The sequence below is a fragment of the Maricaulis maris genome (assembly GCF_036322705.1).
Lineage (GTDB): Bacteria > Pseudomonadota > Alphaproteobacteria > Caulobacterales > Maricaulaceae > Maricaulis > Maricaulis maris_B.
Map to the genome: position 1 here is coordinate 227122 of NZ_AP027270.1, position 57671 is coordinate 284792.

General features: G+C 63.1%; 39 protein-coding genes and 1 pseudogene (1 of these 40 running past the window's edge). 32 read left to right on the plus strand and 8 right to left on the minus strand.

Translation table 11 applies throughout. The features are described from left to right. From AAA969_RS01135 to AAA969_RS01160, 6 genes are all read left to right on the plus strand, one after another. Nucleotides 1-633, plus strand: partial view of a tetratricopeptide repeat-containing sulfotransferase family protein gene (locus AAA969_RS01135; protein WP_338242692.1) — the final stretch only. Its footprint begins 969 nt before the window's first position; the window shows 633 of its 1602 coding nt (coding positions 970-1602); its start codon lies off the left edge, out of view; the stop codon is at nucleotides 631-633. Continuing rightward, the gene (locus AAA969_RS01140; RefSeq protein ID WP_338242694.1) at nucleotides 630-2795 is read left to right on the plus strand and encodes a serine hydrolase; all 2166 of its coding nucleotides are present in this window, start codon (nucleotides 630-632) and stop codon (nucleotides 2793-2795) included. Before AAA969_RS01135 ends, AAA969_RS01140 begins: the two co-directional genes overlap by 4 nt. Next, on the plus strand, nucleotides 2792-3988 hold the full coding sequence (locus AAA969_RS01145; RefSeq protein WP_338242696.1) for an MFS transporter: 1197 nt from the start codon (nucleotides 2792-2794) through the stop codon (nucleotides 3986-3988). Before AAA969_RS01140 ends, AAA969_RS01145 begins: the two co-directional genes overlap by 4 nt. A gap of 87 nt (nucleotides 3989-4075) precedes the next feature. Continuing rightward, nucleotides 4076-5533: an NAD-dependent succinate-semialdehyde dehydrogenase gene (locus AAA969_RS01150; protein ID WP_338242698.1), complete on the plus strand. Its 1458-nt coding sequence runs from the start codon at nucleotides 4076-4078 to the stop codon at nucleotides 5531-5533. A gap of 20 nt (nucleotides 5534-5553) precedes the next feature. Next, on the plus strand, nucleotides 5554-6834 hold the full coding sequence (gene gabT, locus AAA969_RS01155) for a 4-aminobutyrate--2-oxoglutarate transaminase (protein WP_338242700.1): 1281 nt from the start codon (nucleotides 5554-5556) through the stop codon (nucleotides 6832-6834). 258 nt (nucleotides 6835-7092) lie between these two features. Continuing rightward, nucleotides 7093-7914, plus strand: coding sequence for a TolC family protein (locus tag AAA969_RS01160; protein ID WP_338242701.1), 822 nt, complete (start codon nucleotides 7093-7095; stop codon nucleotides 7912-7914). Nucleotides 7915-8215: 301 nt separating this feature from the next. Here AAA969_RS01160 and AAA969_RS01165 read toward each other — a convergent pair whose 3' ends face one another. Beyond that, nucleotides 8216-9148 carry a LysR substrate-binding domain-containing protein gene (locus AAA969_RS01165; protein ID WP_338242704.1) on the minus strand — a complete coding sequence of 311 codons (933 nt, stop codon included), beginning with the start codon at nucleotides 9146-9148 and terminating at the stop codon, nucleotides 8216-8218. 308 nt (nucleotides 9149-9456) lie between these two features. Between AAA969_RS01165 and AAA969_RS01170 the strand changes: the two genes are divergently transcribed. The 10 genes and pseudogenes from AAA969_RS01170 to AAA969_RS01215 all read left to right on the plus strand — a co-directional run bounded on the left by AAA969_RS01170 (nucleotide 9457) and on the right by AAA969_RS01215 (nucleotide 22784). Next, complete coding sequence (locus AAA969_RS01170; RefSeq protein ID WP_338242706.1) at nucleotides 9457-11829, plus strand: TonB-dependent receptor; 2373 nt, start codon at nucleotides 9457-9459, stop codon at nucleotides 11827-11829. Nucleotides 11830-11835: 6 nt separating this feature from the next. Then, nucleotides 11836-13545: a carboxylesterase/lipase family protein gene (locus tag AAA969_RS01175; protein ID WP_338242708.1), complete on the plus strand. Its 1710-nt coding sequence runs from the start codon at nucleotides 11836-11838 to the stop codon at nucleotides 13543-13545. Continuing rightward, complete coding sequence (locus tag AAA969_RS01180; RefSeq protein ID WP_338242710.1) at nucleotides 13542-15536, plus strand: tetratricopeptide repeat-containing sulfotransferase family protein; 1995 nt, start codon at nucleotides 13542-13544, stop codon at nucleotides 15534-15536. The genes AAA969_RS01175 and AAA969_RS01180 overlap by 4 nt, the downstream gene beginning before the upstream one ends. A 106-nt stretch (nucleotides 15537-15642) precedes the next feature. Further along, nucleotides 15643-16467 carry an SDR family oxidoreductase gene (locus AAA969_RS01185; protein WP_338242712.1) on the plus strand — a complete coding sequence of 275 codons (825 nt, stop codon included), beginning with the start codon at nucleotides 15643-15645 and terminating at the stop codon, nucleotides 16465-16467. A gap of 7 nt (nucleotides 16468-16474) precedes the next feature. After that, nucleotides 16475-17467, plus strand: coding sequence for an NADPH:quinone reductase (locus AAA969_RS01190; protein ID WP_338242715.1), 993 nt, complete (start codon nucleotides 16475-16477; stop codon nucleotides 17465-17467). Nucleotides 17468-17471: 4 nt separating this feature from the next. Beyond that, nucleotides 17472-19034 carry a carboxylesterase/lipase family protein gene (locus AAA969_RS01195; RefSeq protein ID WP_338242717.1) on the plus strand — a complete coding sequence of 521 codons (1563 nt, stop codon included), beginning with the start codon at nucleotides 17472-17474 and terminating at the stop codon, nucleotides 19032-19034. Further along, nucleotides 19031-20542 carry a BCCT family transporter gene (locus AAA969_RS01200; protein WP_338242719.1) on the plus strand — a complete coding sequence of 504 codons (1512 nt, stop codon included), beginning with the start codon at nucleotides 19031-19033 and terminating at the stop codon, nucleotides 20540-20542. Before AAA969_RS01195 ends, AAA969_RS01200 begins: the two co-directional genes overlap by 4 nt. A gap of 249 nt (nucleotides 20543-20791) precedes the next feature. Beyond that, a complete protein-coding gene (locus AAA969_RS01205) occupies nucleotides 20792-21712 on the plus strand; it encodes a 3-keto-5-aminohexanoate cleavage protein (protein WP_425325018.1) in 921 nt (306 codons plus the stop codon). Then, nucleotides 21709-22143, plus strand: coding sequence for an acyl-CoA thioesterase (locus AAA969_RS01210; RefSeq protein ID WP_338242724.1), 435 nt, complete (start codon nucleotides 21709-21711; stop codon nucleotides 22141-22143). The genes AAA969_RS01205 and AAA969_RS01210 overlap by 4 nt, the downstream gene beginning before the upstream one ends. A 31-nt stretch (nucleotides 22144-22174) precedes the next feature. Continuing rightward, nucleotides 22175-22784, plus strand: a pseudogene (locus AAA969_RS01215) (IS6 family transposase). Between the two features lie 231 nt (nucleotides 22785-23015). On the opposite strand, the gene AAA969_RS01220 reads toward AAA969_RS01215, so the two are convergent. After that, nucleotides 23016-23960: a LysR family transcriptional regulator gene (locus tag AAA969_RS01220; protein WP_338242726.1), complete on the minus strand. Its 945-nt coding sequence runs from the start codon at nucleotides 23958-23960 to the stop codon at nucleotides 23016-23018. A 115-nt stretch (nucleotides 23961-24075) separates the two neighbouring features. On the opposite strand from AAA969_RS01220, the gene AAA969_RS01225 reads away from it, so the two are divergent. The 6 genes from AAA969_RS01225 (at nucleotide 24076) to AAA969_RS15055 (ending at nucleotide 31273) form a co-directional block, all read left to right on the plus strand. Continuing rightward, nucleotides 24076-26457 (plus strand): TonB-dependent receptor, encoded by a 2382-nt coding sequence (locus AAA969_RS01225; RefSeq protein WP_338242728.1) that lies wholly within the window; start codon nucleotides 24076-24078, stop codon nucleotides 26455-26457. A 35-nt stretch (nucleotides 26458-26492) separates the two neighbouring features. Then, complete coding sequence (locus tag AAA969_RS01230) at nucleotides 26493-27914, plus strand: MFS transporter (protein ID WP_338242731.1); 1422 nt, start codon at nucleotides 26493-26495, stop codon at nucleotides 27912-27914. A 14-nt stretch (nucleotides 27915-27928) separates the two neighbouring features. Next, on the plus strand, nucleotides 27929-28738 hold the full coding sequence (locus tag AAA969_RS01235; protein ID WP_338242734.1) for an acetoacetate decarboxylase family protein: 810 nt from the start codon (nucleotides 27929-27931) through the stop codon (nucleotides 28736-28738). Then, the gene (locus tag AAA969_RS01240; RefSeq protein ID WP_338242737.1) at nucleotides 28735-30000 is read left to right on the plus strand and encodes a 3-hydroxyacyl-CoA dehydrogenase NAD-binding domain-containing protein; all 1266 of its coding nucleotides are present in this window, start codon (nucleotides 28735-28737) and stop codon (nucleotides 29998-30000) included. The genes AAA969_RS01235 and AAA969_RS01240 overlap by 4 nt, the downstream gene beginning before the upstream one ends. Before the next feature lie 14 nt (nucleotides 30001-30014). Beyond that, a complete protein-coding gene (locus AAA969_RS01245; protein WP_338242740.1) occupies nucleotides 30015-30812 on the plus strand; it encodes an SDR family oxidoreductase in 798 nt (265 codons plus the stop codon). A 209-nt stretch (nucleotides 30813-31021) separates the two neighbouring features. Further along, nucleotides 31022-31273 carry an alpha/beta hydrolase gene (locus AAA969_RS15055; RefSeq protein WP_425325019.1) on the plus strand — a complete coding sequence of 84 codons (252 nt, stop codon included), beginning with the start codon at nucleotides 31022-31024 and terminating at the stop codon, nucleotides 31271-31273. A gap of 237 nt (nucleotides 31274-31510) precedes the next feature. Here AAA969_RS15055 and AAA969_RS01255 read toward each other — a convergent pair whose 3' ends face one another. Next, nucleotides 31511-32524: an IS110 family transposase gene (locus AAA969_RS01255; protein WP_338242745.1), complete on the minus strand. Its 1014-nt coding sequence runs from the start codon at nucleotides 32522-32524 to the stop codon at nucleotides 31511-31513. A gap of 136 nt (nucleotides 32525-32660) precedes the next feature. Here AAA969_RS01255 and AAA969_RS01260 point away from each other — a divergent pair, with 136 nt between their 5' ends. The 6 genes from AAA969_RS01260 to AAA969_RS01285 all read left to right on the plus strand — a co-directional run bounded on the left by AAA969_RS01260 (nucleotide 32661) and on the right by AAA969_RS01285 (nucleotide 42412). Further along, on the plus strand, nucleotides 32661-33356 hold the full coding sequence (locus AAA969_RS01260) for an IS6 family transposase (protein ID WP_338242747.1): 696 nt from the start codon (nucleotides 32661-32663) through the stop codon (nucleotides 33354-33356). 250 nt (nucleotides 33357-33606) lie between these two features. Continuing rightward, nucleotides 33607-34626 carry a LacI family DNA-binding transcriptional regulator gene (locus tag AAA969_RS01265; protein WP_338242750.1) on the plus strand — a complete coding sequence of 340 codons (1020 nt, stop codon included), beginning with the start codon at nucleotides 33607-33609 and terminating at the stop codon, nucleotides 34624-34626. 141 nt (nucleotides 34627-34767) lie between these two features. Beyond that, nucleotides 34768-37605 carry a TonB-dependent receptor gene (locus AAA969_RS01270; RefSeq protein ID WP_338242753.1) on the plus strand — a complete coding sequence of 946 codons (2838 nt, stop codon included), beginning with the start codon at nucleotides 34768-34770 and terminating at the stop codon, nucleotides 37603-37605. A gap of 22 nt (nucleotides 37606-37627) precedes the next feature. Next, the gene (locus AAA969_RS01275; RefSeq protein WP_338242758.1) at nucleotides 37628-38623 is read left to right on the plus strand and encodes a glycoside hydrolase family 16 protein; all 996 of its coding nucleotides are present in this window, start codon (nucleotides 37628-37630) and stop codon (nucleotides 38621-38623) included. Between the two features lie 41 nt (nucleotides 38624-38664). After that, entirely contained in the window at nucleotides 38665-40125 is a 1461-nt protein-coding gene (locus AAA969_RS01280; protein WP_338242761.1) for an MFS transporter, read from the plus strand. Nucleotides 40126-40180: 55 nt separating this feature from the next. Then, nucleotides 40181-42412, plus strand: coding sequence for a glycoside hydrolase family 3 N-terminal domain-containing protein (locus AAA969_RS01285; RefSeq protein ID WP_338242764.1), 2232 nt, complete (start codon nucleotides 40181-40183; stop codon nucleotides 42410-42412). Nucleotides 42413-42597: 185 nt separating this feature from the next. Here AAA969_RS01285 and AAA969_RS01290 read toward each other — a convergent pair whose 3' ends face one another. After that, nucleotides 42598-44142: a class-II fumarase/aspartase family protein gene (locus AAA969_RS01290; protein WP_338242766.1), complete on the minus strand. Its 1545-nt coding sequence runs from the start codon at nucleotides 44140-44142 to the stop codon at nucleotides 42598-42600. Next, complete coding sequence (locus AAA969_RS01295) at nucleotides 44139-45452, minus strand: TetR/AcrR family transcriptional regulator (protein WP_338242768.1); 1314 nt, start codon at nucleotides 45450-45452, stop codon at nucleotides 44139-44141. Before AAA969_RS01295 ends, AAA969_RS01290 begins: the two co-directional genes overlap by 4 nt. A 176-nt stretch (nucleotides 45453-45628) precedes the next feature. Here AAA969_RS01295 and AAA969_RS01300 point away from each other — a divergent pair, with 176 nt between their 5' ends. The 4 genes from AAA969_RS01300 to AAA969_RS01315 are packed head-to-tail and all read left to right on the plus strand — an operon-like array spanning nucleotide 45629 to nucleotide 52299. Continuing rightward, complete coding sequence (locus tag AAA969_RS01300) at nucleotides 45629-48718, plus strand: TonB-dependent receptor domain-containing protein (RefSeq protein WP_338242770.1); 3090 nt, start codon at nucleotides 45629-45631, stop codon at nucleotides 48716-48718. Between the two features lie 47 nt (nucleotides 48719-48765). Then, complete coding sequence (locus tag AAA969_RS01305; protein ID WP_338242772.1) at nucleotides 48766-49680, plus strand: hypothetical protein; 915 nt, start codon at nucleotides 48766-48768, stop codon at nucleotides 49678-49680. 1 nt (nucleotide 49681) lies between these two features. Next, entirely contained in the window at nucleotides 49682-51151 is a 1470-nt protein-coding gene (locus AAA969_RS01310) for an SLC13 family permease (protein ID WP_338242774.1), read from the plus strand. Further along, on the plus strand, nucleotides 51148-52299 hold the full coding sequence (locus tag AAA969_RS01315; RefSeq protein WP_338242776.1) for a M14 family zinc carboxypeptidase: 1152 nt from the start codon (nucleotides 51148-51150) through the stop codon (nucleotides 52297-52299). Before AAA969_RS01310 ends, AAA969_RS01315 begins: the two co-directional genes overlap by 4 nt. A 456-nt stretch (nucleotides 52300-52755) precedes the next feature. Here the strand turns inward: AAA969_RS01315 and cysD are convergent, their stop codons facing one another. Genes cysD through AAA969_RS01330 form a run of 3 tightly spaced genes read right to left on the minus strand, consistent with a single transcriptional unit; the run spans nucleotide 52756 to nucleotide 57621 of the window. Further along, entirely contained in the window at nucleotides 52756-53649 is an 894-nt protein-coding gene (gene cysD / locus AAA969_RS01320; RefSeq protein ID WP_338242777.1) for a sulfate adenylyltransferase subunit CysD, read from the minus strand. Then, the gene (locus AAA969_RS01325) at nucleotides 53646-56045 is read right to left on the minus strand and encodes a DUF2309 domain-containing protein (protein ID WP_338242780.1); all 2400 of its coding nucleotides are present in this window, start codon (nucleotides 56043-56045) and stop codon (nucleotides 53646-53648) included. The genes cysD and AAA969_RS01325 overlap by 4 nt, the downstream gene beginning before the upstream one ends. 28 nt (nucleotides 56046-56073) lie before the next feature. Beyond that, nucleotides 56074-57621 (minus strand): proton-conducting transporter membrane subunit, encoded by a 1548-nt coding sequence (locus AAA969_RS01330; protein ID WP_338242782.1) that lies wholly within the window; start codon nucleotides 57619-57621, stop codon nucleotides 56074-56076. Between the last annotated feature and the right edge of the window lie 50 nt (nucleotides 57622-57671).

Genomic DNA, 57671 nt, shown 5'->3' on the forward strand with positions numbered 1-57671 from the left:
AGCCTCGGCGAATTGAATGACTGGCCGCTGGCGCTGACAGGACTGGCCCGCGGCGACAGCAAGCAGGACCTTGTATCCCGGTCCGCCACGCTGGATATGCGCGCGCTCGGCGCGGCCTATCTCGCGCGTGTCACCGGACGCCGCCAGCACCACCGTTTCTTCATCGACAAGACACCGTCGAATTTCCTCTATATCGGCCTCATCGCAGCCGCCCTGCCCAATGCGCGCGTCATCCATCTGGTCCGCGATCCGATGGACAATGCGCTGGGCATGTACAAGGCGCTGTTCCGGATGGGCTATCCCTTCTCCTACGATTTCGCCGATCTCGCCCGATACATGCTGGCCAAGGATCGTCTGATGCAGCACTGGCGGACTGTCCTGCCCGGGCGGGTTCTGGATGTGCGTTATGAGGACATCGTCGCCGACCAGGAGGGGCAGACGCGCCGCCTGCTGGATCATGTCGGCGTCGATTGGGATCCTGCCTGCCTCGACTTCCACGCCAATGCCAGTCCGACCGCGACCGCGAGCGCGGCGCAGGTTCGCCAGCCGCTCTATGCCGGCGCGGTCGGCCGCTGGCGGCGCTATGAGCGCGAGCTGGCGCCGCTGGCTGCGATGCTCGGGGTGGTGCCATGATGCGGGCTGCAATCCTCGCTTTGGGCGTGCTGGCGGCCCTGGCCGGGCCTGCCGTGGCGCAGCCTCTCTTCGCTGATGATTTCCAGGATGGCGATGCGGCGGGCTGGCGCGCCGTTCAGGGACGCGGCGATGTCCGGATCAGCGAATATGCCGGAAACTTTTCACTCAGGCTGCAGCGCGATGCCTGGGTTGCGACAGCCGTTGCAATCCCGGCCGGACAGGACATCCGGATCGCGGTCAATTTTGCGGCCGGCGATCTGGAGGGCAATGATTCCTGCCGTCTCGAGGTGAGTTTTGACGGCCAGAACTGGATCGAGATGGGCCGCGTTGTGGATGGACAGGATGATGCCGTGAGCTTGACACCCATCGCCGGTGACATCCCGGCCTCCGATGCCGAGCGCGCCATGCTGGTCCGTCTGCGCGCTGCCGGAAATGCCGCCAATGATACGTGCTGGGCCGACAATGTCCGGGTTTCGGGCCAGGTGCCGGTGACGGCGCTGCCGCAGGAATTGCCTGCCAACGTTCTGCTGGCGGCGGGCCCCCTGGCGTCTGCCTGGGCGACGGCCGCCTTCGCACCTCCGGTCGCCGCACCGGCCCCGCCAGTGGGCCTCAATGGCCGGCTCACCCTCGCCACCGACCGGCGCGCCGACCGTTTCTCGATCTTGCACGACGAATTCGACGCCATTTCGCGCGCCGACCGCCTGGATGAATTGCCTGCTTTCGCGGTCGATCTGGTCAGCGATGGCACAGACCTCATTCCCGTGCAGCGCGGCCCACAGAAGGCGGATCATCCGGAATGGGAATGGATTTTCCAGCCGGGCCGCATCTGGGACGGTGGCGATGGTGACGGCTGGTTGCGCGCGGCCCTGCCGGTAGCGTTGCAGGAGCGCAACGCCAACTGCATCCATAACGGTTTGATGAGTTTCCTCTATCGCGAGGACGGCGCAGTCTCGCAAGCCGTGCTGCAGATGGGGGCCGAGACGTGCGCCTATCTGAAGTTTGATCTCGTCGCGCGCTTGCCGCTCGGATTCGCCGCGGGCGACGGTCTCGCCGGCGAGCCGGTGCGTGAGGCCTGGCGTGCCGAGCGCGCCGCCCGCTTGCCGCGAGCCGGGATGAACGATCTGGCTCAGGACTATCCGCAGGTCGATATCACCGAGATCGGCTCGACGCTGGAAGTTTCGCCCGAAAACATGACGGCCTATGGCTTCGTCGCCAATGGCCGCCTTTATGCCGGTGCCTGCGATACGCGGCAGGGCCCTGATCCCTTTTGTGAGGTCATGCCGCTTCCCTCCTATTCTCTGGCCAAATCCATCGTCGGCGGGATCGGGTTGATGCGGCTTGAGCGGCTCTATCCCGGGGCACGTCAGGCCCGGATCGCGGACTATGTGCCGCAGTGCACAGCCGCGCGCTGGGGGGACGTGACCTTCGAGCAGGCGCTCGACATGGCCACCGGCAACTATACCTCGGATGTCTATGACGCCGATGAGAGCGCGCCGCAGCTGTGGGACTTCATGCTGGTCGAGACCCATGCCGACAAGATCGAGCGGGCCTGCTCGCTGCACCCCCGCCAAGCGGTGCCAGGCACGCGCTGGGTCTATCACACCACCGATACCTACCTGCTGGGCACGGCGATGCAGGCCTATCTGCGCCAGCAGAGCGGCCACGCCGATGCCGATCTCTATGACGACCTTCTCGTGCCGATCTGGCGCGCCTTGAACCTCTCACAGCTGGTGATGCAGACCCGTCGTACGCGCGATGCCGAGGCCCAGCCCTTCACCGGTTGGGGCCTGACACTGCAGGCCGATGATCTGGCCCGTATCGCGCTCTTTGTGCAGGCGGGAGGGGTGATCGAGGGCGAGGCCTGGCTCGATCCCGACCTGCTCGCCTCTGCCCTGCAGCAAGACCCGGCCGATCGCGGCCTGCCGGCCATCGATGACAGCCTGCGCTACCGGGCCGGCTTCTGGGCCTATAATGCGGGGCCATATCTCGGCTGCGGCCACGACGTCTGGATCCCGTCCATGTCCGGCTATGGCGGGCTCTCTCTCGCCCTGATGCCCAATGGGCAGGTCTATTTCTACGTCAGCGACGGGCGCGAATTCGCCTGGCGCCGCGCTGCCGCCCAATCCTATGCCATCCAACCTTTCTGCGAGGCCGTGCCATGAGTGAAGCCATCAACACCGTCACGCCGTCGCGCGGTCTGCCCAAGGCGCCGCCCAACGGCCTGATCGCCGCCGTGCTGCTGGCCTTTCTCGCCACGGCAGGCCTGTTCTACGTCAATATCATGGCCGCGATCGTCGACGGTCTGGTCAGCGGTATCGGCTTCACCGAGGCGCAGGCCGGCCAGATCGGCTCGGTCAATATCTATGGCGCCGCCGCTGGCGCGCTGCTCTCGGTCTTTCTGGTCAAACGCCTGCCGTGGAAGCCGATCGCCCTCGTCTGCCTGGTGGTGCTGATCGCCATCGATCTCGGCTCGATCACCATCGCCAGCTATGAGCTCATGTTCCCTGTGCGCCTGATCCATGGCGTCTTTGGCGGTGTGCTCACCGGCACCGGCTTTGCCGTGATTGCCCGCACGGCCAATCCTGACCGCACATTCGGCATGCTGCTCTTCGTGCAGTTTGGCCTCGGCGGCCTGGCCGTGATGGTGCTCCCGCCCCTGGCGCCGCTCTATGGCACCCAGGCCCTCTTCATTGGTCTGGCCCTGTTCAGCGCCGCGACCCTTGTCATGCTGCCCTTTCTCTCGGCCTACCCGCCGCGGATCAAGGATGCGGCAGTCGATGGCAAGATCCAGTGGACGCCGCTCTTGCTGACCCTGCTGGCGATCTTCCTCTTCCAGGCGGCGAATATGGGCCTGCTCGCCTATATCATCCGTCTGGGTCTCGATTACGGGCTGGACCGAGGCTATGTCTCGCTCGCGCTGGGGCTGGCGACCTGGGTCGCCCTCGCCGGACCCTTCCTGGTGATGGTCTGCGGTCTGCGCTTTGGACGTTTGCGTCTGCTGGTCGCCGCCATGGTGTTGACCCTGGTTGGCACGGCGATCTTCCATTATAGCGGCGATCCCATCGCCTATATGGTCGCCAATTGCGGCACCGGCATCACCTGGGGCTTTGTCATCGCCTACCTGCTCGGCATGACGGCCGAGTTCGACAAGGCCGGGCAGGCCTCGGCCTTTGGCGGTTTTATCTCCAAGCTGGGCCTCGCCTCCGGCCCGATAGTGGCCGGCTGGGCCCTGGCCAGCGATGGCGGCTTTCCCGGCCTGATCAATCTGGCGCTGATCGGCCTCGCGCTGAGCGGGCTGGTGATGGTCTTTCCCGCCCGGATGCTCGACCAGAGGCGGGTTGTGGCCGAGGTCTGATCTGGTTCGATCAGACAGGCTAAACTGGCCCTATGCCCATTGAAGTGAAGCTCTAAACTGGCCTCAATTGTCACGAGAGGAAATGCCATGCTGGTTGCAAACGCGGCATGTCCGACCCAGGCGTATATCGACGGCCGCTGGTGTGATGCGGCTGATGAGCGCCGCTTCGACGTCACCAATCCGTCGACCGGCGCAGTGATTGCTTCGGTCGCCGATTGCGGTGTCGCCGAGACGCGCGCCGCCATCGCCGCCGCCAAGGCCGCCCAGCCGGGCTGGGCGGCCCTGCCCGCCGGGCAACGCAGTACAATCCTGCGGCGCTGGCGCGACCTGATGGTGGAGCGCGCCGACGAACTCGCCCTCATCCTGACCCGTGAGAATGGCAAGCCGCTCAGCGAAGCGCGCGGCGAAATTCTCTATGGCGCTTCCTATCTGGAATGGTTCGCCGAGGAGGCAAAGCGCGTCTATGGCGAGGTCGTGCCGTCCTCCTCGGCCAGTAACCGTATCCTGGTGATCAAGCAGGCGGTCGGCGTCTGTGCGGCGATCACGCCGTGGAATTTTCCCAATGCGATGCTGATGCGCAAGGCCGCTGCGGCGCTCGCCGCCGGCTGCACCATGGTCGCCAAGCCGGCTGCCGAGACCCCGCTCTCCGCGCTCATCGCGGCGAAGCTGGGCGAGGAGGCGGGCGTGCCTGCCGGCGTGTTCAACATCGTCACCGGCACCCGCGCCGCGGAGATCGGCGGCGAGCTCACCGCCCATCCGGATGTGCGCAAGATCACCTTCACCGGCTCGACCGCCGTCGGCCGCAAACTGCTCGAGCAATCTGCCGCGACCGTGAAGAAGGCGTCGATGGAGCTCGGTGGCAATGCGCCGTTCATCGTCTTCGACGATGCCGATCTCGATGCCGCTATCGACGGCGCCGTGGCGTCGAAATTCCGCAATGCCGGCCAGACCTGCGTCTGTGCCAATCGCATGTTTGTGCAGGCGGGCATCATGCCGGAGTTTGCCAGGCGCCTGGCCGCGCGCGTCGCCGCGCTGAAAGTCGGCGATGGCGAGATGACGGGATGCGAGGTCGGGCCGCTGATCAATGAGGCCGGTCTCGCCAAGACCGAGCGCCTGGTCGCCGCCGCGCGCGCCGATGGAGCCAAAGTGCTCACCGGCGGAGCCAAGCATGTTGCCGGCGAGCTCTTCTACCAGCCCACAGTGATCGAGGGCGTGCGGCAGGAGATGGACATCGCGCAGGAAGAGATCTTCGGGCCGGTGGCGCCGCTGATCGGTTTCGACACCGAAGCCGAGGTGATCGCCATGGCCAATGACACGATTTACGGCCTCGCGGCCTATCTCTTCACCCGCGATATCGGCCGCGCATGGCGCGTTGGCGAGGCGCTGGAATACGGCATGGTCGGTATCAATGAAGGCATTCTGTCATCGGCCGCGGCGCCGTTTGGCGGCGTCAAGCAATCGGGCTTTGGCCGCGAAGGATCGCGCCACGGCCTCGAGGACTATCTCGAGATCAAATACATGTTGATGGGAGGGCTCTCGGCCTGAGTGCCGGGGGATATGGGACAATGACAAATTCAACGCTCTGGTCTGAACGTCTGGCGGCCACGCCGCGCGGCGTCGGCGTCATGCATCCGGTCTTCGCCACCCGCGCCCTCAACGCGGAAATCTGGGACGTCGAAGGCCATCGCTATATCGATTTCGCTGCCGGCATCGCCGTGACCAATACGGGCCATAACCACCCCAGGGTGAAGGCCGCGGTCGCCGCCCAGCTCGATAATTTCTCGCATGTCTGCTTCCAGGTCACGCCCTATGAAAGCTATGTCCGGCTCGCCGAACGGCTCAATGAGCTGGCGCCGGGACCGAGCCCGAAGAAGACGATTTTCCTGAGCACCGGTGCCGAGGCAGTCGAGAATGCGGTCAAGATCGCCCGCGCCGCCACCGGCCGGCCGGCCATCATCGCCTTCGCGGGCGGTTTCCACGGCCGCACGATGATGGGCATGGCGCTGACCGGCAAGGTTGCGCCCTACAAGCTCGGTTTCGGACCATTTCCCGGAGAGGTCTTCCACGCACCCTTCCCGGCGCCCTATATCGGTATTGAAGAGGCGGATTCGCTCAAGGCCCTGCAGCAATTATTCAAGGCCGATGTCGACCCGGCCCGCGTCGCCGCCATCATCATCGAGCCTGTCCAGGGTGAGGGCGGTTTCTATGCCGCGTCGCCAGCCTTCATGCAGGCCCTGCGAGCGATCTGCGACCAGCACGGCATCCTGCTCATTGTCGATGAGATCCAGACCGGCTTTGCCCGTACCGGCCGCATGTTTGCGACCGATTATGCGGCGATCGAACCGGATCTGATGACGATAGCCAAGGCGATGGCCGGTGGCTTCCCGATTTCCGGTGTCATAGGCAAGGCCGAGATCATGGACGCGCCGGCACCGGGCGGATTGGGCGGGACCTATGGCGGCTCGCCGCTGGGCTGTGCCGCTGGTCTCGCTGTGCTTGATGTGATTGCCGAAGAAGGTCTGTGCGAACGCGCCATCGAGATCGGGCAGCGCATTGTGCGCCGCTGCGAGGCAATCCGGCAGTCTGATCCCAGCATTGGCGATATCCGCACGCTCGGGGCCATGACAGCGATCGAGCTTGTCGAGGACGGCGATGCCAATCGCCCTGACCCGGCTCGCACCGCGCGTATCGTCGCCGAGGCGCGCCAGCGCGGACTGCTGCTCCTTTCCTGCGGTGTGCGCGGCAATGTCATCCGCTTCCTGTCGCCGCTCACGATCGGTTTCGAGACGCTCGATGAAGGTCTCGATTCCCTGGAACTGGCTGTGAAGGCGTCGCGCGCTGAGTAGGCGCGGCGAGGCCGCAAGTGACACGCGCGATTTGGTCTGACAGTCACACCTCTCAGTCTGCCGTGGCCCCGCGCAGCGTCGGGGAGACTGGGTAAAGTCGAAGCTCGGAGACCGTTTGGCGCCGGACTGCGCCCACCTCTCTCAGTCTGGAGCGAACCCTCAAGACGGGTAGCGCGGCCGTCCATCTTCGGATTTCGGAGACCATTTAGCGCAGGACTGGGTCCACCGCCACTCATCCTTTTGATATAATTAGATAAAATGGCGACGCACAAAACCCCGTGGTGGTTCCGTGCCTTCGCGGAATTTTCCCGGCATGGAGACCGGGATGATTGGGCGATCCGGGCGCGATATTGCCCACCGGGGCGCCATCAACTGCTGTCGGGTCAGCGTGCGGCCGCGGCGCGCATCGCCGTTCTTACCGGTCAGCCCCCGGCCGATGTCATGGAGGCCCTGCTTGCCAGCGGGCCGCAGATGAGCGCCGTCGCGCGCATTCCCGTCGGCCTGCCTAGCGATCTTCTGAGCAGACGGGCTGACATCCGCGCCGCCGAGCGCCGCCTGGCCGCCGCAAGCGAACAGGTCGGTATTGAAATGGCCGACCTCCTACCAAGTTTCTCGCTCACCGGCGCCGCTGGCCTGGCGTCCGCGAATATCGAGGATCTCTTCGACCCAGGTAGCCAGACCGGGGCGCTGGGCGTCGGTTTTCAGTTGCCAATCTTCAACGCCGGCGCACAACGCGCTGAAATCACGATCGCCCGCAGCCGCTTCGGCGCCGCCGGCGCGGACTATGACGCCACGGTCCTGAACGCCCTGGCCGAGGTCGAAACTGCGCTCGCCGCCTACATCTACACCGCACGGCAGCTGGATGGGCTGATCGCGGCGCGATCCGATCGCGAGCGTGCTTACGAGCTTGCTCAGCTCCGCTATCGGTCGAACGCCGACAGCCTGTTTCCAAGCCTCGAAGCGGGGCTTCGCCTGACCGCGCTGAATTCGGAAATCGCGCAGAACCACCAGGCGCTCCTCGTGTCACAAATCAACGTTTACAGAGCCCTGGCCGGCGGGTGGAGCGTGCTGGAGGACTGACGTACCCCTTTGAAGCTCCGATCCCTGCTTCAAAAACCTCCGCCGCGCGGCCCTCGCCGAGTGGCGCCAGCTGCTGGTTGCATGAGGTGGCGCGTTGTGATGTCGGAGACTTATTCGCGTTAGTCTGACTGCACCTCCGCGGCAGTGTCAGAGGAAAATCGCTTGAGCGCCGAATCCGGGTTTCGTAGCCTTCGCCCATGCGTAATCCGTTCTGGTACTTCAAGACCTCTCACCTAGCCCCCTGAATTCCGGCCATGGGCGCCGACGAGGTCAGCCGCATCACGCGACTCCAGGCGCAGGGTCACGCGGCGCCGCTCCGGATGTCCGGCAGGAGCGCGAGCGCTGGATCGGCCTTGATTTCACTTACCAGCCAGGCTTCGAACGCCGCGACTTTTTCAAGGGCGCGCCGGGTCACCGGGGTGACGAAATACCAGTTGCCCGGCAGCGGCGCGCGAAGACCGGGAAAAAGCTCCACCAGCCTGCCGCTGTCCAGTTCGCCGTGCGCAAAGGGTTCGATCGCAAGGGCGATGCCCATGCCGCCCGCCGCCGCGTTGAGCGCCAGATCATAACTGTCGAACCGCCCGTCGCCCGCTGTGCTCAGCCCTGTGACGCCGGCCGCGTTCAGCCAGGCCGGCCAGTCGTCGGCCGACGGGTAGACTTGGAGCAGGGGATGTCCGCGCAGGTCCGTCGGCGTTTCGATCGGCGCGTGGCGCGCAAGGTAATCAGGGCTCGCAACCGGGAAGACGCGCGAGTTAAACAGCGGTCTGTAGGCCGCGTTCGGATCGTGGGGGTGCCCGATCATGATGCAGGCGTCCACGGAATCTACGCCGAACTCTACATCGCGCTGCGAGGTGACGAGTTGGATCGGCTTCTGCCCGGTCGCGCTTTCGTAACGGGCGAGCCGCGGCAGCAGCCAGCGGATCGCAAACGTCGAATAGGTCTGCAGCGTCAGGCATTCTCCTGCGTCGGAAAGCAGTTCCTGCGTGGCTTCGGCGATCCGCTCCATCCCGCGCAGCACCGCGAAGGCGTAGCGTTCGCCCTGCGCGGTCAATTCCACCCCGGTACGGTCGCGCTTCATCAGCTTGCAGGACAGGGCGTTCTCCAGGCTGCGGATCTGGTGGCTGATGGCCGAAGGTGATACATTGAGCTCCGCCGCCGCCGCCTTGAAGCTGCGCAATCGCACCACGGCTTCGAAAGCGCGCAGCGCCGCGAACGGGGGGAATTTCGGTTGCATGGCGCGCTCGTACGATAATTGAGTTCACTTCACTGTTCGGGGCGGCCCGAGCCTTGTCAATCCATGTTGCTTCCGCACCCGTCCCGAAGAGCGGTTATCCCGCGCTTACAGCCCTGTGGCTGACTCTATCGCGACCCAGAGTGCGGCGCGTGTCGCCTTCCCGGCTCAAGGGAAAAGCGGCAATGGATGAATCAAAATCATGCAATGGCGAATGTTTTCTGGTCGCGCAGGTCGGCTGGCTTGCTTAGGCTCAGCCAAAATACGGCGGGCGGACCCCGTCGAAATAAAGAGACCATGGGGAGAAATTTATGACCGGCAGCACCTGCAGCGGCTCGAAAACGCGGGGCGCCTCGCGCCTCGCGCAGCTTATGACGACGACGTGCCTGATCGCGTTCGGCGGCGCCGGCGGGGCTGTGGCGCAGGAGGCCGCGGCGGACCAGCCGCGCCGGACGGTGGATGTGATCACCGTCACCGCCCAGAAGCGCGAAGAGAGCCTTCAGGACGTGCCGCTTTCGATCCAGGCGATCGACAGCACCCGCATACAGAATCTCGGCATCTCCCAGTTTGAAGACATCGTCGCCTTCGCGCCGTCGGTGTCCTTCGTGTCCGAGCGTCCGGGCACACAGAACCTGTTCATCCGCGGGGTCGCCGACGGGTCGAACCCGAACCGGACCAATACTGCGACGGCGACGCTCTATCTCGACGAGCAACCGCTCACGGTGGGCGGGACGATCATTGACCTGCACGGCTATGATATCGAGCGCTACGAAGTGCTCAACGGCCCGCAAGGCACGTATTATGGCGCGGGCTCGGTGTCTGGCACCGTGCGCATCATCACCAACAAACCCGATCCGTCCGGATATGAAGCGGGCGTCGACGCCACGGTGGGAGCGATCTCGGATGGCGGCGAGATCTACACCCTTGAGGGCTTCGCCAATATCCCGATCGTGGAAGATCGTGTCGCGATCCGTCTGGTGGGCTGGTATGACGAGCAGGGCGGATTTGTTGACAACATTCCGCTGACGCGCACCTACACCAACGGCGCGGTGGTCTCCAACGCCCCGTTCGTTCAGGAGGACTACAACACCTCCGAAATTACAGGCGGGCGGGCTTCGCTGCGCGCCGATCTGACGCCGAACTGGACCGGTACGCTGTCAGCCTTCTACCAGAGTGCGGACACGACCGGCGCCTGGGACCACGATCCGCGACGGCGCGGCGATCTCCAGGTGGCGCGCTTCGCGGAAGACAGCGGCTCGCGCGAATTCAGCCAGTACGCCGCCACGCTGGAGGGGTCGACCCGCTTCGCCGACATCGTTCTGACGACGTCCTATTTCAGCCAGGATTATCAGTCCTCGGCGGACTATTCAGACTATGTCGAATACGCCTCGTTTGCGCCGTGGATCCAGCAGTTCGCCTGCGATGAGTATTATTACTACGGCAATGTCGGCTGCAACGATCCCAGCATGGCGTTCAGCACCGACAACTATGACGAGCGCTGGTCGACCGAAATCCGCGCCACCTCCAACGGTGACGGTCCGCTGAGCTGGATCGTCGGCGCCTATTTTGAGTCGAACGAGAGCGAGGGTTTCGGGATATGGGAGATGCCGGGCATCAAGTTCGGCGGCGCGCCGGCAGCTTTTTACCTGTCCTACTATGGCGGCACACCGCTTCCGAGTGAGTGGTATAGCTATTACGGCTCTGGCAGCAGCGAGCAGATCGCGGTTTTCGGCGAGGTCGGATACGACATCACAGAGCGTCTGACGCTCACCGTTGGCGCGCGCTTCTTTGAGGACTCCTTCTCCGGCGACGCTGGCGGCTGGTCGACCTATTTCTACCAGCCGAAGACGGGCGGCGCTGCCTCCTCGGGCGAGAGCAGCGGGGAAGGCTTCAAGTTCAATCTGCAATACCGGATCAGCGATAATCTGCTGACCTATTTCAACTTCGCTCAGGGCTTCCGGGCTGGCGGCTCGAACGGTGCCATCGGGCAGACCAATCCTGACATCCCCGAAGTCTACGATCCGGACTATCTCGACAGCTACGAGGCGGGCTGGAGGGCGCAGCTGTTTGATGGTCGCCTGATCTTCAATGGCGCGATCTACCGGATGATCTGGGAGGATTTCCAGACCTCGATCTACGACATCAGCATCGCTCCTGTGATCTTCTACGCCAACGCTGGCAACGCTGAGGTGCTCGGCTTTGAGGCCGACATCCAGGCCCAGATCACCAATGGCTGGTCGTTAAATTTCAATGCGAACTACAACAGTTCAGAGCTGACCGAGGACTTCAGATCGCTGGTCGACCCCACGCTCATCTGGGCGCCGGAAGGCCGGGAGCTGCCCTACGTGCCGGCCTGGAAGTTCTCGGCGACAACGCGCTATGAATTTGCGCTCACTGAGTCCACCGACGCCTATGTCCAGGCCGCTTATTCCTACACGGACGAAGTCTGGAACCTGCTGATCGAGGAAGCCTTCCAGGCCGGGGCCGTGCCCGAGCGCCAGGACGCGTACGGCACGCTCGACTTGCGCGGCGGGCTTGAGCGGGGCCCGTACCGCCTTGAGCTGTTCGCCACCAACGTGACCGACGAGCGCGCCCAGGTGTTCATCAATACCGGCTATTACGACGAGCGGATCACAACCAATCGCCCGCGCACGATGGGTCTTCGCCTGCGCGCGCGTTACTAGGCGGCTATGCGCTCGACCCGAACCCTGACCGCGGCGCTTGTCTGCGCCGCGGTCGCAGGGGCCTTTTCCCTTTCGGCCTGCGCCGCCCCCGAGCCGGGTTTGCAGGTGGAGACCGGCGAGGGCCCCGTGCTCGGGATGCAACGCGAAAATGGTGCGCATTTCTGGGGCGCAGTGCCCTATGCGGCGGCTCCCGTGGGTGACGCGCGCTGGCGGCCGCCGCAGCCCGCCCCGGCCCGCGAGGCGGTGCTGGAGGCGTTCGAGCCCGGCGCGCCGTGCGCGCAACCGGCCTATGGCGACGCTGAAACCGGCCCGGTCCTGGGGGCGGAAGACTGTCTGACTCTAAACATCCATGCGCCTGCTGACGCCGACGGCGCGCCGGTCATGGTGTGGATCCATGGCGGGGGCAACTACGCCGGCGCGGCGCGCGAGTATGACGGCGCGGTGCTGGCGGAGCGCGAGGGCGTAGTGGTGGTGACGATCAATTACCGCCTAGGTCCGTTTGGCTGGTTTCACCATCCCGCCATCCGCGGCGAACGCCCGGACGCGCCCACGGGACAGTTCGCGGTGCTCGACATGATCGCGGCTTTGCAATGGGTGCAAGCCAACATCGAAGGCTTCGGCGGCGACGCTGGTCGGGTGACCATTTTCGGCGAGTCCGCCGGTGGGCAAAACATTTACGCCCTGGTCCTGGCGGAACCCGCGCAGGGCTTGTTCCATCGCGCGATTTCCCAGAGCGGCGGGCTGTGGAATATGAGCCTTGCTCAAGCGGTCAATCCAAGCGACGCCGAAGCGCCCGGGACGCGGGCCAGCGCCAGCGAATTCCTCGCCGCTTGGCTCATTGCGGCGGGGCGGGCCGACGACCGCGCTGCAGCGCTGGAGCTGCTGTCCACCATGAATGACGGCGTGATCGCCGCCTTCATGCGCGACCTCTCCACCGAAGCGGTGCTCGCCCCGTATCGCGATCAGCCCGATCTTGGCTATGACCTGCCCAGCGTCGTGCTCGACGGGGTGATCGTGTCGCAAGAGGGCCACCGCGCCCAGCTCGCCTCCGGCGCCTATAATCAGGTTCCCATGATGCTAGGCGGCAATCTCAATGAGCAGAAGGCCTGGATGGCCTATGATCCAGCCTATGTGGAGTTCACCCAAGCCGGACCCGTGGCGCGCGCCCGGGATCAGTACGCCGCCATCGACCAGCATTATTCCAACTGGTGGAACGCCAGCGCCGTGGACGATATCGCCGACCACGCCGTCTCACCGGTCTACGCCTACCGCTTCGACTGGGCCGACGCCCCGAACGAGCCCGTGGACCTTGCCTTCCTGGTCGGCGCCGCTCATGGCATGGAGATCCCCTTCGTGTTCGGGACCTTCGCCGGCGGCTTTGAGCCGCTATTCACGCCCGACAACCGCGCCGGGCGCGAGACGCTGTCCCGGGCGATGTCGGCTTACTGGGCCGAGTTCGCGAGAAGCGGCGATCCGGGCGATGGCGGGGCCGGCTTGCCGCAGTGGGAGACGTGGGACGAGGGCCGCCGGAAGATGATCTTCGACGCTGGTGAAATCGCTCTGGCCCCGGCGCCGCTGACCTTTGACACGCTTGTGGATAGACTGCTCGCCGACGAGCGGCTGAGCGAGGAAGAGCGCTGCATGATCCTGCGCCACAACACCATGTACCCGGAGTTCGACCTGGAGCGGCTTGCGCAAGCCGACTGCGCGCCATGACCGGGACCTCGCCCGCCGCCGCTAAGGGGGATGTCCGCCAAGCGTTCGCCAACGCCCAGCGCTGGGTCAATGCCGGGCGTCCTGACCTAGCGACCGAACAGCTTGAGGCGATCCTCCAGGCCGTGCCCGGCGAGGTGAACTCGCTGTGTCTTCTGGGCTCTCTTTACAGTTCTCAAGGCCGGCTTGAAGAAGCGCTTGTGCTGCTGGCCCGTGCGCGCGACGCCGCGCCCGGATTTCATCAGGCCGCGCTTGAGCTCGCCCGGGTCCAGCGCCAGGCCGGTCAGATCGACGCGGCGCTTTCAACGCTTGAGGGCCTGACAGCGCGCGCGCCGGACCATAGCCGGGCGTGGAATGTTCTGGGGGATGCGTTGTGCGAGGCGAAGCGGTTCGAAGACGGGCGCCGCGCCTTCCGCAAGGCCGCCGAAACGGATCCGCATCGCGGCCTCATCGCCCGGTCCATCAAGGCGCTCAACGAAAACCGCCGCGCCGAGGCGGAGCGAGACCTGCGCGAGGTGGTCAAGGCCGATCCCGACCATGTTCACGCCCTGGTGGGTCTGGCTTCGCTTGCGCTCGATGCTGGCGTGACGGTTGACGCGGAGCGCCTGCTGGAGCGCGCCCGGCGGCTGTCTCCCTATTCCGATGTGGTCTGGCGCAATATCGCCCGGCTGGAATCTGAACGCGCTGATTACGCCAAGGCCGAGGCGGCGGCGCGCCTGGCCGTCGAGGTGGCGCCCGATCGCGCCGACAGCTGGTCCATGCTGGGCAATGTCCAGGCGTGGGGGCTGAAGCCTGACGACGCGCGCGATAGCTTCCGCCAGTGCCTCGCTGTCGACGCCGATCAGCCGCGCGTCTGGCTGTCGCTTGGGCATGCGCTGAAGACCTTGGGCGACCGGGCCGAATGCGAGGCGGCCTATGGCGAAGCGATCCGCCTGGATCCGGCTCTGGGCGAAGCCTATTGGAGCTTGGCGGATCTAAAGACCTATCGCTTCGATGATGCCCAGCGCCAGACCATGACGGCGGCGCTCAAGGACGAAGCTGTCCCGCCCGGCGACCGGGCGGGGTTCCACTTCGCGCTGGGCAAGGCGTTCGAGGATGACGGCGCGTTTGAAGACAGCTTCGACCACTACGCGCAAGGCAACGCCATCAAGGCCCGCCTCGATACCTTCGATATGGACGGATTCCAGGCCACGTGCGCCAAGTTGAAGGCGGCTTTCCCGGTCTTGAGTGAACGCTCGACCAACGCAGAGGGTCCGACGCCGATCTTCATCGTCGGCCTGCCGCGCGCTGGTTCGACCCTGCTGGAGCAGATCCTCGCCTCCCACAGCGCCGTTGAAGGCACCATGGAGCTGCCGCACATGCTCACCTATGTGCGCGACATGATCGCCGGCCCCGGCTATCCCGAGGCGCTGGACGCCATGGACGCGGGGGCCTTCGCCGCGCTGGGCGCGCGTTATCTGGAGGAGACTGCCGTCTACCATGGCGACGCGCCCTTCTTCATCGACAAGATGCCCAACAACTTCGTCCAAGTCGGACTGATCACCAGGGCTCTGCCCAACGCCATCATCATCGACGCCCGCCGCGATCCGCGCGATTGCGGCCTGTCCTGCTTCAAGCAGAATTTCGCCCGCGGCCAGACTTTCACCTACGATCTGGAGACGCTGGGGCGGTATTACCGGGCCTATGTCGATCTCATGGCCCATTGGGACGCCGCCGGTCCCGGCCGGGTGATCCGTGTGCGGTATGAAGACGTGGTCGCCGACCTCAACAGCGAAGTGCGCCGGGTGCTCGCCCAATGCGGGCTGGAGTTTGAAGAGGCTTGTCTGCGCTTTCATGAAACCCGGCGTGCGGTGCGTACCGCCAGCGCCGAACAGGTGCGCCAGCCGATCTACGCCAAGGGCGTGGGGCACTGGCGCAAGTATGAACACCGGCTTGAACCGTTGGTGCGGGCCCTGGGCGACGTGCTCGCCACGGAGGGTCGTGCCAATGGATGAATTGAGTTCACCGAGCCACCAATCGTTTCGAGTCGCGAACCAATTGGCGCCGCTGTATCAAGCTTGGCCGGTGTTAACTCGAATTGCTAAAAAAGGCTGACGGACCATGGCGATCCAGTACTCCGCCGCACACGATGACCCCGACGCCGATCCGCGGCCGAAGGGCGCTGCGCTGATCACCGGCGCCGCGTCGGGGATTGGCGCGGCCGTCGCCGCCAAGCTCGCCGAAGACGGCTGGCCGGTGCATGTGTGCGATTCCGCGCCCGACGCCATCGAGGCCTTCGCCAGCGCACATCCCGAGATCGACGCGTCGGTCGCCGACGTACGCGACCCCCATGCCGCCGCCCGGGTCGTCGAGCAGGCTGTTGGCCGTCATGGATCGATCGGCGTTCTGATCAATAATGCCGGCGTTGCGGGCATGACCGCGGCCATCGAGGACGTCGATGATGACGACTGGCGGCGCACGATCGATATCAACATCAACGGCGCGTACTACTTCCTGAAAGCCGCCGCGCCGGCCATGAAGGCCGCGGGCGCCGGATCGATCATCAATATCGCCTCGACCGCGGCCCTGTTCGGTTATCCCCAGCGCACCGCCTACGCAGCGTCGAAATGGGCGCTGATCGGCATGACCAAGACGCTGGCCATGGAACTGGGCCCGTTCGGGGTGCGCGTGAACGCCGTGTGTCCGGGCTCTGTCGAAGGCCCGCGCATTGATGGCGTGATCGAGCGCGACGCCGCCCATCGCGGCATGGCGCCTGAAGAGGTCCGCCGGATCTATGAATCCCAGGTCTCCATGCGCCGCTTCGTTACTAAGGACGACATCGCCGACACTTGCGCTTTCCTCGCGTCCGACCGGGCCCGGATGATCTCCGGCCAGGTCATCGCCGTGGATGGCCATACAGAAACACTGACCTTTCCGATCAAGTGAGAACACCATGAAAGCTGTCTGGTTTGAGGCGTTCGGCCAACCTGCTAAGGTGCTCCAAGTTGGCGAAAAGCCTACGCCGGAGCCCGGTCCGGGCGAGGTGCGCGTGCGCCTGATCACCAGCGGGGTGAACCCGTCCGACGTGAAGAAGCGGGCCGGCGCCTTCCCCCACCTGCTCGACAATGGTTACGTCATTCCCCACAGCGATGGTGCGGGCGTGATTGATGCGGTGGGCCGAGGCGTGGATGGTTCGCGCGTTGGAGAGCGGGTCTGGGTCTACCAGGCCCAGCACGGGCGCCGGTTTGGCACCGCCGCTGAATATGTGGTCGTGGAGGCGCGCCGGGCGCCAGCTCTGCCCGATGGCGTAGGCTTTGAGGCGGGGGCGGTGTACGGCATTCCGGTGATGACTGCGCATCGCTGCGTGTTCGTTGAAGGCGATCCGGCGGGCAAGGTCATCCTCGTCACCGGCGGAGCGGGCCGGGTCGGCCTGTACGCCATTCAGTGGGCGAGCCGGGCCGGCGCGACGGTCGTGGCGACCGCCAGCAATCCCGCCGACGACGCGGCCTGCCGACAGGCCGGCGCCGCCCACATCGTAAATCACCGCGAGGCCGGTTGGGGCGCGCGCGTGCTGGAGACGACCGGGGGCCATAAGGTTGATCAGGTCGTGGAGGTCGAGTTCGGCGCGAACCTGCCTGAGGTGCTGGAGTGCATCCGCATCGGCGGCGCGATCTGCACCTATTCCTCGTCACAGGACATGACCCCGACCCTGCCCTTCTACCGCATGATGTTCATGGACCTCACCGTGCGCATGGTCATCGTTTACGAGATGCCTGAAGCCGCCAAGCAGCAGGCCATATCCGATATCGCCCGCATCGAGGCCGAAGGCGGGCTGACCCACCGAATCGCCGAGACCTACGCACTGGAGGACTGCGCCAAGGCCCAAGCCGCGATTGAGGCGGGCGACCGCCGCGGCGCGGTCGTTTTGAAGATTCAGGAGGCCTAATCGATTGGCGGTTCGTTCCTGGTTCACAGTTGTCGCGGCGTTGTGTCTGGGGCTGTCGGCATGCGCGCCGGACGCCGCGGCGCCCGACGCCGCCGCGCTGGCCCCAACGGCGGTCACCTCAAGCGGGGCGCTGACGGGCCGCGCGCTGGACGGCGCGCCAGCTGGCGGCGTGTTCGCCGGCGTGCCCTTCGCCGCGCCGCCCGTGGGAGCGCGCCGCTGGCGCGCGCCGGCCCCGGTGGAGGCAAGCTCGGAACCTCTAAACGCGACCAGCTTCCCCCCGGCCTGCATGCAGACCAGCGCCATCACCGACTGGTATGCCGATGTGGCCGAAGGCGTGGGCGCTCCGCGTAACGTCGCGGCGGCGCCGGCCGGGGTGAGCGAGGACTGCCTCTATCTGAACATCTGGACGCCAGACCTGACGCCCGGCACGCCGGCGCCGGTCATGGTCTACATCCATGGCGGCAGCTATACTTCGGGCTGGTCGTATGAGCCCAACTATCATGGCGAGGCTTTCGCGGCGCGCGGTGTGGTTCTGGTCTCTATCGCCTATCGGCTGGGCGCCTTCGGCTATCTTGCTCCGGACGCGCCCGGCGCCACAGCAAATGCCGGCTTGCTGGATCAGATCGCGGCTCTGGAATGGGTGCGCGATAATATCGCGGCGTTCGGCGGCGATCCGGGACGGGTGACGATTTTTGGGGAAAGCGCCGGTGCGGCGGCGGTGGGCGCGCTCATCACTGCGCCTCCGGCGCACGGCCTGTTTCATCGCGCGATCAGCCAGAGCGGCGGGTTTGAAATGGTCACCGAGCGCACGCCTCAAAGTGCGAACGAAGCCTTCCAGTCTCTGGTCGCCGCGCTTGACGATGATCCCATGGACGTGCCGGCGCAGGACATCCTGATCGCCGCGGGCGATGCGCTCTCCGGGTATGATTACGGTCCGGTCCCCGGTGCGGCCGCGCTGCCGGTCTCGCCGTGGCAGGCCATTGAGAACGGCGACGTGTCCCCGACCCCGCTGATGATCGGTGTAAACCGGGATGAGTGGCTGATGGATCTCGACCCTGAAACCCAGGACGCTGACCTGGCGGCTTGGCGCGACTGGGCCGGCGATGAGGCGGTCGACGCGGTGCTCGCCGACGCCGACACGATCCCGGCGGCGCTGGACCGTCTGGAAACCGCGTCCCTTATGCGCTGTCCCGGGCGCGCGCTCGCTCGCGCGGTGGCCCGGAGCGGCGCACCGGTCTTTATGTATCGCCTGGACCGGGTGCGCGAAGGCGCAGACTCTCTTGGCGCCTATCACGGCGCGGAATTGCCCTATGTGTTCGATACGCATGACGCCTGGCTGCCGACCACGGCGGAAGACGAAGCGCTCGGCCGCGCCATGAATGCGGCCTGGGCGCGCTTCGCGTCGGCGGGGGATCCTAACGGCGATGGGGGGCCGTCCTGGCCGGAATACGGCGCCAGCGGCGACCTTCTCGTCTGGGACGTGGAACCGCGCGCCGGTGCGCCGCTCGACATTGAGCTTTGCGCTCCGCTCGGCTGGGGCGCGCCGCAGCGTTGGGGTGCGCCATGACCGGTCCTGTGCGCACAGATTGGTTCGCGTTCAGCGTCAGCGCGGCGATCGTGGTCGCGGTGTGCGCCGGGCTTGTGATCAACCCCGAGGCCGGGGCGGAGCTCCTGCCGCAGATCTACGCCGTCATCGCCGAGCGGGTCGGTCCATTCTATCTGGTGATCGGCCTTGTGCTGATCGTCTTCCTGGTCTGGCTGGGCCTAAGTCGCTATGGCGCGGTGCGCCTGGGCGGCGCTGGGGTGGAGCCGGAGTTTCGCACGCTGGGCTGGGCGGGGATGTTGTTCTGCGCCGGCATCGGCGCCGGGCTGATGTACTGGGCCGCGATCGAATGGGCCTACTATGTGGAGACCCCGCCGTTTGCGCTGCCGCAAGGCTCCCCGGAGGCGCTGGAGTGGGCGTCGGCCTATGGCCTGTTCCACTGGGGGCCGACCGCCTGGGCCTTCTATTGCCTGCCGACGCTGGCGATCGCCTATGCCTATCACAATCGCGGCGTTCCATTTCTACGCCTGAGCACGGGCTGCAGCGGGGTCAAAGGCTTTGGGGCTGGTCAGCCCCTGGGCCGGATTGTCGACACCATCTTCATGGTCAGCCTTCTCGGCGGGGCGGGAACCTCGCTCGGCTTCTCCACCCCGATGATCGCAGCGCTCGCCGCCCGGATCGCGGGCGTCGAGCCCAGCTTTGCGCTGGAGGTCGGCACGCTGGTGATCACCATGACCTTGTTCGCGTTGAGCGCGGCGGCGGGGCTTCGCAGCGGGATCCAGCGCTTGAGCGATCTGAATGTCGGGCTGATCTTCCTGTTCCTGGTCTTCGTGTTCATCGTCGGCCCCACCGGCCTGTTCATCGAGGCGGGGGTGACCGGCTTCGGTTTGGTGGCGCAGAACTTCATCCGCATGAACACCTGGGCCGAGCCGTTCGGGGAGTCGAATTTCGTCATCGATTGGACGATTTTCTACTGGGCCTGGTGGATCGCCTACGGGCCGGTTGTGGGGCTGTTCGTGGCGCGTATCTCGCGCGGGCGCACGATCCGGCAGGTGATCTTCGGCATGCTCGGCTATGGCACGCTGGGCGCCGGGCTGTTCTTCGTGATCCTTGGCAATTTCGGCCTCAACCTGCAGCTCACGGGCGCTGCGGATATCGTCGGCCTGCTCAATGATGACGGCGGGGCAACAGCCATTGTCGCCATGATGGACGCGCTGCCGCTCGATGTCTGGGCCATGGGCCTGTTTGTGGTGACGGCGGTGATCTTCTCGGCCACTACCTATGACAGCGCCTCCTATATCCTCGCCTCCAGCTCCACCCATGCTCTGGAGGCCGGGCGCGACCCGGCCCTGTGGCAGCGCCTGTTCTGGGCGGCCATGCTCGGCGCGCTGCCGGTGACGCTGCTGTTCATGGGCGGATTACGGGTGGTTCAGACCGCCGCGCTGATCGCGTCGGCGCCGGTGGTGCTCATCGGATTCGTGATGGTGCGGTCGCTGATGACCCAGCTGCGCGAAGACCATCCGCGCACCTGACAATACAATACAGATCAAGTCCTGTGTGCGGCGTTGACGGCGCCATACTCATGCTCTGTTTACATTCACCTTTGGGTGAATTTATTTCATCTATCGATTTGCAATCCAAGCCGAAGTGTTTATTACTCAAAGTATCTGAAATCCAGTGATCCAGCGACGCTTGGCGGCCAGGCCGTCCGATGCGCGAAAATGCGCGTCTGCGTCGCCGCTGCAACGGGAGCAAGAGCTTTGACCGCGAATGATCAGCGCCTGAACCGAAACGTGATTATCACCTGCGCCGTCACGGGCTCGGGCGAGACGGCCGGAAAGACGCCGCACCTTCCCGTCACCCCAAAGGAGATCGCCACCGCGTCAATCGAGGCCGCCAAGGCCGGCGCCGCCATCGCCCACATTCATGTGCGCGACCCGGAAACCGGCGCGCCGAGCCGCGACCCCGAATTGTTCAGGGAAGTGGTCGATCGCATTCGCGAGCACGACACCGACGTGATCATCAATCTCACCACCGGCATGGGGGGTGACCTGTTCCTGGGCCTGGACGACGCGCCGACGGAATTTGACCGCGAGGCTACCGACTGTGTTGGCCAGGTCGAGCGCATGGAGCATGTGGAGATGCTGCTGCCGGAGATCTGCTCGCTCGATTGCGGCTCGTTCAATTACGACATGCCCAACTATGTCTACGTCTCCTCTATCGGCATGCTGCGCATCGGCGCGGAGCGCCTGCAGAAGATCGGCGTGAAGCCGGAACTGGAGGTCTTTGATCTGGGCCATATCTGGTTCGCCAAGCAGATGCTGGCCGAAGGCATCCTGGACGCACCGCCCCTGTTCCAGCTGTGCATGGGCATCAGGTGGGGCGCCGACGGCACCACGCGCAACATGCAGACCATGGTCGACAATCTGCCGGACGGCGCGAACTGGGCGGGCTTTGGAATCGGCTCAAACGAGATGCCCATGGTGGCCCAGACCGCTTTGCTGGGCGGTCACGCGCGAGTCGGTCTGGAGGACAACCTCTACCTGGAGAGGGGAGTCCACGCCACGAACGCCCAGCTGGTGGACAAGGCCCGCGGCCTTCTTGAAGCCATGGGCTCCAAGATCCAGACGCCGGAAGAGGCGAGGAAGACGCTCGGCCTGAAGAAGTATGAGCAGATGAAAAAGCTGCGCGCGGCCGCATGACGGGGTCGTTTCGCGCTGTCGCCCACCCCTGGCTGTGCGATGTGATGGGGCATCTGACGACGCGTCACTATGTGGCGATGTTTGACGATGCCTCCTATCACTTCCTGTTCGAGGTGTTCGCCTGGTCCGGCACCGATGCTGCGAACGGCGTCGGCTTCGCTGACGTGCGCCACGAGCTGGACTATGCCGCCGAGGTGGGCTCAGGCGATCTGCTGGAGATCACCGGCCGGCTCGAAAAGCTCGGGACCAAATCGGTGACCATCGTCTACGAGATGACCAATCTGAGCCGGGGCGAGCTTGCTGCGACCCTCAGAAGTGTCGCGGTGTGCTTTGACACCAAGGCGCGCAAGGCCGTCGCTTTCCCCGACGCATGGCGCAGAAAGGCCGAAGGCGTGCTCGCGCAAGGCGTTGTCCGAGGAAGTTCGACTTGAGCGTGGACCGCCGGTTTCTTAGCTTCGCGCGATGCGTAACCCGTTTCGATATTTCAAGACGTCACCTGAGATTATCCGCCTCGCGGTGATGATATACATCCGCTTTCCGCTGTCGCTTCGGAACGTCGAAGATCTGCTGCACGAACGCGGCATCGATATCACCTGCAAAACGGTGTGCTTTTGGTGGAACCGGTTCGGACCGCTCATGGCGAGGCCCACTATCTGTGGCGCGCTGTCGATCATGAAGGCGAGGTTCTGGAGTCTTTCGTCACGAAGACGCGAGATATGGCTTCAGCATTGAAGTTTCTTAAGAAAGCGATGAAGCGATACGGCCGGCCGGAGGAAGTCGTCAGGACCGCGTTCGGTCGCACGGCGCAGCGAAGCGCGAGATCGGGAACGAAGGTCGACAGGTCACCGGCCGGCACGAGAACAATCGGGCTGAGAACTCACACCTTTCGTTTCGAAGGCGAGAACGTGCGATGGCGCGGTTCCGGCCCATGCGAAGCCTGCAGAAGTTCGCCGCCGCTCACGCCCCCGTCCGCAACCACTTCAACCACGACCGATCTCTCGAACGCCGGCCTCGCTTCAAGCCGCTTCGCGACAAAGCGCTCGCCGAGTGGCGTCGGCTCCTCGCTGCATAAGCCGGCGCACCCTGACTCCTGAGACCGATCCGCTTTTGTCTGACAGCACCGCCACTCAGACTGGCAAGTCTGGTCTCTTTCCATGAACTGGAGATTTCTTACCAAGTTTCAGGGGTTTGGGAAGTTGTGCCTGGAGCCGAGGCGCACTCAACTCACGGCAAAACCGCAGATAACTCCGATAGTCTCCACCCCCATAGTTCGGTGGTCCGAGTCCGCGAGGTGTTCATGCTATTATGCTTGGGATCGTGTGAGATATTGTTGCCAACCCGCTTCGGCGATGTCGAGGACAATCCGCGACAATTGTGCCGCCGCAGGTGAGAGCGGGCGATCTTCCCGAGTGGCGACAACGCCTGAAATCCGCAGAGCAGGCAGGTCTTGCAGCCCTGGCAGCAGGCAGACAAGACCGGTTTCAAGCTCGGTCTGAACGACAGGCTGGGGCAGTAACGCAATCATGTCGGTGGATTTCAACAATTGCCGGGTGAGGCCAAGGTCTGACGTTGTGAGAAAGATTTCGCGCAGGCTCTGCAATGATTTCAGCTGGCTGGGGAAGGCGGTGATGAACTGCATCAAAAGCCAGTCTGGCACGTCGCCGCCGCCGAACGGAAAGTGAACAAGATCGTCCAGAGTGAGGGCGTGTTTTCCAAGGATGGGATGCTTTGCCCGGCAGGCAAAAACAGGCGGCGCCAGGTTGAACGAACGGTATTCCAGGGCGCTGGATTCAGTGTCGGGTGCGAGACCGATAAACAGATCGATCCGGTCATTTGACAGCGCGTTCTCCTTGGTCCGCCAGTTCATGCTGGCAGTCGTGAAGCGCAGGCTGGGTTTCTGTGTCAAAAGCATCGCCAGGGCCGGCGCGAGCAAGCCTTCTGACAGGACCGGATCAATGCCGACATTGAGTTGGCCGCTCTCCAGATTGCGCATCAAGGAGATTTCCCGATTGGCATCTTCTACCAGCGCGACGGCCTCGCGAGCCGCATTGAGCAGGGTTTCGCCATAGGCCGTCGGTACCGTGGCGCGTTTCCGGCGCTCGAACAGGGGGGCTCTGGCATCCCGCTCCATCTTGGCGATCATCTGGCTCAGAGCGCTGTGTGTGATGCCAAGCTTGTCTGCGGCTCGCCGGTAGTTTCCGGTTTCTGCCAAGGCGATCAGATACTGAAAGCGGGTGAGTTCAATCATGACAATCTAGGTAAGCAAAACTGACCTTATTGACCATTTTGGTTAGCTTGGCAATCGTTTCACCTCAATTATATCCGGGCGGCGGGGAGGCCGGCCTCAGAGCGGGGAGAAACCGATGAAAAAGCAAGTTCTACTGTCTGGCATTGCATCTGCAGCGCTGCTCACGATCAGCAGTGCTCACGCCCAGGACGCGACCGAGGAGGCAGTCAGCGTGGTGGGCGAGGTGATTACTGTAACCTCGGAGAGACGAGAGGCCGACTTGCAGGACGTGGCTGTTGCCGTGTCCGCATACACGTCTGAGCGACGAGAAACCCTCGGTATACTGACGACCCAGGACATCGCGCGGCTGACGCCCGGCATGAGCTATTCGGAATTCCCAAATCGCGTGTTTCTGCGCGGCGTGGGACGTTTCCTGAACACACCTGGCAGTGATCCGGGTGTGGCGACCTATGCGGATGGTGTCTACACGTCGGAAGCGTCGGTCATCGGTCTTTCCTCCTTGTTCGTTGAACGCGTAGAGGTTTTGCGCGGACCGCAGGGCACGCTGTATGGCCGCAACTCGATTGGTGGTGCGGTGAATGTGGTGAGCCGACGGCCGAGTGACGAGCAAGAGTTCGAGTTCCGACAGACCCTCGGAAACTATGGCACAAGCATTACCGAGGCTGCTCTGTCTGTGCCCCTGTCGGATGCTGCAAGGATGCGTGTTGCAGGGTCGTCGAATCGCCATGACGGCTATATCCGCAATGACGCGGGAGCCGACCAGGCGCAAGCTGATGTACGCTTCTATGAAGTCCAACTGGAGGCGGATCTCTCAGACGATCTTGATGTCTGGGTTCGCTACTATGGCTCTGTAGCGGACTCGACACCGACCACCGGTATCCAGATTGATCCGTACGAAACCGCGACCTATTTCGGATCGAGCAGTCTGTTGCCATCCCCTACCTTCGGCTATGCGGGCGCCAATCCGGCCGCGACAGATGCGTTCACGGTCAGTCATGATTATGACGGGCAATACCGGCTGGATGACCAGCATGCCGTGACAGCCGCGGTGACCTATGAATTCGACGGCATCCGCATGCGATATACGGGAGGGTGGCAGACCTATGATTTCTTCCAGGACAGCGACTTTGACCGTTCCTCGCGAGTCTCCTATCCGGCATTCGGCATTGGCCCCGTCGTCGAGGCCGGTCGAATCGAGACCATCACCGAAGACAAGGAATTCTCCAGTCACGAGCTGAATCTGAGCTCGACCGGTGACGGCCCGATGCAGTGGATTACCGGGCTCTACTATTATGAGGAAAATACCGAGCAGTCCTACGATATTGCCAGTCCCAACCAGGCCCAGCTCGGGACGCTGCTCAACAGCTTCACCCTTGCGCCGACCGGTGTGGCCAATCCGGCCCTCAACTATGTTGATCTTGGCGCGGAGCTTGAATCCACATCCTGGGCTGCCTTTGGTCAGATCGACTATGATCTGACACCGCAATGGCGGCTTACGGCAGGGCTTCGATATACCTCGGATGAGAAGCATGGCCGCGAGACGCTGCAATACATGCTGTGGGCGCCCTTTGTGGCGGGATCGCTGGGATACGGACCATCCGCACCGGCAGTCGAGGGCGCATTTGCATCCTGCTGCGCCCTGGATGCGACACCCTCGCTGACCGGGCAAGGGCCGAATGTTCGTGATGTTTCAGGTGAATGGGACGGGTTCACTGGCCGGATCGGACTGCAATGGCGTCCGGATGATGACACGCTTGTCTATGGCGGAGTGAGCCAAGGCTACAAGTCCGGTGGGTTCAATCTCTATGCCTTCACACCCGCTGTGGCGGAAGAGCAGCTGATTGCCTGGGAAGTTGGCCTGAAGCAGACGATCGGAGATACGCTCCAGGTCAATGCTTCGGCGTTTCTGTACGACTATCAGGACCTGCAAATCCCCGTTCAGGTGCTTTCCGGACCCGTCGTGAGGGACAACTTCATCAACGCGGATGAAGCACGTTCCGCCGGCCTGGAGCTGGAAGTCATCTGGGCCCCGAGCCCGAACCTCGAATTCTACGGGACCTACTCCTATCTCAATTCGGAGTTTACGGACTTCTGCTGCACGGTCGACCTCGCCAATGCCGCTGCCGGTGCACAGGATCTTGATGGCGCGACCATGCCCCAGTCGCCTGAGCACAAGTTCAACCTGACGGCCTTGTATCGGTTCGGTTTCGACGCCGGCGACCTGAATATCGTCGGGTCATACAGTTATGTGGGTGACCAGTATTTTTCTCCCTTCAATACGGAGCGCTACCTTTCCCCTGGGTCTGGACAGGTTGACTGGCGCGCCGTCTGGGAGAGCGCTTCAGGCCATTATGATCTTGTCGGCTATATCCGAAATGCAACGGATGAGGTGGCCTATAACGGTCTTGAAATTGGTTCCGCCGACTCGGGCTTCGCGCGTCGCGTGACGCTCAATCCGCCGCGCACCTATGGCATCGAACTCCGCGTTCGCTACTAGGCCGGGCAACTGGGTCAGGTGGATGGAGAAAACCAATGATGCCGAAGAAGCTGACACTCCCCTCGAAACTCGCCTACGGCTTTGGGGCCGTGGCCTACGGGGTGAAGAACAATGGTTTCGACTATTTTTTACTGATCTTCTATTCTCAGATACTTGGAGTGGAGGCCGGCCTGGTGGGGCTGGCCTTGCTCCTCGCGCTGCTGTGTGACGCGTTCACTGATCCGGTCGTGGGGTATCTGAGCGATAATACCGCGGGACGGTTCGGGCGACGACATCCCTGGATGTATGCTGCCGCAATCCCGGTGACGTGTTGCTATTATTTCCTCTGGGCGCCACCAGAGAGTCTGAGTCCTGACCACCTCTTTTTCTACCTGGTTGGGCTTTCCATTTTGGTCCGGGCTTTGGTGACCTTCTATGAGGTGCCGAGCTCCGCGCTCGCCGCCGAAATCAGCCGCGATTATGACGAGCGGACAACTTTGATGGCTTGGCGCAATTTTTTTGGGTGGGTAGCCGGCACATTGATGGCGGTATTCACTCTCATGGTCATTCTGGCTCCCTCGGAGACCAACCCGCAGGGTCTGTTCAATCGTGACGGTTTCGCCACTTATGGATTTCTGGCGTCCGCTCTGATTTTCATTTCCATCGTGATAGCAAGCCTTGGCACACAGCCCCTCGCCGTGCCGCTGGCGAAAACTGAAGGCCGGCAGAACGGTAATCTCGGCTCGGTATTTTCCGAGGTTATCGAGACGCTCAAGGTGCCTTCTTTCTTGGCGATCTTCCTCGCAACGGTGCTGGCGGCGGTCGCGACGGGTCTCACGATGAGCCTGAATCTCTATCTCAACACTTTCTTCTGGGGGCTCGCGCCCGATCAGATCAGCGTGCTGGTCCTCGCCGTGTTCGTTGCTTCGCTTCTGGCCCTGAACCTCGCACCCGCACTGTCTCGGACCTGGGGCAAAAAGAAGTCGGCCATCATTTGTGGTGTCGTGATTGTGTTCATGTCACCGACATTGATTGGCCTGCGTTTGCTGGGACTTCTGCCAGAAAATGGTGATCCCAGCCTGTTTCCAATTCTGTTGACGGTGACGGTGCTGGAGATGACCCTCGCGATCACCATACAGACATTGATGATGTCGATGATTGCTGACCTGGTGGAGCAGAATGAGGTCCGTACCGGGCGGCGCTCGGAGGGCGTGTTTTTCGCCACCATCACCTTCACCCGGAAGGCAACGCAGGGGCTTGGAGTGTGGGCAGCGTCTCTCGTTCTGGTTTTCGCCAATTTCCCGGAAGGCGCATCTCCCGGCGAGGTCTCTGAAGGCAGCATTGCCGCCCTTGCGCAAATTTACCTGCCGGCCGTTGTCGTGCTGTGGCTGCTTAAGTTGGTCGCGACCAATCTCTACCGGATCAGTCGTGAGGAGCACGAGGACAACCTCGCCAAGCTCAAGGCGTCGGCCGAATAAGAGGGTTCAAAGCCATGTTCTCAATTGATGTCGGAAAGAGCTACATGATGCCCGCCCATTTCGGTCCGCGTTATGTCGGACCGGGAACATCTGGCTGGTATCATGATGTCACGGCAATCACGCTTTCATTTGTAACGGACCCGGAGGCGCTGGCTGCGTATTTGCCGCCACGCTTCAGGGTTGCCGAGGAAGCTGTCGTGAGTGTCATTTATGCCTGCAACAAGCGTGTCGATTGGCTCGCTGGGCGGGGTTACAACATGCTGGGCGCGAATGCTGCGGTCGTCTATGACGGTCCGGAAGAGCAGGTGGAAGGCAGTTATAGTCTCGTGCTCTGGGAAAACCTGACGGACCCCATCCTGACCGGACGGGAGCTGCAGGGCATTCCCAAGCTTTTCGCCGACATTCCGGAGCATACCGTCAATTCGGAAAGCTGGCGTGTCGGAGCCAGCCTGTACGGCAACAAGATCGTCGATCTCGAAGTATCGGGAGTGCGTGCGCCCTCGCTGGAAGAGGTTGCTGCGATCAATGCGGCGAGGTCTGGAAAGGACAACCCGATGGGATGGCGCCACATTCCGCCGACGGCTGGGGTTGGCGACGGTCTCGACAGCTATTTCACCTTCCCCAGTGAGAACCATATTCGCCAGGTGTTTATCGGCGAAGGAGAGCTGGTCTGGAACTCACTTCGTTGGGACGAAAACCCGACGCAATTCCATATTGTCAATGCGCTGTCGGAGTTGCCGGTGCTGGAGATGAGGCCGGCGCTCATTACGCGGGGCAGTACCAATCTCATCGTTCCTGACCGACCGACAAGGCCCCTGCGATGAGCCGGGCAGAGGTTGGAAGCATCTGCTTTGTCGGTGGTGGTGCGATGGGTTGCTACAACGCTATCCTTGCCGCATTGGCAGGGTATCCGTCGGTCATCCATGATGCGTCTGAAAGCGCCCGCGGGCTGATAGCTGCGCGCCTGCAGGAAACCGCCCGCCAGCTCAGCGCTGCCGGTTTGTGCGCGCCTGCCGCCGTGCAAAGCGCTCTCGGTCTCATTCGAGTAGAGCCGGACCTTGGCCGAGCCGTTCAGGGGGCATGGCTCGTCAGCGAGTCGGTGTTTGAAGACCTGGAGTTGAAACGCCGCGTTTTTGCTCAGCTGGAGGCGGAATGCGATGACACGGTCTTGCTGACGACGAACAGCTCGGCCTTGCTCGGCTCGGACATCGAGAGTGTGCTGAAAGTCGGGGAGCGCTTTGCCGCGCTTCATTCTCACCTCGGGGCCAAATTGTTCGACATCGTCGGTGGGCCGAGAACCTCGTCGCAGACCATCGCTCGATTGCAGGCCTATGTGGCCGACATTGGCGGATTCCCGCTCGTCCAGAAACGCGAGAACAAGGGGTATGTGTTCAATGCGATGATCGGACCTGTGCTGGGCACGGCGCTCTATCTGGCCGCCACCGGCGCCGACAGCGTGCGCGATATCGACCGCTCTTGGATGCTGCGGACGGGATCCCCGATGGGACCGTTCGGCATGATGGACCTTTTTGGTCTCGGCTTGATCTACAGCGCATGGCGGAATCGTCCGGATGATCTGATCACCCGTTTCATGCGCGATGATATTCTGGCGTTTATGGCACCGGTTCTCGGGACCGGGCGCGAGGGTGTTCGGACCGGTGGTGGATTCTACAATTATCCAGACCCGGCATACGCGCGCCAAAACTTCCTCGGGCAACTATCGCCCACCAGTGCTGCGGGTGACGCACTTGTGTCAGCCTGGACGCAAAATGCCGTTCTGCTTGTCTGTAACGATGTTGCGTCCCCAGAGAATGTCGACCGGGCCTGGATGGTGGCAACGGGACAGTCGCGCGGTCCTTTTGGAGAGATCGACAGGATCGGATTGGACCGGGCGGCCCTTCTTTTCGCGGTGTCCGGGGCGATGGTTCCGGCCGCCGATCATCCGCGGCTGATTGAGTATCTTCGAAAACGAATAGCCACTCACGGCGCCGGCGAGAAGGCCGACACAGGTTTTTACACTTATCCAGCGCCGGCTTATGCCCAAGAGCAATTCCTGAAGGCCTCGGCCTGGGCAAGCGCGGCCTGACGGGGAGGCAAAGGATGGGTTCGCTATTTGATGTCACGGGCAAGACCGCCCTGGTTACCGGTGGCGCCACCGGCATTGGCGCCATGATCACCGAGGGACTCGTTCGGGCCGGTTGCCGTGTTTTCATTGCCTCGAGAAAAGCTGATGTACTGGTCCCGTTCGCCGAGCGAATGAACGAGATCGTCCCGGGCGCTGTGGTAAGCGTAAAAGCGGACTTGTCCTCAGGGGAGGGGGCAGAGAATTTGGTTCAAGCCATTAGGCAAGGGACTGATCATGTTGATATTCTGATCAATAACAGCGGTGCGTCCTGGGGTGCGGATTTCGATGACTTTCCGCGCAGTGGCTGGGACAAGGTGCTCGGGTTGAATGTCACAGCGCTGGCGGATCTGACGCGGGCCATGATGCCTCTGCTTGAAAGCCGGGCGAGTTCTGACACGCCCAGCCGTGTCATCAATCTCGGATCCATCATGGGCACACGGGCAACGCCAAGCGTGACCAATAGTGTGGGCGCTTACAGCTACACTGTCAGCAAGGGCGCTGTGCACCACCTGACGCGTCTGTTCAGCAATGAGCTTGCTCCGCGCCATGTCACGGTCAACGCGATAGCACCGGGACCGTTTCCCAGCCGGATGATGGCATTTGCAACGGACGAGCAGGAAAAACGCGAGGCACTCGCGAAGAATATTCCCCTTGGGCGTATTGGCGAGGCGGACGATGTTGTCGGAACAGTCATCTGGCTGTGCTCCCGCGCTGGAGCTTACATCACGGGCGCGATCATTCCGTTGGATGGCGGGATGTCGGCCTCAAGCTGACCAGGCCAGCGATGACCAGTCGATCAACCCAGCGCATTGCGGCCCAGCAACATGTTGACCCGGAGCTTCTGCCCTTCCTGCAGAGGATACCAACCGTGACATTTCACGCGGGTATTCTCGAGCAGATACGGTCCGCCCCACTGGCCTGGCCGGTTGATGTCGAGACTCTTCAGCATGTCGAGACACGCGGGTACCGCGTTCCCGGTGATATGCGCTGCACGGGACCTGTGCCGGTGCGTTATCACCGTCCTGCAGGCGTGGCGGGCGCTCTGCCAGCCATTCTGCATGTTCATGGTGGCGGGTTTGTCAGCGGCAGTGCAAAAGCGAGTGACGCGCGGTGTCGTCAATTGGCCTGGGCGCTGCAATGCGTGGTCATATCCGTGGATTATCGACTGGCGCCTGAAACGCGTTTCCCGGGCGGCAGTGTCATGTGTGGACGGCCCCTGTTCTGCAAGGTCTGATTTGGGTGATTTATGATCATTGCGGGTTGCGGTCATGTGTCCGGCCTGTTGGCGCGGTGCTGTGACCGCTGGCCCTGATGAAGTCCGCTTGGCCAGGTCCCTCTCAGATTATCGAGCTCTTACGCCCTGACACTGCCTCGGGTTTTCCTGGCTGCGGCCCCGTTTGATCATCATCACCTACATCTGCCCTCACAGCTCCTGAGCGACAGCACGTTCGCCGTCGCGGTTTCTTTGCGCCTACGCCCTTGCAGGCGCCCGATAGGTCTCGCCCCGGGCCAGTACGGCCCAGGCGATGCGCGCCGTTTTGTTGGCCATGGCGACGGTAGCAACACGGGCCGGTTTGCGCTCCAGCAGACGCCTGACCCAGTCCCCCGTCGCCGAGGTGTTCGTGCCAACACGCCGGATGACCGAAGTCGCGCCGACGACAAGAAGCCGGCGCAGATAGCCATCGCCCATCTTCGATATGCGCCCCAGACGTTCCTTGCCGCCGGACGAGTTCTGGCGCGGCACCAGTCCGAGGAAGGCCGCGAACTGACGGCCCGTCTTGAACACCGACGGGTCCGGTATGCTGGCCGAGATCGCGGTCGCCGTAATGAGGCCCACGCCCGGTATCGTCTCCAGCCGTTGGCTCGTCTCATCGGTACGGTGCCAGGCCATGAGCTGGCGCTCAAGCGTGCGGATCTCGGCAGCCAGACTGTCGAGCTGGGCCGTCAAGCTGGTCAAGGCAGAGCGGGCGATAGCCGGTAAGCGATCCTCGTCCAGGGTATCGAGCAGCACGGCCAGCTTGTGCGGGCCTTGCGCCGTGATGATTCCGAACTCGGCCAGATGCGCGCGGATCGCATTGAGCAACATGGTGCGCTGGCGCATCAGAAGATCGCGCGTCCGGTGCAACATCATCACGCCCTGGCGCGCCTCGCTCTTGACCGGAACAAAGCGCATGGACGGGCGTGTGACCGCCTCGCAAATCGCTTCGGCATCGGCCGCATCATTCTTCTGGCGTTTCACGTAGGGCTTCACATAAGCCGGAGGGATAAGCCGCACCTCATGGCCCAAAGCGCCGATCTCACGGGCCCAGAAGTGGGCCGTGGCACAGGCCTCCAGTCCGATGAGACAGACAGGCAGATCGCGCAGGAAATCCAGAACACCCCCGCGGCGCAGCTTCCTGCGGAAAACCACCGCGCCTTGTGCATCAACGCCGTGAAGCTGAAAGACAGACTTGGCGAGATCAATGCCGATTGTTGTAACATTCATGATGGACGGTTCCTTCCCTTGTGCTGGTTCCCAACAGCTCCAGCATGGCACATCGCGATGCCGTTGGTCGGGGCCGTCCACCCCATCAGAGGAACTTGGGCTTGAGCGTGAGGCGTCGGTTTCATAGCTTCGTGTGATGCGTAACCCGTTCAGGTATTTCAAAACTTCGCCCGAAATCATCCGTCTCGCTGTGATGATGTACATCCGCTTTCCGCTCTCACTAAGGAACGTCGAAGATCTGCTCCACGAACGCGGCATAGACATCACGCATGAGACGGTACGCTTTTGGTGGAACCGGTTCGGTCCACTCTTCGTGAAGTCGATCCGAAGACGCCGCGTCCGGAACACGAACTACTCGAACTGGACTTGGCATCTCGACGAGGTGTTCGTGAAGATCAACGGCGAGCTCCACTATCTCTGGCGGGCGGTCGACCATGAGGGTGAAGTACTCGAGGCGTTCGTTACCAAACGCCGGGATCGCAAGGCAGCGCTACGATTTTTTCGAAAGGCGATGAAGCGATATGGTCGACCAGAGCAGGTCGTCACGGACAAGCTATCGTCCTACAAGGCGGCGATGCGTGATCTAGGAAATGTGAGCCGCCAGCAGACAGGGAGGTGGCTCAACAATAGGGCCGAAAACTCACATCAGCCATTGCGGCGACGAGAGAAGATCATGACGCGATTCCGGTCGATGCGAAGTCTTCAAAAGTTCGCCGCCGTCCAATCCTCAGTCCACAATCACTTCAATCTCGAACGCCATTTCTACCGCCGCGAAGAATTCAAGGAAAACCGATCCGCCGCCCTGGCCGAATGGCGTCAGCTCGCGGCCTGAGTCAGGATCAAACCCGGTTTTCGAGACCGATCCGTTTTGTCTGACACCACCCGCGAGTGACTGTCACCACCCTTAAGGCGGGTTGTTTAAACTCGGCAAGTGCGAGACCGCCTGCGCGGAGGCGCCGCCCACAGTCTGGGCGCAGCGTGGCGCAACCGGGGGCTGGTCTTGTTTTGCGTTTTTGTGGACATTGGCGTTCGTGCTCCGTCCAAACGCGGTTGAGCGCCCGCGCGATCTGTGAAGCTTTGATATGGCGACAATTTTTGATGTGGCGGATTTGGCGGGGGTCTCGATCAAGACCGTGTCGCGCGTGCTCAATGGCAGCGCATCGGTCCGGGCTGCAACGTCGGAACGGGTTCGGGCCGCCATGGCCGAGCTGGACTACCGTCCGAGCACGGCCGCGCGGGAATTGCGCAAGGGCAAGTCGAGTGCCATCGGCATGTTGTTTGGCGACCCGAGCAGCGGCTTCCAGTCCCGCCTGCACCACGCCGCCCTGCAAGCGTGCAATGATGCGGGTTACTTCCTGACCGCCGGCCTGTTTCGCGAGGAAGAGGACAATTGGGACGAGCAGCTGAGCGAGTTTCTTACTCGTACCTCAATCGAGAAGATGATCCTGGTGCCGCCCCTGTGCGGATCATCGGCCTTGCATGATCGCCTGATTGAGCACGGCACGTCCTTCGTCCTGATCTCGCCGTCGCGTACGGTGCCTATTGCCCATGCCGTGTGCATGGATGACCGGCGCGCGGCTCGGGAAGTCACTGAGCATCTGCTGTCACTCGGCCACCGCCGCATCGCTCATATAACAGGCCCGTCCGACCACGCCGCGACGCGGCTGCGCCGAGAGGGCTTCGAGGCGGCGCTGGCTGCGGTGGAGGACGGGGTAGTCCGGGAGGACTGGATCCAGCCGGGCTTGTTCCGGTTCAAGCCCGCCCTGGAGTGCGCGCGCCAGATACTGTCGGGACCGGATCGGCCAACAGCCATTTTTGCCGCCAATGACGAGATGGCCGCCGCAGTTTGCTTTGCGGCAAACAGCCTCGGGCTGCGGGTACCCGATGACCTTTCCGTCGTAGGTTTTGACGATGTTGCGATTGCCACGACCATGTGGCCGCCGCTGACCACGGTCGCGCAGCCCTATGCCCAGATGGCGCGCGAGTCCGTGCGGCTGCTCACCCAGGTCGGCGCGCCGGGAGAGTCCGGGGCAGCGGCCGAGAAGGTCACGATTGATCATGCCCTGAAGTTCAGACAGTCAACAGCACCGCTGCTGAGCTAGCCGGTTTCGTGATGGTTCGACACGGAATCAACCGCTTATGACAAGGTAAGACATTCTAATTGACAAGGTTGGACATTTCGAGAAATCTGACCCCAATAGTCGCCATAGAACCGATAACGGGGCGCATCAGGGGAGATCACAATGTTCAGTCTTGGATTCAAGAAGGCGTTTTTCACGTCCGCTTCGCGGGTCGCGATTGCCAGTCTGGTTAGCCTGCCCGGCGTCATGGGCGCTACAAGTTTCGCGCAATCGAATGATGAGGATGAAGACGTCATCACCATCACCGTCGAGCGCCGCGAACAGAGTTTGCAGGATCTTGCGGGTACTGCCACGTCGTTTGACGGCGATGACATGAAGCTGCTCGGCGTGCAGAGCATGGCCGACCTCAACGGTCGCTATCCCGGCCTCCAGATCGGTAACAACCAGGGCAATATCGAAGTCTTCATCCGGGGTGTCGGCTCGACCAACAATACCGAGCTCGGCGAGCCGGCTGCTGCGACCCACATGGACGGGATCTACATCCCGCGTCCGAGCGGCTTCGGGTCGGCCTTCTTTGATATCCAGCGCGTCGAAGTGAATGTCGGACCGCAGGGTACCCTGCGTGGCCGCAACGCAACGGCCGGGTCGGTCAATGTGATTCCTTGGGGCCCGGGCCTCGGCGTGTTCGATGTGGCTGCGGAAGTCAGCGTTGGAAATTACGGCGAGCGCTCCTTCGAGGGTGTAATCAACGTTCCGGTCAGCCAGAACTCCGCGTTCCGCCTTGCCGGGTACGCGATGTCGCATGACTCCTATTACGAGAATGCGTCCCCGACGAGCGCCGATCTGGGTGTCAGTGTCCCGACGGCATCCTCGGAAGGCATCGATGTTGCCGAAGCGGCTGACAACTGGGGCGCGCGCGCCAGCTTCCTGATCGAGCCGACGCCGAACCTGACCATGACGTTTACAGCCGACTACCTGTCGGAAGGCGGCACGGGCTATACCGGTACCAACTACGCCAACCCGCTGGGCAACGGATTGCGCCCGGAAGACATCAGCAATCCGCGCTCGGTGATCGGTCGCGCCATGTCGCCCGAGCTGGACACCGTCCATTGGGGGCTGCGGGCGCATGTCGCGTATGAAACCGACTGTTTCAATGTCGAGTATATCGGCGGCCTTCGCGACCTGGTCTATGACTACAAGGCAGCCACTCCGCTTTCGCCTTACTATCCGGGCGTCATCGACAATCTGCGCAATCCTTTCGACGGCAATCTCGACGAAGCCTTCGATAATTTCTCACTCTTCCAGTCGGTCACGGACTCGGAGTCGCAGGTCCACGAGATCCGCTTCTTCGACGAGATGGACAATGGCGCCGTCTGGAGTGCCGGTGTCTTCGCCTTCACCGAAGACCAGCGCACCTTCCTCGGCACGACCGGTGACCGCGGCCTCTTCTTCTCGGGCCTCGAGTTCAACCAGCGCACTGAAACCGACGCCTTCGCCGTCTATGCCGATGGTACCTATCCGGTCACCGACGCCTTCCGCGTGACGGCCGGTGTGCGCTACTCGGAAGAGGAAAAGACGCGGACCGGTGTCAACGCCCGCTACGGCTTCGCCATTGGCGGCGCCGGCTATAGCTGCTGCGGCGGTGTCCGCGTGGGCACGGAAGGCTTTGAGTTCAACGTCTTCGATCGCACCATCATGAACCCGGACATTGATGGCGACGGCAACGTTACCGAGGCCGAAACGCTGGCCTTCTACTTCGACGGCATCCGCACCTTCGGTGCGCGTGACAATGTCGATGACATCTTCGCCAACGGCCCGCTGGTCGGCGTTGATCTCGGCAACCCGACCCAGATCGCGTCCTATCCGACCTGCGTCGACACGATTGCAGGCGACTTTTTCACATGTCCGTCGCCGACCGACGGTATCCCGTGGGATGATGCCGCGACTGGAATCTTCACCTTCGCCTTGCCCTTCCTGGGTCAGATCGCACCGCAAAACGGCTTCGCCTCCTTCGACTTCGTCGACTGGCGTCTGCGGGGCGAGTGGGATCTCAGCGAGAGCAACCTGCTCTATGCCTCGGTCAGCACCGGTCACAATGGCGGTGGTTTCAATGATAACCTGCCATCTGTGGGCGGCGTCACGATCAACCCGGCCGGCGGTGGTACCGCACCCTTCGATACGTCCGAGCTGGCGCCGACCTTCAATGAAGAGAGCGTCATCGTCTATGAGTTCGGCTCGAAGAACGAGTTCGATACGCCGAACGGTCGCGGCTATTTCAACGCCTCCGCTTTCTATTATGACTACTCCGATCTGATCCAGAACGTGCTGCTTTCGGTCGGTCAGATCCTTGACCGGTCCGACATCCCGCTGGATACGACGGCAGCGCCGGGCTCGGCCCTGGGTCTGGTCGTGAACTTCAACTTCAACGCCTCTGATGCGGAGATCTACGGTGCGCAGTTCGAGGCCGGTTACGATCTGCCCTATAACCTGCAGTGGAAAGGCACGCTGCTGTGGATGCCGGTCGCCCGTATCCAGAACTCCGAGCTGATCGCCGACTCGCGCTTCCAGGCCGATGTAGCGCCCCTGCAGGCCATCCCGCAGTCGATTGACGGCTTCCGTCTTCGCCGGACGCCGGAATGGAGTATCCAGACCTCGATCAGCCAGGCGCTGAGCTTTGATCATGGTGATGCCGACTGGATCATCTCCCTCGGCTATCGCACCGAGCAGCACCAGGACCTGTTCAATGGCGAGGTTTATCCGGAGTTCGATTTTGCGAACGATGATCCACTGCGCCTGAATGACCTGGTGGATGGATATCTGACCGTTGATGCCGGTGCCGGCTATAATCCGGGGGGCAATGAGAACCTGCGGATTGAAGCCTATGTCCAGAACGCCACGGATGAGCAGCGCGAGCAGGCGATTGTTATCACCCAGTTCGATAACACCCGCTTCTTCTCGCGTCCTCGCACCTACGGCCTGCGCTTCCGCTGGCGTCGATAGGCGCTCGCCAGGAGGTAAAGCCATGACGATGACGAATGGTCTGGCCCGGGGTGTTCTCGCCCTGGGCCTCCTCTCCCTCGCTTCCGCTGCCTGTGCAGCCCAGGATGCGGCGGAACAGGATCCCAGCTCTGGCAGCGACTGGCGACTGGTCTGGTCAGACGAGTTTGATGGCGATGCCATTGATTCCGCGCGATGGACCCTGGAGCAGGATTGCTGGGGCGGCGGCAATGCCGAGCGGCAATGCTATACGGCGTTCGAGGAGAATGCCCGGATCGAGGATGGCCATCTTGTCATCGAGGCGCGCCTCGGTGAGGCGCAAGGTCCGGCTCTGCCGGCCCACATGCGCGTCAATGCGACCGAAGAAGAGCGGCGGGCCACAACCACTCAGCCTTTTACCTCTGCTCGCCTGAACACCCGCGAGAAGGGCGACTGGACCTATGGCCGGATCGAGGTCCGGGCCCGGCTTCCTGAGGGGCAGGGCACTTGGCCGGCCATCTGGATGCTGCCGACCGATGAGTATTACGGCGGTTGGGCGGCGTCCGGGGAGATCGACATCCTTGAGGCCGTCAATCTCGGCGAGCCCTGCCGGGAATGCCGCGGTGACGTCGAAAACCGGATTTTCGGGACGCTCCATTATGGCGGCGAATGGCCGGAGAACACGTATCAGAACCGCGAGACCACGCTTCCGGTCAGCGCCGATGGCGAGCAGGACTTTCATGTCTTTGCTGTCGAGTGGACGCAAGGCCGGATCGAGTGGTTCCTGGACGGCGAGTCCTACGGCTATCTGACCCAGCGCCGCTGGCGCTCAGCCTCCGAGGCGGCCCGCGGTCGGCCCTATGCCCCGTTCGACCAGCGTTTCCATTTGATCCTCAATCTCGCGGTTGGCGGGCATCTGGCCGAGGGCCGGAATGTTGGCGGTGTCCGCGTCGAGGCCTTTCCCCAGCAGTTCCTGATTGATTGGGTGCGGGTTTATGATTGCCCGCAGGACTTGGAAACGGCGCAAGCCTGCGCCAACTGACGCTGGTGCCCTGACCGGGCCAGGCGAGACAGGATTGATCCATGAGCGCGACCCAGTCCCAGACCCGTCCGGAAGACCGCGTATCCTTCGCCCACAGGCTGGCGTACGGCTCCGGCGCCTTCGCCAATAATCTTCTCGCTGGTGCCATCGTCGGGATGATCGTGCTCCTTTATGAGGAGCTCGGTGTCAGTCTGATCATGCTCGGGATCATCACCGGCGCGCCGCGCTTCTTTGATGCGCTGACCGACCCGATCGTCGGCTACATCTCGGACAATTTCAAATCGCGCTGGGGACGCCGCCGCCCGTTCATCTTCGTCGGGGCGATCCTGGTCGGGGTCAGCTTCTTCTTCCTGTGGCAGTTTCCTGACGGCCAGAGCCCGACCTTCTACTTCTGGTACTATCTGATCGGGTCGCTGATTTTCTTCCTGGCCTATACCATCTTCGCGACGCCCTGGGTGGCGCTCGGCTATGAGCTGACGCCGGACTACGACCAGCGCACCCTGCTCATGGGCACCCAGAATTTCATTGGGCAGCTCGCCTTCTTCCTGCCGCCCTACATGCTGTTCATCGCCAAGCAGTCCGAATGGTTTTCCAATCCGATCGAGGGGGCCCGCTGGGTTGCAACCGGCGTCGCGATCGTGGTGATCATCACCGGTATCATCCCGGCGATCTTCCTGAGGGAGCGTTTGGCCGATGTGGCCCTCAAGGAGAGCAAGGCCGAGCATGGAACCTCCGGCGGCTTCATCAGGGAACTTGGCTATTTCTTCAAGAGTATGGGCCAGGCGCTGAGCTTTATCCCCTTCCTGAAGATATGCCTGGTCACTTTTCTGGTCTTCAACGGCTTCATCCTGATCGCCTCCTATGGCTATTTCGTACTCAGCTATTACGTCTTCAACGGCGACACGGAAGCAGCTGCCGGGATGGGCGCGCTGGTCGCCACGGTGGGGACCTTCGCGAACTTCTTCATCGTCGCCTTCGTGACGTTTCTGGCGACCAAGATCGGCCAGCGGCGAACCTTCATCATCGCAATCGGCCTCGCAATACTGGGCTATGCGCTGAAGACCTTCGCCTACAGTCCCGAACATCCCTGGCTGATCATGCTGCCGGCGCCGCTGATGGCCTTCGGGCTGGGCTCACTCTTCACCCTGATGCCATCGATGATGGCGGATATTGTCGACCAGGACGAATTGCGGACCGGCCAGCGCCGGGAGGGGATGTTCGCCTCGATCTACTGGTGGGTGGTCAAGCTGGGCCAGACGGCGGCCTCGATGGGCGGCGCCTGGCTGCTGGCGAGTACCGGCCTGAATGCCGAGCTGGGCGGCGACCAAACAGAATCGACGCTTCTCCTCCTGCGCGTCTATGATATCGGCTTGCCGATCCTGCTCTACCTGCTGGCAATTGGCCTGGTGGCCACCATCGACGTGTCCCGTGAAAAGTCTGAGGCCGTCCGTCGTGAGCTTGAAGCGCGTCGACGCTCGGTTGAACCGGTACCCGCGGAATAACGTCGCCTCCTAGTCACCGTTGGGCTCGCCCGACGCCGAAAACGAGAGAGCCGTCATGGCCAAAGCACAGACAATCGAAGCAGGGCACGGCAAGGACGGCGTCGAGGCCCGTATCCGCGACCTGCTGAGCCGGATGTCGATCGAGGAAAAGGTCGGCCAGCTGAACCAGGTGGAAGGGTCCGCGCATGACGTGGTTCACGCCCTCGGTGCAGACTTACGGGCGGGACAGATCGGTTCGGTGATCAACCAGGTTGATCCGGCAACGGTGAATGAGCTGCAGAGAATCGCCCGTGAAGAAAGCCGTTTGGGTATCCCGCTCCTGATCGGTCGCGATGTGATTCATGGCTTCAAGACGGTTGCGCCTATTCCGCTTGGCCAGGCCGCAACCTGGAATCCGGACCTAGTCGAAGCCTGCGCGCGGATGGCGGGAGAGGAAGCCGCGGCGGCCGGGGTCAACTGGACGTTCGCCCCGATGATCGACATTTGCCGCGACCCCCGTTGGGGTCGGATCGCCGAGAGTCTCGGCGAGGACCCGGTTCTGACCAGCATCCTTGGTGCGGCGATGGTGCGCGGCTTCCAGGGTGAAACGCTGTCCGACCCGACAAGCCTGGCGGCCTGCGCCAAGCATTTCGCGGGTTATGGCGCCTCCGAGGCCGGTCGCGACTACAACACGACCAACCTGCCCGAGAATGAATTGCGCAATGTGCATTTGCCGCCCTTCCGGGCCGCGGCCGAAGCCGGGGCGGCCTCGCTGATGACCTCCTTCAGCGATATTGACGGCATCCCTGCAACCGCCAACACCCTGTTGTTGAGAGACGTGCTGCGCGGTGAGTGGGATTATGACGGCATGGTCGTCAGCGATTGGGATGCGATCAAGCAGCTCTGCACGCATGGTCTGACCGAAACCGAGTATGAGGCGGCCTATCAGGCGGCAATGGCGGGCGTCGACATGGACATGGTGGCAAGTGCCTACCGCAATCACCTCGCAGACCTGATCGCGTGCGGACGGATCGAACTGGCGGTTCTGGACCGGATGGTCGCCAACGTGCTGCGGATGAAGTTCAGGCTCGGCCTGTTTGACGGGCGTACGACGGCAGACGCGGAGCCGTCCCGGATGGCCTCGCGCTCACTCGCAAAGCAAGCCGCGCTGCAAAGCTGTGTTCTGCTCAAGAATGACCATCAAACCTTGCCTTTGGACCCGACGACCCTGACCCGGTTGGCGGTGATCGGACCGCTTGCAGATGATCCCGTGGAACAGCTGGGTACATGGATCTTTGACGGTGACCCGGAGCGCAGCGTCACGCCGCTCGCGGCGCTCGAAAGCCTGGCCGCAGACACCGCGCTGAGCCTTCATCATGTGCGGGCGCTTGCGACAACCCGCAGCCATGATCAGAGCGGGTTTGATGAGGCTGAAGCGGCAGCTCGCGATGCCGATGCGGTTCTGGTCTTCCTGGGTGAGGAGGCGATCCTGTCAGGCGAGGCCCATTGCCGGGCCGATATCGACCTGCCCGGAGCCCAGGTCGAACTGGTCAAGCGCCTCAAGGCGACCGGCAAGCCGGTGATTGCCGTCATTCAGGCCGGGCGGCCGCTGACCCTCGCGAGTGTCCTTGATCACCTCGACGCTCTCCTGTTCGCCTGGCACCCGGGAAGCCTCGGCGGGGCGGCCATTGCCGACCTGCTGTTCGGACGGGCCTGCCCGTCCGGCAAGCTGCCGGTCAGCTTCCCGAAAATGGTCGGGCAGATCCCGGTCTATTACGGCCACAAGAATACCGGGCGTCCGCCTTCGCCGGATACGATCATCCATATCGATGACATCCAGGCCGGCGCGGCGCAGACCTCGCTCGGCATGACCGCCTTTCACCTCGACGCTGGCTATGAGCCGCTTTTCCGTTTCGGTTTCGGCCTCAGCTATACCAGTTTTGCCTATTCGGGGCTCATCCTGGGTTCCGAGGCCATTGCACCCGATGAAACCTTGACGGTTCAGGTCGACGTCACCAATACCGGCGAGGTCGCGGGTGAAGAGGTTGTACAGCTCTACCTGCGTGATCGTTTTGGCAGCGTGACCCGGCCGGTCCGCGAACTGAAGGCATTTGCCCGCGTGGCCCTGGAGCCGGGCGAGACACGACAGGTCCGCTTCGAGCTCACCGTGGAGGATCTCGCCTTCTACAAGCGCAACCAGACCCGCGGCGCCGAGACCGGCGCCTTTGACGTCTGGGTCGGCGGCGACTCCGCCGCTGATCTGCACGCCGAGTTCGCCCTCACCGAGGATAGCGTGGCTCTGCCCTAGGCTATCCGACACGGCCGGATGATTGGTTGCAAGAACCCGTTGGCCACAGGAATGTGGAACAAGTCGGTGGGAGCCCGTTCATGCCGGGGAATGTTGCGCAAAGTGGGCTGTCAAAGCCCCCGGCACGGCATTGGGGACGGCCATTCGGGTAACCTGTCAGCGATCGTTTCCCGGGTCCCGCAGGCCTATTCCGTGTCTGCGGTCGATCTGTCATTTTCCCGGGCGGCCAGTGCGTCGGCAATGACGGCATCGACCTGTTCGGCGGCCAGACCGATATAGGTGGTCGGGTCGAGGAGGTCCTCGATTTGCGTCCGGGTGAGGGCGTTTGTGATGACCGGGTCTCGCAGCGCGACATCGTACAGGCTTTCGCCGCTGGTGCGGGCCGCGCTCGCCAGGTCCCGCATATGGGCTTCGGCTGTATCGCGGCCGATTTCGGGAGCCAGCGCGAACATGAAGCGCTGCGCCAGGATCCAGCCGCCCGAGCGGTCGAGGTTTTCGCGCATACGGACCGGGTCAACCTCAAGGCGGCTGATCAAGCGGCGCGATTCCGACAGCATGTCCTCGCTCGCCATCGAGATCTCTTCGAGAACCTGGTTGGGACGGGAGGTGTTGTCGCGCTCGAACATGTTGATCATGTCGTCGCCGACGATTTCGGCGAGGCGGGGGATGATCCGGGACCGCTGGATCAGGGCTTCCGACAGGGACGGATTGTTCTTGTGCGGCATGGTGCTTGAGCCGACCGCGGTGCCGGGACGGCGTTCCGCCACTTCAGCGATGTCGGTGGTCTGCAGCAAAAAGACCTCCTGACCGATACGACCCTGGGACCGGCTGATCATGGCCAGGATATTGGCGTATTCGGCGAACACGTCGCGGGCAGCGTGCCAGTCGTCACGATAGGGCGCCGGCAAACCCAATTGCATCGCGACTCCGCGCTCGACCTCGATCCCCTCAGCGCCGAGACCGAGATAGCTCCCGACCGCGCCTTTCATGATCACCGAGCGCTCGATACGGTCGAGCAGGTCGCCAAGCCGGTCGATATGGCGGCGGTTCTCGCCGATCCATCCGCTGACCTTCTTGCCGAAGGTGATCGGCAGGGCGTGTTGCCCGAGTGTGCGACCCATCATTGGCGTGGTGCGATGAGCCTGCGCCAGCTCGATCATCCCGGTTTCGAGCTCGCGCAGGTCAGCGATCAGGACCCGTGTGGCCGCGCGCAGCTGGAGCACCCGGGCGCTGTCATAGATGTCGACGGTCGTGGCGCCGTAATGGAGATAATTCGCGGCATCCGGGCCGAGCCGCCGTCGCCAGACATTCAGCAATGCAACCATGCGGTGGCGGACGATCTGGTACTCCGCGTCTATTTCGGACTGCGGGATGGAGGCAAGGTTCGCCGTCGCCGAGATTTCATCGGCTGCGCTCTGCGGGATGATGCCCAGTTCGGCCTGGGATCGTGCCAGCGCAGCCTCGATTTCCAGCACGTAGCTGTTCAGGCCGGCTAGGGAGAAGATGCTTTCAATCGATTGTGTGTCGACCATTGCGGCAGGCTGGGTGACCGGCGTTGACGCCGCATCTGTTTCCGGTCCGGCGACCTCGGTCGTGACCGCGCCGCTCGCCTCGGTCATGGCCTGTTCCGACCGCGTATCGTCGGTCTGTGCGCTGGGCTGTTCGGTGCCGGGCGTACATCCCCAGACCAGGACGCTCAGGGCGACGATCTTGATCTTGAGCGTCTTCACGACCTCGGCTCCAGGCCCATCATGAGCAGGTGGGTATAGTCGATGGTCGCAGTGAGCGGGTCCTCGGAAAGGCGCCAGTCGGTAAAGCTGTTGGCGGCCGCAATCGTGTAGCCGCCATTGATGAAGATGGCATTGGTCAGGATCTGCTCGACAATGGCGACATCGACCTGCCGGGCTTCGCCATGGCTCATGCCGCTTTCCAGGGCATCACCGAAGCGGCGGGCGATGTTTCTCAGACGGGCCGCATGGCGGCGCTGGCGTGCCGCGGGCAGGGCGGAGGCGAGGCTGGGTCGCAGGAGCGGGGTGACGCCGCTGGCCTGCTGGTAGGTGAGGTCCCTCAAGGCGTGCTCAACGATTTCAAGGCCGGCGTCGGATTGCGCCTCGGCCCTGTCCAGGGCGTCTTCAACATCCGACAGCGATGCTTCCAGGCATTGGTCGAGCAATTGCTCCTTGTCCGGGAAGTGATAGTAAAATGCGCCGCGGGTCACGCCGAGCGAGGCCGCCACTTCCACCAGGGCCACGCCGCCAAATCCGAGATTATTGAAAAACCGGGTCCCGGCGCGGAGGAAGGCCTCCCGTTTCATGCGGTTACGGGCTTCGCGATCAAATATCTGCGGCACTCCGATCTGCGGGCTGCCCGGTCGGATGGAGAGCGGCGTCCAGGGACCGTTCAGAAGCCCGTGCCGCAACAGGTCGAACAGGCTTGCGCTGGCGTCCTCGATATCGAAATGGCGCTTGCGGTTGAGCCAGCCGGTCATCAGGTCGAGCAGTCCGATCACGAAGAAGGTTGCGGGCTGCGGACGGCCCAGCTCGATCTTCTCCTCTGCGACCCAGCCGACGACCAGCTCGTTGACCCGGGCAACACTGACCGAGAGTCGGGAGGCAATGTCGGTTCGCGCGCTTTCGCCAAGGGCATCGAGATCATTGATGGCAGCCAGGTGTGGGCGGAGGCCCTGCTTGACCTCGATCAGCTGTCTCGAGAACCGCTGGAAGAGGGCGAGTATCTTGTCCCGGTAGTGACCGTCGCTGGCCATGGCGAAGGTGACCGCTTCATCGAGGAAATCCGCGGACTGTCCGTAGACCGCGGCAGCGAGGTCCTCCTTGGAGGCGTGATAATAGCCGATGCTGGTCTTGGTCAGTCCAAGGTCTGCGGCGATGTCCTCGAGCCGCGTCGCGTGGACGCCCTCGGCGTCGAAGCGTTTGGCGGCTGCCGAGAGAAGGGCTGTCTCCTTGTGCCGCCGCTCCTGCTCCCTTGAGAAGGGCGAGCTGTGATCGGGAAACTTGGGTGTCAAAATAGCCATATTGGTCATTACCAGCTTCGGAACAGCGTGGTCGGTCACGCTTCGGCGAATGTCATCGCGACTATAACCGCCTGCGCGCTAGTGGCCACATGTCGTATGGAATTTGGACCGAGTGTATGTTTTTTGTTGACACTGTCCACCCGCGTTGCTCTGGTCGCATCAAATAATGTTACGGGAGGGACAAAATGTCATTTCGAGCTATCTTGAATTCCGGAATTGCGATCGGCGCCTTGGCGCTCGGTGGAGCGGCCTTTGCCCAAGAGGCGCCGGCCGAACAGGCATCCGACGCGGACGTCATCGTGGTCACGGGCACCAACATCCAGGGCGCCCGCATCAACGAATCGCTGCCAGTCACCATTATCGGGCAGGACGATCTGGACACTATTGGCGGTGTCGATGGTGAGGATCTGATCCGCTCGCTGCCGGCCCAGGGCGGCGTGCAATTCCGGACGGACAATAATACGACCGTCAACAATGCGCGCGGCGACGTCGCGTCGATCAACCTGCGCTCGATCGGTTCGAGCGGGACGCTGGTCTTGCTCAACGGCCGCCGTGTGGTCAATCACCCGTCCACGCAGGCCGAGCTCTCGACGCCAGTTACCACGATCAACGTGAACTCGCTCCCGGTCGCCGGCATCGAGCGTGTCGAAGTGCTCAATGATGGCGCGTCGGCGATCTATGGTTCCGACGCGGTTGCGGGCGTGTTCAACACCATCCTCCAGGATGATGTTGACGGCCTCTACCTGCGCGCTCGCCACCTTTACGCGACGGGCAATAATCTTGACGAGCAGACCTTCACGCTGCGTACCGGCCAGGACTTCAATGGTGGCCGGACCAATATCTCGGTCTCGGCGGAGTATTCGCGCCGCGACGGGCTGTTTGCCTCGGAAACCGAGCGCGCAGCCAGCGAAGATCTGCGCCCCTTCCTCATCGGGACGAGTTTCGAGGGTGACACCTCCTTCGACAATCGGGCGACCGCGTCGCCCTGGGGGCAGTGGTCCTTGCGGACAACGTCAGCCACGCGTGTGCGCCAGAACGGTACGACGCTGACCTCCACCGCAGGTGTCTTTCACATCCAGCCGACGAGCTTTGCCGGCTGCCGGGCGAGCACGGCGGATGCCCTGTCCGTTCCCGGCATCTGTATCGATGACGGTTCCCAGGACCGTGACCTGCGCTTTGACGGGGCCTATGAGCGCTCCATCATCTCCGACCGGGATCGCCTCAACCTGTTCGCCTTTCTCAACCATGATCTGAACAATGGCGTGCGCCTGTACGGCGAATTCGGCGTCTATTACGCCGAAACCCAGTCGACCAATGAGCCGCGGAACGGCATCGGCGCGACCAATATCTCGGTCCCGGCGAACTACTACTACAACCCGTTCGGCCCGGTGAACTTTTCCGATGGCTCGGTGAACCCGAACCGTCTGCCCGGCCTGACCAATGTCCCGGTCGAGGGTCTGCCTGTCTTCACCGACGCCGGACGCTATCGTTTCGTGGATGTGGGCTTCCGCGATATCGAAGTCGAGAACTCGCAGTGGCGGATTCTGGGCGGTGCCCGCGGCGATTTCGAGGGTACCGGCTGGGATTGGGACAGCGCGCTGCTGTACAACCGCTCCCATGCCAAGGACACCGCGAACAATTCCATCTCGCGGACCCTGCTCCAGCAGACCCTGAACAACGAAACGCCGAACGTCTACAACATCTTCAACGGTGGTAACCCGAACAATCCCTCGGTCGGCGACGCGACGCCGAACGACCGGGCGCTCATTGCCCCCTTCCTCGTCGATGTCGTGCGCGAAAGCACCGCCGAGCTTGCTCTGGTCGACTTCCGGACCACCAATGGCGACGTCTTCCGTCTTCCCGGTGGTTCGATCGGGATCGCGGCCGGCCTTGAAGCCCGCTACGAGGCCTATGAAGAGGATCGCGATGATCGTCTCGACGGAACCATCACCTACACCGACGCGGTGACCGGCGAATTCAGCGCGACCGACGTCTACGGAACGAGCCCGACACCGGACTCGAGCGGTTCCCGTAACGTGCTGGCCGGGTTCATGGAGGCCTCCATTCCGCTGGTCAGCCCCGACATGGCGATTCCGCTCGTCAATACCTTTGATGTGCAGCTCGCCGCTCGGTACGAGCACTATTCCGACTTCGGCGGCAGCGGCATCAATCCGCGCGTGGCAGCGGCCTGGACGCCGTTCAGCGGCGTCATGCTGCGCGGTGCGTATTCGGAAGGCTTCCGGGCTCCCAACCTTCTGGTTGTCAACGAAGCCGTCGATCGTTCGAACGGACGCGAGGACAGCTATTTCTGCGAAGGCGGCGTGCGCAACGGAACTTTCGCCAACTTTGCCGCCTGTACGGGCCTGAGCGAAGGCCGCATCGAGCGTCGGTCGGTCGCCGATGATATCGGTCCGGAGGATGACACCAACATCACGCTCGGGATCGTCTTCGAGCCCAGCGGCTTCCAGGGTCCGCTCAGCTTCATGAACGGGTTGACGGTCACGGTTGACCGCTGGGAAATCCAGCGTCGCGGTGTCGTCGGGGTGTTCGGGGCAGAGAACCACATCAGCCTCGACTATCTGCTGCGGCTGCAGGGGTCATCGAACCCGAACGTCGTGCGTGCCGATCCGGATGCGGATGATATTGCCTACTTCACAGCCGCCGGTCTGGCCCCCGCGGGCGATATCCTGTTTATCCGCGACACCTATGACAACAATGAGGATATTGATGTCGAGGGTATCGATTACGGGATCTATCTCGACCTCGAGGACACGCCGTTCGGCGACTTCGACCTGAAGCTGAATGCGTCCAATCTGCGCACCTACTTCATCGCCCTGTCCCCGGGCGCCGAGCAGATCCGGAGTGCTGTCGACGGCGGGCTGATTTCCAATGAAATCACCGTCTCCCAGGAAGGCGACATCATCCTTCAGGACGGACAGCCGGAATGGCGGGTCTCGGCCAGCGGGACCTGGCGTCACGCCAATGGCTTCGGGGCCGGTGTCCGAGCGGATTATACGAGTGAGTTCATCGACACAGGGGCCGGTCTGGACCCGAATGGTGATCCCTTCTTCGTCGAGGAATGGACCCAGGTGAATGCCTATGTCGAGTACGATTTCGACCGTGACGGTCCGCTCGACAATCTGCGGATTCGCGTTGGTGCCAACAACATCTTCGACGAAGAGCCGCCGCTTGCTGATGAGACCAATGGCTATGATGCTGCCTATCACAGCATCCGTGGTCGCCAGGTCTATTTCGACATCCGCAAGATCTTCTAGTGTGTGGTTTGCGGGGCGCCGTCATGCGGCGGCGCCCCAATCCCCTCATGTTGCGCTCATTTCTCGCTACGTGCCTGGCCGTAATTGCCCTGTCCGGCCCCGCTCTGGGCAGGGATGATGACGAGGCGCTCGATATCCCGCCCGGTGCCGGTTCGTTCCGGTTTGAGGCTTGGGGCGGTCCGGAGCTGCGTGTTTACACCCAGCGACCTGAACGCGTGACACCGGGAACCGAGATTATCATCGTGTTGCATGGCATGCGCCGCAATGCCGATGACTATCGCGACGACTGGCGAACCATCTCAGATGCCTGCGATGCCGTTATCCTCGTCCCGCGCTTCGACGCGCAACGTTTCCCCGGTTCCGCCGCCTACAATCTCGGAGAGGCAATTCCGGGCTATCCGGAGGCTTCCGCATTCGATGCGGTCGAACCGCTCTTCGAGCATGTCCGCTCGGGCCTTGATCTCGAGGCCCGCGGATATGGCCTGTTCGGGCATTCGGCCGGCGCGCAATTCGTCCACCGTTTCCTGATGCTCACGCGGGACACCCATGCCGAGCGGTCGGTGGCCGCAAATGCCGGATGGTATACATGGCCGGACATGATGGTGGATTGGCCCTACGGACTGCGCGGCGCACCGCGCCCAACCTTGTCACAAGGCGAGATCGCCGCGCAGAATCTGACCTTGCTGCTTGGTGATGCGGACCGCGACCCGAATGCCGATAATCTCCGCCGCACCCCTGAAGCCATGGCCCAGGGCGAAAGCCGGTTTCGGCGTGGCATCCGCACCGCCGCACTGGTGGACTACATAGCGGCCCGCCTCGGTCAGGGGTCGGGCTGGAACCTGGCGACCGTGCCGGATGTCGGCCATGACCACACGGCGATGACGCCAGCGGCCGTTCGGCATTTGCTGCCGGCCAGCCATTACAATCGGCCCGCTTGCCAGCGCGCTATCCGGGGAGACTGACATGGCGACTGCCACCACCGGTGAGAGGCCGGCCCTCTATCAGCGTATCGGCCTCGCAGCCGGCCCTCTTGTGGCGCTGATGATTGCGCTCTTTTTGAAAGCCGACGGGCTGAGCCAGGAAGCTGTTCTCGTCGCGGCGATCGGGGCGTGGATGGCGATCTGGTGGGCCACCGAGGCCATTCCGGTCTCCATGACCGCATTCCTGCCCCTGATCGTGTTTCCCATTCTGGGTGTGTCACCCATTTCCCAGATCGCGGCGCCTTATGCTCATCCAATTATCTATCTGTTTTTCGGGGGGTTTGTCGTTGCCCTGGCAATTGAGCGCTGCGGCCTTCACCGCCGTATTGCCCTGGCGGTATTCCGCGCGGTTGGAACCGATGCCCGTGCCCTGATCGGCGGCTTCATGCTCGCCGCGGCGATCGTCAGCATGTGGATTTCCAACACCTCGACATCGCTCATGCTGTTGCCCATCGCGGTCTCCGTGGTCACCGTGATCGGCGAGACCATGCCGGAGCTGGATACGCGTCAGCGCAGCAATTTCGGAACCTCGTTGCTATTGGGCCTCGCGTATGGCGCCACATTGGGCGGGGTCGCGACCTTGGTCGGAACGCCGCCGAATGCGTTCATGGTCGGCTTCATGTCCGACACCTACGGGGTCGAGATCGATTTTGCGCGCTGGATGCTTGTGGGCATTCCGGTCACAGCGATCCTGTTGCCTCTGGCCTGGCTGATCCTGACCCGCTTTGTCTTCCCGGTGAATTTTACCGCGTCGGACGATGCGATGAAGCATATCCGGCACATGCGCACATCGCTCGGCAAGATGAGCAAGGCCGAGTTCCGGACCGCACTACTCTTCGCCTTCCTCGTGATCGGATGGATCGGCCGGGGCTTGTTTTCCGGCATCCCGGTGATCGGCGGCATATCTGATACGGGCATCGCCATGATCGCCGCGCTGGCTGCATTTCTGATCCCGTCCGGTCGTGATGGCCAGGCGCTGATGGTTTGGGAAGACGTTTCCAAGCTGCCCTGGGGTGTCCTGATCCTCTTCGGTGGCGGACTGGCCCTGGCATCTGCGGTTTCCAGCTCCGGCCTCGCGCTCTGGATGGGACAGCAGCTATCGCCCCTCGGCCTGCTCAACCTTGCGTTGCTGGTTGTCGCGGCAACGGCGCTGGTCATCTTCCTGACGGAGCTCACCAGTAACCTTGCCACCACTGCTACCTTCCTGCCCGTGATTGCCGCGATCGCGGTGGAAACCGGTCAGGACCCGCTGGTTTTCGTCATTCCGGTGACTCTGGCCGCGAGCTGCGCCTTCATGCTTCCGGTGGCGACCCCACCCAACGCGATCATCTTCAGTTCCGGCCTCGTCTCGATCCCGAAAATGGCGCGCGCTGGCCTTGTCCTGAATATCATTGCCGTCGGTGTGCTCAGCGTGATCGCCCTGACCCTTGCGCCGATGGTGTTCGGCTCGTGAGGTTGGCGCTCCGGGCCTTCACCCTTTGCGCCGCCCTGGTCGTTGCCGCCTGCGCGACGGGACCTATCCCGGGTAACGACGTTCGGGTCGAGGTGCGTACCGATTTTCCGGCGGGCAGCCAGCTGGCGGAAGTCTCTCCGCCTGGCGACTCTGTCCGTGTCCGCATCGTGCCGGAGGCGGAGCCGATAAACCCCAGCCCGTGGTATGCGCTCTCGATCACGGCCGAGCGATCGACGGATCTGGATCTGGTGCTCGACTATGGCCGTTATCGCCACCGCTATCGCCCCTGGATCAGCCGGACTGACGGCGGCTGGGAGCTTGTGGCCGACGATCGCGTCAGTCTGGTCGGGGATGGCGAGCAAGCCCGAATTCGTCTGGTCGTGAGCGCTGGCGAGACCGTTGTTGCCGCTCAGCCGATCGTGGACGGCGGGGTTTATGAGGCCTGGTACGAGGCCTGGTTCGCGCACAACCCCGGACTGGTGAGGGAAACCGTCGGCCAGTCGAGCGATGGACGAGACCTCGACGCCTTCACCCTGTTGGCGGACGAGCCGCGGTCAGGCCGTCCCCTTCTCATCATCCTGGGACGGCAACACCCGCCCGAGGTTACAGGCGCTTTCGCGCTGGACGGCTTCGTGCAGGCGGCGCTGCGCCAGAGCGCCAATGCGCCGCTTCCGTTCGATCTCGTGATCTTGCCCCTGCTCAATCCGGACGGCGTCGCGCTTGGATACTGGCGTATGAATACAAGCGGTCTGGACCTCAATCGGGACTGGTTGCTGCGACGCGAGGCGGAGACACAAGCGGCCTGGACCTACCTCCAATCGCTCGGCCTTGAGGACCGCGACCGGGTTGTCATGATCGATTTTCACAGCACGCGCAGCGACCGTCTCTATCTCGACCAATACGGCGCCGGAGACTGGCGCGGCGGCCTTCTGGATGCGTGGCTGGCCGATATTCGTATCCGTGGCGGTGATGCGACACCAGAGCCGAGGGTGACCCAAAGTGAGGGTGGCAACACGGCGAAGGCGGTCTTCGCCAACGAGATCGGCGCCCTCGCGCTGACCTGGGAGACCGGTGACAACACGCTACCGGCTGCAGCCAGCGACGCCGGCGCCACCGGCTTTGATGCCTTGATGGCGTCCTGGCACTGAGGGCCCGGGGATCCAGGCCTTAAAAGGCCCGCTGTTTCATCCCGCGATGTGATTTCAGAGCCATATCAAAGGGACCGGGCATTCGGAGCGGTGGTCCGCTTCACCCGTCTCTGACGCCTCGTCACTTGCGCTCGGGGCCTTGCCTCGATTTCCGAGCGCGATCAGTCCGCATCAGCGTTGTGGATCCGGGCGTTCAATGATCGACCCACCGCGTCACAAAGACAAACAGCCTTCAACCTTCGCGCCGAATTTTCTTTACTGCGACCTGTAGCGGCATCACCGGACGTCGCCGTACTGGTGCATTATCTAGCGGGACCGGATTTCGATTACACAGCTGGCCAGGCTATCATGACCGACGGCGGGGTCGTCTTTCTCTGACACGACGGGCGATTGGACCAACTTGTCCGTGTCGGCGCCTGTCTGGCGGATCGGCTGGGGGATGCTCCATTCGCATCCTCAGAAATATCCCTCCCGCTTCTGCGCTTCGAGTGAGGACTCGTCGCTGACGCGGCCGCTGCGTTCCGAGATCCGGGCGGTGAGGGTTTCCTTGACCACGGCTTCCAGCGTGGACGCCTCCGACATGTCGGCGGCGGTGACGGGCCAGCAGCCCAGGGACCGAAAACGGATACTTCGTTGTGTCGCTTCAGGGAGGCCGAGTTTTTTCGCCCGCTCCGGATCGTCGACCATGATCAGACGCCCGTTCTGCTCGATCACGGGCCGTGGCGCGGCGAAGTAGAGCGGGCACAGGGCGATCCGGTGTCGCAGGATGTAGGCCCAGAGATCGAATTCGGTCCAGTTGGACAAGGGGTAGGCGCGCAGGGTCTGCCCCGGCGAGCGGCGCCAGTTGTAGCGTGCCCATAGCTCCGGCCGTTGAGCCTTGGGATCCCAGATATGGCCCCGTTCGCGCACCGACACGATCCGCTCCTTGGCGCGGGTCGCTTCCTCGTCGCGTCGTGCGCCGCCGAAGATGACGTCGTAGTGTCCCAGATCAAGGGCTTGCCTGAGAGCGCCGGTGCGCATGAGCATTGTATAGGTCGAGCCATGCTCGATCGGGTTCAGTCCCTTTTTCCGGCCCTCTTCATTGTGGTGGATGGCCAGTTCGAACCCGTGCTGCACAGCGAAACGGTTGCGAAACTCGATAACGTCGCGGAACTCCCAGGTGGAGTCGACATGCAGGAGTGGGAGCGGCGGCGGCGAAGGATAAAAGGCGCGAAGCGCGAGGTGGGCGAGGACGGTCGAGTCCTTCCCGCCCGAAAACAGCAGGACCGGCTGGTCCGCCTCGGCGACACCGTCGCGGAGGATCTGGATGGCCTCGCTCTCAAGCTGATCCAGCGCATCGCGATGCGTCATGCGGCACGCTGCGAGGCGCTCGCTCCCGGATCAATGGCTGCCCAGGTCAGGTCGCCGGTATACCGCCAGGCCAGACAGCCCGTCTCGTCCTGAGCCAGCAGATGGAGCCAGTGATTATCGAACAACTCGCGGACCGAACCGTGCTTGGCGAGGACACCATTGATGGCCTCGATGGGAGCTTCGATACAGACCGACAGGCGAAGCGGGTCATGAACGAGCCGCTCGCCGTCATGCACCGACTGCCATGGCAGGCCGGCCCGCAGTGCGCTGCCATTGCCCTCCACGACGCCGATCCCGCCGGTGACATTGTGGAGCAGCTTGTTGCCGGACCCGAACACGTCCGGAGCCACTGCGGAGCCGTAATATTGCAGGTTGATCCAGCTCGCCACGACCACCGGTGCTGTCAGGATAAGTTCGAGAATCGAGAAGTCCTTGTCCGCCCGCCAGTCATAGCTGTGCAGGAACGCCTGTCCGGACAGGCCGGCGCCGGCCGTGCGGTGCCGCGGTGCGGCGATGAAGGCGCGGCAGCCGGCCAGCCCCCATTCCGGCCGGGTCTGGGCCCAGTCGCGGCCGCGCCGGGAGAGTTGACCTTGCCGTGAAGCCCCCGGCAGGCGTTCAACCCGCTCGGCCCGACAGGCCTTGCCGGCGCTGGCAAGCCGGGCGCGGGTCCGGGCGAGGTCTTTGGCATGGTCGGGAGCCGGGTGGTCGTCGTGAAACAGGGTGACGGTGTCTGACACGGTATCATGCAAGGCGGCCATGAAGATGGTGTCATCGGGAACAGGAAGGCCGCGCGTTGCCAACCCGTCCCGGACAGACGGATCGTTGAGTATGCCAGCGAGAAGCCGGGCATTGACCGCACCGGAATGGCCGCCGCAGGCGCCGCACTGCAGGGCGCTTGCGGCCGGGTTGTTGACGACGTCGGCACCGTGCCCGACCAACAATACGAGGCGGGCGAAATTGTCGGTCAGCGACATTGCCCGAAGCACGGTTTCGGCGGTCTGGATACGGGTCTCCAGCGCCGGCATCGGCGACAGGCAGGGCCGGGCGCGCGGTCGGGTTTTGCCGGACACGCGGATCAGGGCGTCCTTGCCCAGCTTGGCCAGGTAGGTCAGACCGGCGGACTCCACGAAAGCGAAGGATGAGACGGCGGCAAGCTTGAATCGCCCCCAGGCGCGCCGGGCCCGGGCACGATAGCGGTCGGCGAGATCCTTCTTCGCATGTTCGGTATCGTCCTGATCACCCTCAACGGATTGGAAACCCGCATCGACCAGTACGGGCATGCGGTTCTCAACCACATCCGAGCCGCCCGAATGGTGCGCCGTGGTTATGCCGAAAAATCCCGCAAAACCGATCGTTTCAACGCTTCCGTCCGTGCTTTCGAGAGCGCGCCGAAAGACCTCGGACCGGACATCAATGCAAAAGACGGCCTGCAGGTCAGGACGCGCCGGTCCGGTCGGCCCGTGATCGGCTTGGAAAGCCGCGTTGAGCGCCTCCTGGGCTGCGTATTCGGCAGCTGTCTGCCAGACCTGGTCTGCCAGGCGGTCGCGGTCTTCGGACCCTGACCCTGCCCAGGCATGCGCGATGGCCAGGCCCGGTTGCTCAAGCTGGTGCTCGAACTGTCGGGCCAGATGCCAGTCCCAGAACAGGCGAATGGCGAGCAGGTCGGTGATTGTCTGATCGGTGCCACCGGCCTTCTCGGCGATCCAGAGGCGCTGGCGCGCCATTTGAGCCCATCCACCCAGATCAAGCAGGAGCGCCTGAAGATAGCTGTCCTGGGTCGAGGCCGGGATCGCGAGATCCTGCAGGGCCAGAGCAATAAACTCCGCCGAGTTGGCGGGCGCGGCATCGGCCTCGCTGGCAAATCCGGTGAGGCCGTGTATCTCGGTGGTCAAGTCATTGCGGGCGAAGTCGCGCCAATCCTTCCAGGCGACCAGGTTCGCTGGTCGCGTCCAGAGGGCCTGGCCGGTATCGAAAAATCCGGCAGCCCAATGGCCGATGCGCTCGCCAGCGAGGGCTTTCCAATCGGTACCTGTCGATTTCGTTGCAAGATCAGCGATGGTCGGCAGGGCCTCGCATGGTGATATGTCCGCGTCCAGAGCGGCATGGAGGTCTGCCAGGTCAAGCGTGACGCCGAGCGCAGCGGTGGCCGCCTCCAGATGATGGTTTGCGATCTCGCCGGCATCGAAGCGGCTCCGGAACCAGTCCCGGGACGGCAACATCCGGGTTCCGGTGAGACGCTCGAGCTCATCGGTGGCCGTGCCGAAACTTTCGCTGGACCGGCCAAGGAAGGGGTTGACGGCGACCGTGGCATCAAGCGGCCAGGCCGGCGGGATTTTCCGGGCAGCGCGAAGCGTGGGAGCATGGGTCATGTCGTCGGTCGAGATGGGCGATGTCATGGGTTTGATCTCCTTGTCCCGGATCTGGTCAGCGGCCACGCCGGACCGCCCAGTTGCGAAGCCAGCGGTCAGTCAGGGCATTGATGTAGAGTCCGTTGGACAGGTGCACACGCAGGCCGCGGGCGGCCGGATGGCCGGACCAGAGCGGGAAGCTGGCCTGGACGATGGCGATTGTGCCGAAGCTGATCAGAGCGAGCAGGATCAGGGCCCATTGCAAGGGACCGATCGCCGGCGCAGGTGGTAGCGTTCCGGCCAGGGCGTATTCGGTGAGGGTCTGCAGGCTGAAATAGGCGAGCGTCGTCATGACGGCGTATCCGACCGTATAGACGGCGAGCGCGCGCGGAGCCTTGTCCGCGAAGCCCTGGGCCAACAGGTAGGAGACGCCGAAGACCAGGATGGCGCCGAGCGCGATCGCCTGGGGCGATTTGCCTTCGAAGCCGATGAGAAACCCGATCAGCGTGTAGCACAGCAGCCCGCCGATAAAGGCGAGAATGACGGCGTGCAGCTTCGGCACCGCAATCGGCCCCGGGCGGCGCACCTCGAGAATGGCGCTCACGGCGCTCCCACTCGCGAGGAAGGCGTGCGCCTTGTACAGCGAGTGCGCCACGATGTGCAGGAGCGCGAGCGGGAAGAGTGCCAGCCCGCATTGCAGGATCATGAAGCCCATCTGTGAGATTGTTGACCAGGCGAGAGACGTCTTCACTGCTGGCTGGGTCAGCATGACAAGGCCCCCGAAGAGAGCGGTGAACCCCCCCAGAAGCACCAGGACGGCCATGATGCTGGGCGCCAGCAGCATGAGGTCGGCGAAGCGGATCAGCAGGAAGCCGCCGCCATTGATGACCCCGGCATGGAGCAGGGCCGACACCGGAGTGGGGGCTTCCATGACCTCTGTCAGCCAGCCGTGAAACGGAAATTGCGCGGATTTGAGAACGGCTGCCAGGGCCAGCAGAGCGGCCGCCATCAGGGTGGCGTAGGTGCCGACGCCTTCACGGGCCGCCGTGTTGATCTGCGCAATGTCGGCGGTGCCGAATGCCAGCAGGAGTGTGATGACGGCGCCGGCGAGCGCCAGGTCGGACGCCAGCGCGCACCAGCCCTGCTTGCGAGCAACGCGTTGGGCTCCCGGGCGATCGGGATAGAAGAGCAAGAGGCGGCGCAAGGTCAGGCTTGTCGCAATCCAGGCGAAAAGCAGGGTGAACAGGTCGCCGGCCATCACGAGAAGAAGGACGCCGGCCAGGGTCGCACCCATCCAGCCGAGGAATGGACCCTGCCGGTTTTCGCCATCCAGAAAGGTCCGGCTGAATCCGAGGACAAGGCTCCCGATCACCGCCACCAGGACGAAAAGCGTGACGCTGACCGGATCGATGCGGGCCGACAGAACCCCGAGATTCGCGCTATGGCTCCCGATGCTGAGCAAGATGACGAGTGCGCCGACGGCACAGGCGACGGTCAGCAGGGCGGCCACAGGTACCAGGTGACGCACGAAGGGTCGCGGTCCGCTGCTGAGTATAGCCGCCACCGAAAAGAGGGTCAGCGCGGCCGGTGCGATGAAGAGTGCGTATGACGCCGTCAGGGGCATGGGTCCGTCTCCCGTTTCCAGACCCGGCATCTATCAAAGCGCAATTATTC

What these genes read in the sequence shown, in the direction of transcription:
- AAA969_RS01140 (WP_338242694.1), top strand. Translation starts at nt 630, where the DNA reads ATGATGCGGGCTGCAATCCTCGCTTTGGGCGTGCTGGCGGCCCTGGCC.
- AAA969_RS01145 (WP_338242696.1), top strand. Translation starts at nt 2,792, where the DNA reads ATGAGTGAAGCCATCAACACCGTCACGCCGTCGCGCGGTCTGCCCAAG.
- AAA969_RS01150 (WP_338242698.1), top strand. Translation starts at nt 4,076, where the DNA reads ATGCTGGTTGCAAACGCGGCATGTCCGACCCAGGCGTATATCGACGGC.
- gabT (WP_338242700.1), top strand. Translation starts at nt 5,554, where the DNA reads ATGACAAATTCAACGCTCTGGTCTGAACGTCTGGCGGCCACGCCGCGC.
- AAA969_RS01160 (WP_338242701.1), top strand. Translation starts at nt 7,093, where the DNA reads ATGGCGACGCACAAAACCCCGTGGTGGTTCCGTGCCTTCGCGGAATTT.
- AAA969_RS01165 (WP_338242704.1), bottom strand. Translation starts at nt 9,148, where the DNA reads ATGCAACCGAAATTCCCCCCGTTCGCGGCGCTGCGCGCTTTCGAAGCC.
- AAA969_RS01170 (WP_338242706.1), top strand. Translation starts at nt 9,457, where the DNA reads ATGACCGGCAGCACCTGCAGCGGCTCGAAAACGCGGGGCGCCTCGCGC.
- AAA969_RS01175 (WP_338242708.1), top strand. Translation starts at nt 11,836, where the DNA reads ATGCGCTCGACCCGAACCCTGACCGCGGCGCTTGTCTGCGCCGCGGTC.
- AAA969_RS01180 (WP_338242710.1), top strand. Translation starts at nt 13,542, where the DNA reads ATGACCGGGACCTCGCCCGCCGCCGCTAAGGGGGATGTCCGCCAAGCG.
- AAA969_RS01185 (WP_338242712.1), top strand. Translation starts at nt 15,643, where the DNA reads ATGGCGATCCAGTACTCCGCCGCACACGATGACCCCGACGCCGATCCG.
- AAA969_RS01190 (WP_338242715.1), top strand. Translation starts at nt 16,475, where the DNA reads ATGAAAGCTGTCTGGTTTGAGGCGTTCGGCCAACCTGCTAAGGTGCTC.
- AAA969_RS01200 (WP_338242719.1), top strand. Translation starts at nt 19,031, where the DNA reads ATGACCGGTCCTGTGCGCACAGATTGGTTCGCGTTCAGCGTCAGCGCG.
- AAA969_RS01210 (WP_338242724.1), top strand. Translation starts at nt 21,709, where the DNA reads ATGACGGGGTCGTTTCGCGCTGTCGCCCACCCCTGGCTGTGCGATGTG.
- AAA969_RS01220 (WP_338242726.1), bottom strand. Translation starts at nt 23,960, where the DNA reads ATGATTGAACTCACCCGCTTTCAGTATCTGATCGCCTTGGCAGAAACC.
- AAA969_RS01225 (WP_338242728.1), top strand. Translation starts at nt 24,076, where the DNA reads ATGAAAAAGCAAGTTCTACTGTCTGGCATTGCATCTGCAGCGCTGCTC.
- AAA969_RS01230 (WP_338242731.1), top strand. Translation starts at nt 26,493, where the DNA reads ATGATGCCGAAGAAGCTGACACTCCCCTCGAAACTCGCCTACGGCTTT.
- AAA969_RS01235 (WP_338242734.1), top strand. Translation starts at nt 27,929, where the DNA reads ATGTTCTCAATTGATGTCGGAAAGAGCTACATGATGCCCGCCCATTTC.
- AAA969_RS01240 (WP_338242737.1), top strand. Translation starts at nt 28,735, where the DNA reads ATGAGCCGGGCAGAGGTTGGAAGCATCTGCTTTGTCGGTGGTGGTGCG.
- AAA969_RS01245 (WP_338242740.1), top strand. Translation starts at nt 30,015, where the DNA reads ATGGGTTCGCTATTTGATGTCACGGGCAAGACCGCCCTGGTTACCGGT.
- AAA969_RS15055 (WP_425325019.1), top strand. Translation starts at nt 31,022, where the DNA reads ATGCGCTGCACGGGACCTGTGCCGGTGCGTTATCACCGTCCTGCAGGC.
- AAA969_RS01255 (WP_338242745.1), bottom strand. Translation starts at nt 32,524, where the DNA reads ATGAATGTTACAACAATCGGCATTGATCTCGCCAAGTCTGTCTTTCAG.
- AAA969_RS01260 (WP_338242747.1), top strand. Translation starts at nt 32,661, where the DNA reads ATGCGTAACCCGTTCAGGTATTTCAAAACTTCGCCCGAAATCATCCGT.
- AAA969_RS01265 (WP_338242750.1), top strand. Translation starts at nt 33,607, where the DNA reads ATGGCGACAATTTTTGATGTGGCGGATTTGGCGGGGGTCTCGATCAAG.
- AAA969_RS01270 (WP_338242753.1), top strand. Translation starts at nt 34,768, where the DNA reads ATGTTCAGTCTTGGATTCAAGAAGGCGTTTTTCACGTCCGCTTCGCGG.
- AAA969_RS01275 (WP_338242758.1), top strand. Translation starts at nt 37,628, where the DNA reads ATGACGATGACGAATGGTCTGGCCCGGGGTGTTCTCGCCCTGGGCCTC.
- AAA969_RS01280 (WP_338242761.1), top strand. Translation starts at nt 38,665, where the DNA reads ATGAGCGCGACCCAGTCCCAGACCCGTCCGGAAGACCGCGTATCCTTC.
- AAA969_RS01285 (WP_338242764.1), top strand. Translation starts at nt 40,181, where the DNA reads ATGGCCAAAGCACAGACAATCGAAGCAGGGCACGGCAAGGACGGCGTC.
- AAA969_RS01295 (WP_338242768.1), bottom strand. Translation starts at nt 45,452, where the DNA reads ATGACCAATATGGCTATTTTGACACCCAAGTTTCCCGATCACAGCTCG.
- AAA969_RS01300 (WP_338242770.1), top strand. Translation starts at nt 45,629, where the DNA reads ATGTCATTTCGAGCTATCTTGAATTCCGGAATTGCGATCGGCGCCTTG.
- AAA969_RS01305 (WP_338242772.1), top strand. Translation starts at nt 48,766, where the DNA reads ATGTTGCGCTCATTTCTCGCTACGTGCCTGGCCGTAATTGCCCTGTCC.
- AAA969_RS01310 (WP_338242774.1), top strand. Translation starts at nt 49,682, where the DNA reads ATGGCGACTGCCACCACCGGTGAGAGGCCGGCCCTCTATCAGCGTATC.
- cysD (WP_338242777.1), bottom strand. Translation starts at nt 53,649, where the DNA reads ATGACGCATCGCGATGCGCTGGATCAGCTTGAGAGCGAGGCCATCCAG.
- AAA969_RS01325 (WP_338242780.1), bottom strand. Translation starts at nt 56,045, where the DNA reads ATGACATCGCCCATCTCGACCGACGACATGACCCATGCTCCCACGCTT.
- AAA969_RS01330 (WP_338242782.1), bottom strand. Translation starts at nt 57,621, where the DNA reads ATGCCCCTGACGGCGTCATACGCACTCTTCATCGCACCGGCCGCGCTG.